The sequence below is a fragment of the Hymenobacter sp. AT01-02 genome (genome assembly GCF_000961955.2).
Taxonomy (GTDB): Bacteria; Bacteroidota; Bacteroidia; order Cytophagales; family Hymenobacteraceae; genus Hymenobacter; species Hymenobacter mucosus.
Genome location: NZ_JZIR02000056.1, coordinates 1 through 44,195 on the forward strand (window position 1 = coordinate 1; position 44,195 = coordinate 44,195).

A 44,195-nucleotide genomic window follows, 5' to 3' on the forward strand; every position below is an offset into this window, starting at 1 on the left:
TTCCTACTTCTTTACCCAGAAGCAGTCCTGCATCAGTTAGATGTTCATGGCGGATTCGCGGCGGCGCATTTTGCCAGCTGGAATTCCGAACATCATTTTGAAACGGCGGCAGAAATAAGCTGTGTCCTTGTAACCTACTTCCTTACCAATGTCGCGGATGCTTTTCTTGGTAGTGCGGAGCAGGAATACAGCACGCTCCATGCGCTGGTATTCAATGTAGTCTTGCGGGTTAATACCGGTCAGCATTTTGAAGTACTGACCTACATAGTCCTCGCTCACGTTAGCCACTCCCGACAACACCTTGTTAGACAAGTCGCCGCCGATGTTCTCCTTGATGTAGTTGAAAAGATCAATGAGGCGAGGGTCCTTGAAGTAGGTGCTGTTGGTAGCCAGCTGCTCCACAAACATCTTATTCTTTAGGATGTAGCGCACAATCTCTACTACGATGTTCTCGGTGTAGATTGTGATGAGACGCTCCCGACCTGGCAATTCTTGCAAGCTCTCTTCCACCACCTTAATGATGAGGTTAGCCAGCTTGGAGTTGTTCGAGATAAGGAACGCAGGTACGTCCAGTGAAGCAAAGAAGTTCACTGAATCGAACACCTTGGCTTCGAAGCTTACAAAGGAATGGCTTTCTTCAGCATCACCAATGAGGTCAAGATCCATATTGGAATGGAAAAACTTGTCCTTATTGCTAATGAGGTCGTCGTTGGTGATACTCTTCGAGGAAGTTTCACCATAGGTAACTTTTGTAGCACGGCCACCGGGAATAAATAACATCTCCCCCTCTTCTACCACCTGCTCCTCATCACCAAAAGAAATCCGTCCTTTGTGCAACAAAATCAGGTTGTTGCCAACGTCATAGGAGTTGCGTACCGTAAACGGCTGCTGCAACACTAAATTTTTCGCCTTGATGTATCGCACACCAAGCGACTCTATCACTTTATTATAATCTTCCATCTATTGGGTGGTTTGGGTGCACTTCATAAACAAAGGAAATAGTACCTCCGACTTACGTAATGCAAAATAACATATAAAAATTCACAAAAACGAAAACCCAGTCGTTTTTCGACTGGGTTTAATGCAATATTTCTGAATTTTAGGCTATTCTAAACTTACTTTAGGATTTCGCGTGAGATTACAATTTTCTGAATCTCAGAGGTTCCCTCGTAGATCTGCGTGATTTTGGCATCACGCATCAATCGCTCTACATGATATTCTTTTACAAAGCCATACCCACCATGAATTTGTACAGCTTCAACGGCCGTGTCCATGGCAGTTTTTGAAGCAAAGAGCTTGGCCATAGCACCGGATTTAGCATAATCTTGATGCGCATCTTTGTCGTGAGCAGCTTGTAAGCAGAGCAAGCGAGCAGCATCAATATTGGTGGCCATATCCGCGAGCTTGAACTGGATAGCTTGGTGCTGCGAAATAGGAACACCAAAAGCCTTACGCTCCTTGGCATACTTCAAAGACAATTCATACGCACCCGAGGCAATACCAAGCGCTTGGGCAGCAATACCAATACGGCCGCCAGCTAGAACTTGCATGGCGAATTTGAAGCCAAAGCCATCGTCCCCAATGCGGTTTTCTTTCGGCACCTTCACGTCGTTGAACAGCAAAGAGCACGTGTCGGAGCCACGAATGCCGAGCTTATTTTCCTTAGGCCCCGTCTGGAAGCCTTCCATCCCCTTCTCCACGATGAGCACGTTGATGCCGCGGTGCTTTAGCTCAGGGTTTGTTTGGGCAACTACTAGGTATACGGAGGCCGTGGTACCGTTCGTAATCCAGTTTTTGGTGCCGTTTAGTAGGTAATAATCTCCCTTGTCTTCCGCCGTAGTGCGTTGGCTGGTAGCGTCCGATCCAGCTTCGGGCTCAGAAAGGGCAAAGGCTCCTATTATCTCTCCCGTAGTGAGGCGCGTCAAGTACTTTTGCTTCTGCTCCTCGGTGCCGTATTTCTCAAGCCCCCAGCATACAAGGGAGTTGTTTACGGACATGATAACTGAGCAGGAGGCGTCTACCTTGCTGATTTCCTCCATAGCCAGCACGTAGCTCACCGTGTCCATGCCTCCGCCGCCATATTCGGGGCTAACCATCATACCGAGGAAGCCTAGCTCCCCCATTTTCTTGATTTGTTCGGCAGGAAATTTTTGGTGTTCATCACGCTCAATAACACCGGCCCAAAGTTCATTTTGAGCGAAATCACGAGCGGCGGCCTGCACAGCCAATTGTTCTTCAGTGAGCTGAAAATCCATGTGAAAAGGGTGGGGTGGTGGGAATATTCTCTACTGGCCGGTGGGCGGCCACGCTCAAAATTACGTTTTAGCCCGCGCAGAAAAAGTGCGCATGCCGAATTTCTTTTCTCCGCAACATCCTATTACGGATAGGAAGTTCGCTGGATTGGCTTGATGGTACGCGCCCAAGGGCCGCCCAGATACGCAAAACTGCCGCCCCGAAGAATGGGAGCGGCAGTCTGTATGCTGAAGTGCCTAAGAGGAGCAGTACCGATTAGCGACGGTCGCGGCTACCCATAAAGATGCTTACGTAGTACAATAGTGTAGCTAGGGAGCTAATAGCTGCTACTACGTAGGTCATGGCAGCCCACCACAGTGCGTCCTTTGCCATGGCGTGTTCTTGTGGTGTTACGATACCCCGCTTATCAATCCAGGCAAGAGCCCGCTTTGAAGCATCGAATTCTACAGGCAGGGTTACAAAGGAAAACAAGGTAGTCAGCGAGAATAGCACAATACCCAACCCCAGTGGAATCAGTGTGGTCTTGATCATGAACACGCCGGCTAGTAGAATCCAAGGCATGAACTTAGAAACGGCACTGAGCGCAGGCACCATGGCCGAGCGGAACTGTAGCGCGCTATATGCCGTGGCATGTTGCACTGCGTGGCCGCACTCGTGAGCTGCCACAGCTGCAGCAGCTGCACTACGCTCCTCGTACACGGCCTCACTTAGGTTTACAGTTTTATCGGCGGGGTTGTAGTGGTCAGTTAGTTGACCTTCCGTGCTAATTACCCGAACATCGGTAATGCCGTGGTCGGCAAGCATCAACTCCGCAATTTGCCGACCTGACAGGCCAGACTGCAAACCAATTTGGGCGTACTTGCTGAATTTGCTTTTCAGGCGCCACTGGATCAGCCAGCTTACTACCATTGCCAAGATGACAATGAGGTAAATAGGACTTGAGTTGTAATACATGGTGTGGAGTAGAGAGAGTTAAGTGATGGAGCAACGAACCGAGTAGAAACGTTGACTCGGGTACATCTCCCTCCTCACTTCATTTCTACTTCACTTCGCAGTACGAAGTACTTGCTCAACGATGCGCGTGGTGCTGTACCCAGCTACGAGTGGTACGGTCAGGACCTGCCCGCCGTTTTGTAACACTATTTCGTGGCCTACAATTCCACTGATGGTATAGTCATCCCCCTTAACTAGGACGTTGGGTAATATGGCTTCAATCAGGGTCAAAGGGGTTTGCTCACCGAAGAGAACTACGGCATCCACAAACAAAAGAGAGGCCAAGACCCGTGCCCGTGACACTTCGTCTTGCAAGGGCCGCCCAGGCTTTAAGCAGCTTACCGAAGCATCTGTATTAAGCCCTACAATAAGCCGGTCGCCGAGGTGGCGAGCTTTCTCTAGGTAGTCGACGTGGCCTAAGTGTAGGAGGTCAAAGCAGCCGTTAGTAAACACTACTTTTTCGCCTGCCAACTTCCACTCCGCTACCACTGGCAGCAGTTCGGCCAGGGAGCGTATTTTGTCTTTAGTCCACATCTGCTGCTACGGTAAGAACAGGGGCCGGCACTATCCGCCGGGCCACCTTGCCCGATTTGATCATACTGGCCACAAAGCTGATACCACCCATCAAAACGACGAGGAGCGTTTGGGAGCCGTGTACAACTAGTGCGTAAGTAATGCCAGCTTCCTTGCTTACACCATACGCCAGCAGAATGCCCTGCACCATCACGTGGAAAGGACCAATACCGCCCGCTACGGGAGCAGCCATACCAAAGGCACCGAAAGTGAGTACGGCCAAACCCGCCCGCATACCCAAATCGTACGTAGCCGGAAAGCAGAAGAAGGCCAAGTAGTCCATCAGGTAGTATACTGCCCAAGTGAAGAACGTATGGAGCAAAAAGAGCCATTTGTTCTCCATTTTTAGGACGCTAAATACCCCCGACAACACCCCTTTAATAAGTAGCACTACCTTGTTAAACAAAGCATTTTGTCGCAGACGCTCCAAGTTGCGAAACAGGGTATATGCCAAACCAGCCAGTAGTAAGAGGATAATAACCCCGGCAATCAGCAACGGCGTGCGATTACGCTCCAGCGTATCGAGGCGACCAGCTAGTATCTTATCCGTGACGAAAATCCAGAAGCGGTTGAAGTCGAGCAGCAGCGTGGTTCCTAGTAAGCCTAGCAGTACCAGCACGTCTATCACCCGTTCCGTTACCACGGTACCCAGTGCTACCTGCACAGGCACCTTACTAGTGCGCTGCAACACGGAGCACCGAATCACCTCGCCCATCCTCGGTAGTACCAAGTTCGCCAGGTAGCCTACCATCATCGCATGATACACGTCCCAGTAGGAAGGCGTGTGTCCGGTGGGGGTTATCTGCATTTTCCACCGGTAGGCCCGGCTGAAGTACCCCAGCGCCGACAGTACCATAGTAATTGCCAACCAAGAATAGTCGGCCTCTTTCATCCGCGCCCCAATGTCACTTAGGGGTTGGCCTTGCATGGCATACCCCATCAGCAGCCCCGATACGGACAGCAGCAAGGCATATTTGAGGATAGTCAACAGCTGCTTCACGTGCTCTGCTTGGTGGTTGGATGTGGCTCGGGCTTAAGCTGGGCTAAAGTAACTCGCGATTGGCCTTTGCAGGTAGAGAATTACCCTAGCCGATTATGCTGGTCGGGGAAAATAATAGTGGGTTTGTGCGCCTTCGCTTCGGCAAAGTCAATCAGGGCGTAGGAGATGATGATGACAATGTCGCCAACAGCCACGCGCCGAGCCGCAGGTCCATTCAGGCAAATCATGCCCGAGCCCCGCTCACCTTTGATTGTATAGGTTTCGAAACGCTCTCCATTGTTGATGTTCACAATGGTTACTTTCTCATTTTCCACCATGTTAGCGGCGTCCAGCAGGTCCTCATCAATTGTGATGCTACCTACGTAGTGGAGCTCCGCCTGCGTAACCTTTACACGGTGGATTTTAGACTTAAGAACTTCTATGTGCATGTGAGTAAGAAGCGGGTGGCAGAAAGGCCGTAAAGATACAGAAGCTACACGTGTACCAAGAAGCAACAGCACCAAGGCCAGTGCAGTGCGCAGACCTAACGCCCGAATCTGTTTTTAACACTGAGCGGCTTTTAAAGCGTCACTACCAAGTTATCAATCAAGCGCACCCCGCCCAGGTGGGCAGCTAAGCACAGCGCAACGGTTTTGGTTTCCTGCCATTCCGTCACAGGCTGCAGCGTACGGGCATCCGCCACCTCCAAATATTCTACCTCAATTGCAGGTTCTGCGGCCAAATAATCTAGGGCAGCCTGCCGCGCCTCCTCTGGGGAAACAGCTCGGGCAGTACTACGTTGGGCGGCCAGTTGCAAGGCAGCATACAAACGGGGGGCTACGGCCCGCGCTTCTGCTGACAAACGCCGGTTACGTGATGACATTGCCAGCCCATCGGCTTCGCGCACGGTTGGAAACACCACCAACTCCAAGTCGAACGACAAGTCAGCAATGAGCTGGCGTACAATGGTTACCTGCTGCAAATCTTTTTGTCCGAAGTAGGCTCGGTGAGGGCGGCTCATGTGGAATAGCTTGCTGACTACAGTAGCTACACCATTGAAGTGACCCGGGCGGTGAGTACCCTCCATCACTTGCTCCAGTTTACCAAAGCTAAACTGGAGTACCGTTGATTGAGGATACATTTCCTCTACCGATGGCAAGAACAACGCTGTACATCCTGCCGGAGCTAGCAACTCTGCATCTGCCTCTGGCAGGCGCGGGTACAAGCGAAAATCATCGGGGTTGTTGAACTGGGTAGGATTCACGAAAACACTCACTACTACCACCTCGCACTCTTGAGCGGCAGCACGCACCAGTTGCAAATGCCCTTCGTGCAATGCTCCCATTGTGGGCACTAGTCCAATGCGCTGCCCGGCGCGCCGCCATTCTTCCGTGCGGGCTTGCAACGCAGTAGCGGTATTCAGTATCTCCATAGAAGTAAATGGCCTATTCGGCGAGTAGTCGGGTAGGTAGGGTTGAATTTTCCCTCAAAAATGTTTAATTTTGTGCATCCCAAAGTGTTGCCCTCTCCCATTTACACCAACTGACCTAGTATGTCCAAGTTGAGAATACTCTATGCTGCCACGGAAATCAATCCGTTTCTGCAAACGACCAAGGTAGCGGAGTTTTTGCGGCGGCTGCCGCAGGGAATGCAGGAAATGGGGATGGAAATCCGCATTTTCGTGCCCCGGTTCGGCATCATCAACGAGCGTAAAAACCGGCTGCATGAAGTAGTACGTTTGTCAGGCATCAACATTGCCGTTGGCGAAGATGAGAAGCCGCTTATCATCAAAGTGGCGTCCATTCCAAATGCCAAATTGCAGGTATACTTTATCGACAACGAAGATTACTTTCACCGTAAATCGGTGTTGGTAGACAAGAACGACAAGTTCCACGCCGACAACGATGAGCGCGCCATCTTCTTCTGCAAAGGTGTGTTGGAAACAGTAAAGAAACTAGGCTGGGCACCGGATATCGTGCATTGCAACGACTGGATGACAGGCCTGATTCCGATGTACCTGAAGACAACGTACAAGAAAGACCCCATCTTCAAGGACGCTAAATCGGTGTTTACCATCTACAACAATGAGTTCGACCACAAGTTTGAGGGCGACATCATTGAGAAAGCGAAGATGCTGGACATTGACGATGAAATGCTGGCCGCTCTGAAATCAGCCGACTTTGGTGGTTTCATTAAGGTAGGAATGGAGTACTCTGATTCGGTTGTGAAGTCGGACGAAGATTTCAGTGAGAACCTGAATACGCTATTTTCGGAGTACTCGGAGAAAAAACAAATTGGGCAGGTAGGCGCCGATGAAAACCTGCTGACTTCTTACTACGCTCTCTATAATGAACTGGCCAGCTAGTGCCATCCGACTCACGTCGGTTTCTCTATCCGTTGCTGCTTTTCTTGGCCTTGCCACAGGGTGCGAGAAAGCCAACGATTTGGGGTTAGAGCTTCCGGGCACCTCCCCTATCTCAACGCAATACCAAGACATAACCCTGCCCGCTACAACCTCGCGGCAGGCCCCAGTGCAAACAGCACAAGCCTCCCACTTTCTGGTGGGGCGCGTGCGGGATGCTAACGTAGGCACTACGACTGCCCGGGCATTCCTGAATGCACAAATTGGCTCTCCTGACTCGTTGTTGGCAACGAACTTCACGGATGTAAAGCTAGATTCGGTAGTACTGCATCTTGGGTTTAACCAAGTATATGGTACGGCTACCCAGCCTGTCCGTCTAGACTTGTTTCAGCTCCAACAACCTCTTGGTGAGCGCACTGCTTACAACTCTGAATCATCGGTACCGACTAGCACCGCATTGCTATCTGGCTTTGCCGGTTCTTTGAACCGAAACCGTCAGGTAAAGACCCGTACTGCTGCTAGCTCCACTACCGATACTACAACTACCGTAATTACTACTACGGTACCGGATCGGGTAGTGCGCATACCGCTACTTAACTTTCCGCAGACGGCAGCGCTGGCTAATGCATTGTTCTCTGCGCAAAGGGCTACCGGCTTCAATCAGGATAAGATCAACACTATCCTGCGTGGTCTTGCACTTGGTCCTACGGCTGGTTTTCAGGACAATGTTGTGGCATTCAACCGCACCAACGAAACTCGAATCGCCTTTTATTACCAAGGTCGTACGAGAAGTGGAGCGAAGCTACGCCCCATTGTCTACAACATCCTATTCGGCAATGCACCTTCAGCAACAGCAGCGGATGCAAAGTTCTTTACTCAGCTCTCCACCGACTTTAGCGGTACGCGTTTGGCGGCCCTCAATTCTCCTGGAGCGCAGGTAGTGCCTACTTCTGACTTCCCCTACACGTATTTGCAAGAAGGAGTAGCTCTTGGTACACGTATTGAGTTGCAAGGTTTGTCGGCTCTAAAGTCGAATACGAATCGGGTAATTAACCGAGCTGAGTTACTAATTCCCATTCGGCAGTATAGCAACGGGCTATTCCCCTATGCTCCAAATGTATACTTGTACGAAGTAGACAATCAGAACAAGGTATTGGAACGCACGGTAGGTGCTACTACCGCTGAGAGATTAGTACAAGCAGAAGGAACATTGCCCAATAGCAGTGTCCGTATTTCCCCGGCTGGCATTGGGTATCCGGCTAGTGCTACATTCCCCCTCGGGCTAGAGCCGCAGTACTACTCCCTAAACATGACGGAGTATATCCAAGCTTATTTAACCAATAGGCTCAACGGCGACTTACCTAGCGGGCTGCTACTTTCTCCGGTATTACGTAGCAATACCTCGTTAACCCTAAACCGCTCGCTCCTAGACGCAAGCTCTAACGGAGGCATTAAGTTGCGCGTTTACTACTCTACCCTCCAATAAGCTAAACACTGGCTATTACGGCCCATCTGAAAAGGGCGGCACGGCTTTTGCCGTTGCCGCCCGATTTTGCTTTTCCCCAAGAAATTTTCGCTCTGACACAACCTACTTAATATGTGCGGAATTGTCGCTTACATTGGGCACCGTGAGGCCTGCCCTATCATCATCAAAGGCCTGCGTCGCCTAGAGTACCGTGGTTATGACTCGGCAGGGGTAGCTCTACTCAACGGACAGCTTAGCGTATATAAGAAAAAAGGGAAAGTAGCCGAACTAGAGGCCTTTATCTCTGATAAGGATACGCACGCCAATATTGGCATGGGTCATACACGGTGGGCCACCCATGGCGAGCCGAACGACGTAAACGCTCACCCCCACTACTCTACATCGGAGCGCATTGCCATTATCCATAACGGCATCATTGAAAACTATGCGGCCCTGAAGACGCACTTACAGCAGCAAGGGCACGAGTTTCATTCTGATACCGACACGGAAGTTTTCGGTAATCTGATTGAGGAAATTCAGAAGCAGAACCACTGCTCTTTAGAAGAGGCCGTTCGTCTTGCCTTGCATGAGGTAGTAGGCGCTTATGCCATTGTAGTATTGAGCAAAGACGAGCCAAATCAACTTATTGCCGCCCGCAAAGGCTCTCCTCTCGTGATTGGAGTTGGAGAAGGCGAGTTCTTCTTGGCTTCGGATGCTACGCCCATCATCGAGTATACGAACGAGGTAGTATATGTAAATGACTACGAAATCGCAGTAATCCGCGACGGCAAGCTGGACATTCGTACCAAGGAAGACGTACAGCAGACGCCGTATATCCAGAAGCTGGAGCTAGCACTTGATAGCATTGAGAAAGGTGGCTATGAGCATTTCATGCTCAAGGAAATCTTCGAACAGCCTCGTTCTATTCTCGACTCTATGCGGGGCCGCTTGGAGTTGGAAGCTGGCCACCTGAACATGGGAGGTGTGCGGGCCTACGAGCGCAAGTTTATGAACGCCGACCGCATCATTATTGTGGCTTGTGGTACGTCGTGGCATGCGGGCTTGGTAGCAGAGTACTTGCTCGAAGACCTAGCTCGTATTCCGGTAGAAGTAGAATACGCTTCGGAGTTCCGTTACCGAAACCCCATCATCACAGAGCGAGACATCGTAATTGCTATTTCTCAGTCTGGAGAAACGGCTGACACGCTCGCCGCTATTGAGTTAGCGAAGAGCAAGGGAGCTACCATCTTTGGTATCTGCAACGTAGTTGGTAGCAGCATTGCACGTGCTACGGACGCGGGTGCCTACACGCACGCTGGCCCCGAGATTGGCGTAGCCTCTACCAAAGCCTTCACGGCCCAGGTTACCGTGCTCACGATTCTGGCCATGATTGTGGGTCATAAGCGTGGTACGCTCACCGACCTTAGACTGCGGGAGTTGATGGTGGAGCTTGCTACCATCCCGGCCAAAGTGGAGAAAGCGCTGTTGCTGAACACAGAGATTGAGCAGATTTCTGAGATCTTCAAGGATGTTTCCAACTTCCTGTACTTGGGCCGAGGCTACAACTTCCCTGTAGCACTAGAAGGCGCGCTTAAGCTAAAGGAGATTAGCTACATCCACGCAGAGGGCTACCCTGCTGCTGAAATGAAGCACGGTCCTATCGCACTCATCGACGAAAACATGCCGGTGGTTGTTATTGCTACCAAGGATAGCTCGTATGAGAAGGTAGTAAGCAACATTCAGGAGGTAAAGGCACGTAAGGGCCGCATCATTGCCGTAGTTACTGAGGGTGACACCGTAATTCCGCCCATGGCAGAGTTTGTGATTGAGGTACCTGCTACCAGCGAAGCACTAACGCCCCTGGTTTCAGTAGTGCCATTACAGTTGCTCTCCTACCATATTGCGGTTATGCGCGGCTGCAACGTAGACCAGCCCCGTAACTTGGCTAAGTCGGTAACGGTAGAATAATTGATTCCATAGAAAGAAGAAGGCCGTTCTGGTATCCCGGAACGGCCTTCTTCTTTCTATGGAATTCCTATTTTGGGTATACCATACGGCCGGAGAATTTCCTCTTACTTTGGCTTTCTCATTTGCTTTCCTTTAATCTTGCTTCTATGCCCAACACTGTAGTGTATTCCGACCAGGCGCCCGCCCCTATTGGGCCGTATAGCCAAGCCGTACAAGCTGGTGATACCGTGTACGTTTCTGGTCAAATCCCGCTTGACCCTCACTCTGGTCAGTTGGTTGGCGAAGGCGACGTAGCGCAAGAAACGCATCAAGTAATGCGCAACCTACAGGCCGTGCTGCAAGCTGCTGGCCTCACCTTACGGGACGTAGTGAAGTGCAGCATCTTTGTAAAGGACCTCGGCAATTTTGGCCTAATCAACGAAATATACGGCAGCTACTTTGAGGCTGATTATGCTCCGGCCCGCGAAACGGTAGAGGTTAGCCGCTTGCCTAAAGATGTGCAAGTGGAAATTTCCTGTATTGCCGTAGCCCAACACTAGCAAGGTGGCGAACTATACGCTTTCGGGCAGCTAGCTTGCTGCAACAGCAGGTATAGTTCGCCAGCCACTACCTCTATAGCATTCTTATATCACCTATTACCGATGAGAGAGCTAGGTATCTTTCTGTTTTTTGCGGGACTCATAGCTATTGCTGCGCCGCTCCTACTACCGGCTAACTTCCATTTTCCGCTACTAGATTGGATCTATACGTGGGGCTCCACCGTGGCATGGGCTATCAAAGGTGGCGCTACCGTGCTGGGCCTCATTCTGTGGCTGAGCTTCAAAAACCGCGAATAATGCGCCGATCCTCTCCACGTAAAGCAGCCAAGCCATTGCGCAAGCCCGATCAGTTTCCACCGGATAACGTGCTGACGCGGGTATTGCCCCCCACATTAGTAGGCCAGCAGGAGTTTGAGCAATACCACTTTATCGGTTTCGACCTGAGCCAAGCCGATTTGTCGGGGCGCCGTTTTAGTGAGTGCTTGTTTGAGAACTGCAACCTTGCCGGCGCTACGGTGGCCAATACCAGCATGCAGAATGTAGCATTTGATGGGTGCAAGCTGCTAGGTTTGCAGTTTACGGCTTGCCGCGACATGCTCTTCGATGTCCATTTTGACAAGTGTCAGCTAGACTACGCTTCCTTCTGGGGCAAAGTGATGCCGAACACGCGCTTTATAGGCTGCTCGTTGCAAGAGGCTGACTTCACCCGCGCCAACCTCACCGGCGCGCTATTTCAGGAGTGCCACCTGCGCGGAACTGTTTTTAGCCAGACTTCTTTGGTTGGCGCTGATTTTCTGACGGCGCAGGGCGTAGTCCTAGATCCAGAACTAAACGACGTAAAACAAGCGCGTTTTGCCCTGCAGAGCCTGCCAGGCCTGTTAGGAAAGTATGGGCTGGTGATAGAATAACTATCCTTCGCCCTCCCCCGCTAATTAGCTACCTTTGCGGCGCGTTTTTCTATCCCGATAACGCGGCGAACTGACTGTATTATGGAAAGAGAAGTACGGGTGCGTTTTGCGCCCAGCCCCACCGGGCCGCTGCACATTGGCGGCGTGCGCACCGCGCTGTATAACTACCTCCTTGCTCGTAAGCTGGGCGGTAAGATGCTGCTCCGCATTGAAGATACCGACCAAAACCGCTTTGTGCCAGGTGCTGAGGACTATATTCGGCAAAGCCTGGAGTGGGCCGGTATTGAGCTAGATGAAAGCCCTTGGGTAGGAGGCCCGCACGCCCCCTATCGCCAAAGCGAGCGAAAGCCAATGTACATGCAATACGCTCAGCAGCTTATCGACAGCGGCTCGGCCTACTATGCTTTCGACACCCCCGAGGAGCTAGACGCCATGCGGGCCCGCTTGACGGCGGCTAAGGTGCCAAACCCGCAGTACAACAGCATTACCCGGGCGCAAATGCGCAACTCCTTGACCCTCCCGGCTGAGGAAGTAAAGCAGTTGTTAGACAGTGGGGCCCGTACGTTATTCGGTTGAAAGTACCCCGTAAGGAGGAAGTACGCTTCAACGACTTGATTCGGGGTTGGGTGGTAGTACACTCCTCTTCCATTGACGACAAAGTGCTGATGAAGTCGGATGGTATGCCGACGTATCACCTAGCCAACATCGTGGATGACCATTTGATGGAAATCACCCACGTTATTCGGGGCGAGGAATGGCTGCCGTCGGCTCCCTTACACGTGCTTCTGTACCGCTACCTGGGTTGGGAAGCCACCATGCCGCAGTTTGCCCACTTGCCGCTCTTGCTGAAGCCCGATGGCACTGGTAAACTAAGCAAGCGCGATGGTGACCGTCTTGGCTTTCCCGTATTTCCGCTGGAATGGCACGGTAAAGATGCAGAAACTGGTGCTCCAACCGTGAGCAGTGGCTACCGTGAAAGTGGCTACCTGCCCGAGGCATTCATTAACTTCCTAGCTTTCTTGGGCTGGAATCCCGGCTCTCAGCAGGAATTGTTCACCATGCCCGAGTTGATTGATGCCTTCTCGATTGAGCGCGTGAGCAAGTCGCCAGCCCGCTTCGATCAGAACAAGGTGCGGTGGTACAACGAGCAGTATCTGCGAGCAAAATCTGATACTGAGTTGGCGGGCTACCTCACCGAAAGCCTGCAGGAGCAAGGCCAGGAAGTACCCGCCGATAAGGCCGAGCAAATTGCGGCCCTAGTGAAAGAGCGGGCTACCTTCCCAGCCGACCTAGCCAAGGAAGCTCAGCTGTTCTTCACGCGCCCGACTAGCTATGATGAGCAGGTAATCAGCAAGAAGTGGAATGCTCAGGTAGCCGGTGCGCTGGCCGAGTTTGCCAAGGAGCTGCCAACCAGTGCCGACGCTACCCCCGATGGTATCAAAGCACTGCTTACGCAAGTGCTAGAGCGCCAGGGCATCAAAATTGGGCAGGTACTGCAGGCCTTACGCGTAGCCGTAACTGGCGCTGCCGCTGGCCCCGACCTGATGCACATCATGAGCATCTTGGGCACCCAGGAAACTGCCGAGCGCATTGAAGCGGCTGTAGCGGCCCTGTAGTAGCACCACACAAAAAAGCGAGGTGATAGTAACTAGACTATCACCTCGCTTTTTTGTGTGGTGCTACTACCTGCCCTGTCCTTTAGCACCGTTGCCAATTCGCTCTAGGGGAGCCGTACTAGGCTTGCCATCGAGCACAGGGTAGTACTACTAACCTTTTGCCAAATCCTAGTTGGAGGTAGCGCCGTATGCAGCAAGATGTGGCCTTAATCATGTATGGCCCTGATAACTAGCAACCGACTACGCTCATGGCCAAAAAACCCGTTAGCCCGAAAAAGAAAAAGAACGACCCCGAGAAGAAAGCCCGGGTGCATAAAGAGTTGGAGGGCTTTGAAATCAAGGTGAATCCGCTGGGTGAAATCACCTCCAACTATTCTATTGAAGACATCAATCAATTTTTAAATCGGCACGTGCGCGATAAGAAACTGGTAGACCGTGCCGGGCAGTTTGGTGAGAAAGACGAAGAGGAAGATTTCCCGTTGGAAGAAGGGGCGCAAGAGCCCGAAGAAACCGACGAGGATTTTATGCGGCGTACTAGCAAGGAAGCCAAGAAAAAAGGGCCCAAGGCCTCGGCCGAAGAGGATACTGAAGAAGAATTGGGAGAGGAAGAGAAATAATTCTTCATCACCTTATGTGGTATTGGTCATGCCAGTACTAGCCATCGGGGCCGAATAGGCTTCACGATGGCTAGTACTGGCATTACTTTTTCATATTTGGCTATACTTGGGACGTTATTCACCCTCTTTCCTCCTCCTTCCCCATGCAGTCCCACGACGTCGATTATAAGATTCTCGGCAACGATATTCAGGTATTAGAAGTAGAGCTAGACCCCAATGAGACAGTAATTGCCGAGGCTGGGGCCATGGTATACATGGACGAGGCTATTGCCTTTGAGACGAAAATGGGAGACGGCTCGGAGCCCGACCAGGGTTTTATGGGCAAGCTGTTTTCGGCAGGCACGCGTCTCATCACAGGTGAGTCGTTGTTTATGACTCATTTTACTCACCGGGGCAGCTACGGTAAAAGCCGAGTTGCCTTTTCAGCACCCTACCCAGGTACTATCATCCCACTAGACCTGCGCACCTTGCCCCAGGGCCTCATTGTGCAGAAAGATGGTTTCCTAGCGGCAGCTCGGGGTACTAAAATCAGCTTGCACTTCAACCAGAAGCTAGGAGCAGGACTTTTTGCCGGTGAGGGGTTCATTTTGCAGAAGCTCACGGGCGACGGAAAAGCCTTTATTCATGCGGGCGGCACCATCATTGAGAAGCGCCTGAACAACGAACTACTGCGCGTAGACACTGGCTGCGTAGTTGCCTTCGAGCCCGGTATCGACTTCAGTATTGCCCGGGCTGGCGGCTTGAAGTCCATGATTTTTGGGGGCGAAGGCCTACTCCTAGCCACGCTTCGCGGTACCGGGCGCGTGTGGTTACAGTCGATGCCCGTGAAGAAACTTATTCAAGCCCTGGCGCCTACCGGTGGCAATGCCCGCAAGGAAAGCGGCGGCGTACTTGGCAATCTGATGGGTGGCATCTTAGACGAGTAGGAAAATGCTTGCTCCCCAGCAAAATGGCCGGCTCTGCATACATGCGAAGCCGGCCATTCTGGGGAGCACTGCCCACGAGTATACTGTTTACTGAGGCGTAGTACGCTGCAGTATTCCACGTACGTAATACTCAGATGGTATCTGCTGGCCGTTTTCAGCGTAGCGTTTCCACTCTCCTTGCCAGTAAAAATGCGCTCCATCAGGCTCAGCCCGGTATCGAGCCATTCCCTGCTTGGCCCGACGACCGTTGGGATGGTAATAGGTCATGGAAACAAGGCCTACTGGTCGATGGTGAAACCGCTCCACATGGTCTAGCTCACCCGTTGGGGTATAGTAGCGCCAGCGCCCGACCGGCAATCCGTGTTTGTACTTGCCCTGATTGGCAGTTTTTGTTTCTGCCATGTCGAAATACTCCCGCCAGCGGCCGTGCCGATGGCCCGCGGGGTCTAAACGGTTTGCAGGACGCCGAGCCACCAAGCCACCGCTCGTGCAGGAGGCAAGTAGTAAGGCCGCTACCGCCGCTACTACAGGCTGTTGGAGCAAATTAAGGCGTATACACGTATGGTAGCACATCGGATACTGGGTTAGCAGATGACAGCTACGGAAGGTATAACTATTTTTTTAGTTCATCAAGGATTTCCTCTACGAGCTCCCGTGAGTTACTCAAGCGCGGCACCTTGTGTTGCCCACCCAACTTGCCTTTGCGAGCTAGCCACCGCTCGAAAGTGCCCGGCGGGGCTACCGTCAGCAGAGGGGGCGTAAGGGCTAGGTCGCGGTGGCGCTTGGCGTCGTAATCGGAGTTGAGTTGGCGCAGCGTATGATCGAGGACGGCGGTGAACTGGGCCGTGTCCTGCGGGGCTTGCACAAACTCCAGTATCCACTGGTGCCCGCCCCGGGAAGCCCCGTCGTGAGCAGTAAAGTACACGGGAGCGGCCGTGAAGTCGCGGACGGTAGCGCCGGTAGCTTGGCAGGCGGCTGCAATGGCAGCATCGGCATTTTCCACTACCACTTCTTCCCCGAAAGCATTTAGAAAGTGCTTGGTGCGGCCGGATATTCGGATGCGGTAAGGCGCCAAGCTGGTGAAGCGCACGGTATCACCAATCTTATAGCGCCACAGGCCAGCATTGGTACTAATAATGACTGCGTAGGTGCGGCCAAGCTCTACCTGATCGAGGCCAACTGCCTGGGGCTCGGTAGCTTCCCACTGGTCGGCAGGCAAGAATTCGTAGTAGATGCCATGATCTAGCAGCAAGAGCAGGTCCTCGGAGTTGGGCTCGTCTTGCACCGCCAAGTAGCCCTCCGAGGCATTATACACCTCCAAGTAGTGCATCTGGTCGGAAGGGATGAGTTGGCGAAACAGTTCCCGGTAGGGCCCGAAAGCGACGGCGCCGTGCAAAAACAGCCCCAAACGGGGCCATACATCCAGAATGGTAGTGGCTCCCGCCAGTTCCACCACTCGGCGCAGTAGCACAATCATCCAGGTAGGCACCCCTGCCAGCACGCGCACATCCGCTGTCAGCACATGGTCGGCAATGCGCGCAATCTTTTCCTCCCATTCATCCAGCAGGGCTAACTCAAGTGGCGGAGTACGCACAAACTCCGCCCAGGCAGGCAGGTTTTGCATGATTACGGCCGATACGTCGCCGACCCGGGAGCCCGTAGTAGCCGGTCGAAATGGGTTGGGGCTGTGGGTACCACCCAGGGAAAGCGTTTTGCCACCTAAAATATCCACCTCGGGGTAGTGCAGCGTTGCCAGGGCTGTCATGTCGCGGCCAGCGCGGTAGTTGCAGTCGTGCAACGACTCGCGGGTGACAGGAATGAACTTGCTGCGGGCGTTGGTGGTGCCGCTGCTCTTGGCGAACCACTGCACCGTGCCGGGCCACAGCACGTTGGCCTCCCCACGTAGTACGCGCTCAATCTCCGGGTACAGGTCCTCGTAGCTGCTAATGGGTAGGCGCTGAGCAAACTCCTGAGCCGAGGGGGCATCTGCGAATCCGTACCGACGACCCCACTCTGTTCCTCGCGCCGTATGCAACAAGTCAGCCCGGACGCGCTGCTGTACATCGTGCGGATTGTCGCGGAAGTGAGCAATGCTGGCAAGACGTCGCTGCAAGGCCCAGGTCAGAACGGTGCTGATCACAAGGAAGGACTAAGGGAGATGAAAAAGGAACGGAAGGAGGTCTTCTGTACCTGTGGCAGGCCGGGAAAGTTACCGGAAATAGCCGTAGTGGCTATACCCAGTCGGCAAAGAGGGCGGAGCTTGTGGTAGCTTATAAGCCCCCAAGTTCCGCCCTCTTTGCCGGCTGGTAATGCTACGTACTAGTAGCTAAATTTTTCGCTTCAACTCGAAATGCTTACCCAAGTATACACGCCGCACCATTTCATCGGCGGCCAGCTCTTCGGCGGTGCCAGCCTTAAGCAGCTTACCCTCAAATAGCAGGTAGGCCCGGTCTACGATGCTAAGGGTTTCATTCACGTTGTGGTCGGTGATGAGGATGCCTATGTTTTTATGCTTGAGTTTGGCCACAATACCCTGAATTTCCTCTACGGCAATGGGGTCTACGCCGGCGAAGGGCTCATCTAGCAACACAAATTTGGGGTCTACGGCTAGGGCACGGGCAATTTCAGTGCGTCGTCGCTCTCCCCCGCTTAGTACCCGGCCCAAGTTTTTGCGCACGTGCGTTAGGCTGAACTCGTTGAGGAGCTCTTCTACCTTGTCCAGCTGGGCCTGCTTAGGCATGTCCGTCATTTCCAGCACCGACAGCACGTTTTCCTCCACTGTCAGGTCTCGAAAGACAGAAGCTTCCTGGGCAAGATAGCCAATACCGAGGCGGGCCCGCTGGTAGATGGGCAGCTTGGTAATATCCTTATCATCGAGGAAAATACGGCCTTCATTAGGCTTAACCATGCCCACCGTCATGTAAAACGAAGTGGTTTTGCCCGCGCCGTTGGGACCCAGCAACCCCACAATCTCGCCTTGCTCAACATGCAGTGACATGTCGTTCACCACGGTGCGTGACTTGTATTTTTTGATTAGGTGTTCAGCGCGTAAAATCATCGGTAGCAAAGATAAGGACAGGTAAGCGCTAGTATCGTGACACAGGGAAGGCACTCGGACCACGAACGGGGGTAGCAGTACCGCCGCCCCCTTCCGCAGACAACTAGCCGAAGTGCTACCCTTTCAGTAGCCCATCGCGCAATGCCTGCTGGGCCGGCGTGGGTGCGGGAGCTGCTTCTACCAGGTTTTTCACTTCTACGTCGAACTCCCGGGGGGTAGCTGTGCGCTCCTGCTCCGGAGTGTTTTCGTGGCGGAATTTTACGCGTACCGGTTCGGTATTTTGGGGCTCTACCAATGGGCGTAGCAGCTTCTCGGCGTTTTGCATGGTTACGGCCTGCCCGTTTATAGCCACTATCACGTCGCCTTCTTGCAGGCCGAATGCGTTTTCCTCCGCCTTGGTCTTCACGGCCCGGAACTGATTTTTTTCTTGATCGTACGCAAAGCCGATGTTGCCGAAGGCTTTCACTTTGGTTTGAGCCACGGGCGCATACGTCCACCCTATTTTTCCGAAGTACTCGGCTAGCGGCAAGGGCTTGCCACCAATTACGTACTGATCAAAGAATGCTTGCAGCTGCGGATTGGTCAGCGCCACAATTTCAGGGATAAGCTGATTGTCCTCAAACGAGCGGTCGGGCCCGTACTTTTCTCGTAGCGCAAGCAACACGTCGCGCAAGGTTTGGCGGCCCTGGCTTAGCTCCCGAATCCGAATATCCAGCAGGAGCCCAATGAGGGCACCTTTGTCGTACACGTTTTGGTACATGTCTTTGTAAGGAGCCTCCAGAATGCGGCGGCTCATCTCCGTAAACGACACATCTTTGTACTGCTGAGAGTTGTCGATTTTGGCTTTCATGCGGCTGCGAAACTCATCGGGGCTGATGAGGCCGCCGCGCACCTGCACCAGCTGCGACACGTACTCGGTTACGCCTTCGTAGAGCCACAAGTGCTGCGACATCTGTGGGTTTCGGAAGTCAAACTCGCCAATCTCGCGGCTGTGGATGTTGAGCGGGGCCAGCATGTGCAGAAATTCATGCGAGGCTACTTCGAGCACCAAGCTGCGCATACGGTCCTGGTCCGGAAATTCAGGTAGGAAGTATAGGGAAGAGTAGCTGTGCTCCATGGCCCCGTAACCGCCGCTCATGCTCACCAGAGGCGAGTTGAGGCTGGGAAAGTACATTAAGAACTGGTAGCGGGGCACCGGCATCTTACCGAAAAACTTCGTCAGGGCTTCGGCCATGGGGCGCAGCATTTCACTTACCTGAGTAGCCTTCACCACGCCGCCTTCCGACATAACGGCCACGCCAATGCGCGCTCCTCCCGTGCTGAAGCTAGCCGTATCGGGCTTGCTGTACAGGATGGGGCCATCGGCAAGGGTAACGTAGCTGTTGGCCGTGAAAACATCCTTGGTGGCCGACTCCCGGCGTACGTCGAGGGCGGAGGCCCCGTAGAGCTCGGCGGGCTTCTGCACGCTTACCTGGTAGGGCTGCATCTTGTAGCCTTCGAGGTAGCCGTAGAAACCGTAGTGGTTAATGGTAAAGTTGCGGCCCACATCAATATTGGTACCACCGGGCTGGAAGATAAACGAGTCGTCTTGTTTGGCGTCCCAAGTGTCGTCTACCAAGTACTCTAAGCGCGCCAAGTTTTGGGCTTTGTCGATGACGAACAAGTTAGGCCCATTGTACTTCACCTTCAGTGACTTGCCTTTCTTATCGTACGCCTTAAAGCTTGTAACGAAGCGTCCATAGTCTTTCTTGGAATAGGAGCCAGGTACTACTGAGGGCATCACGTACGTAACCTGCTCCTCCTTCACGGGCGGCGTATTTACTACTACTCGTACGCGGTCATTCTGCACATGCTGCAAATCAAGAGCAATCTGATAGCCGGGTCCGGCTTGCTGGGCTACTACCGGCGCAGTGCCAGCTAATATCAGCCCAAGGGCCAGATAACGCGTTTTCATCAAGAAAATATAAATAAGTTAGACAACAGCCTAAACGCTGCTGCAAGGTACACATTGCCTACGCGTGGTTATTGCTCTAGCTCAACGATGACAACCTATGGCCTACTACCAGGGTACACAAACACCTAGCCCTAACGTAGGGCCCTGCTACTTCCTTCCCCTTCCTTCATGCCTCAGTACAGAAAGATAAGCCGCTACGTGCTAGCCGGGCTGTTTACTTTCGCGGGTATCGTGCATTTTCTTTCCCCAGAAATCTTTGTGCGTATCGTTCCTCCTTACCTGCCGGCCCCTCTCCTACTAGTGTATGTGAGCGGGATGGCTGAAATTGCCGGCGGGTTGGGACTGCTTGTGCCGACTACGCGCCGCATGGCTTCTTGGGGCCTTATTCTGCTACTAGTAGCCGTGTTTCCGGCCAATGTATACATGCTCCAATCCTATGAAGGCAGCAGGCTACTCCCAGTTTGGGCTTTGTGGCTGCGCCTCCCCCTGCAAGTAGTCCTTGTTGCCTGGGCGTGGTGGATCCGGAAGGAATAACTGATAGCGTTTGCTGCTGCGTGCCTAACAAGACCTTCGCCGTCTTCTAATCTTCTACTCCCAGCGAATGTCTTTCACGCGAAGCTGTAAGTTCTTCACTCCTCGGAATTCGTTCATTTCTACCGTGTAGCACACCTGAAATGGCTCGCCGCGCAGAATTCGCTCGTGGTACTCGCCTAGTCCGAAACCAATGGCGTCTACCGTATGACGGCCGTCCTGGGTAAGGGTCAACTTCAAGTGCGAGTTGCCGACAATCCGGGCCGAATCGGGAGTAGCATACACCTTATCCGACATAAACACAGGATTGGAATTGCCCGGGCCGAACGGTTCCATCTGATGGAGCAGGTTGAAGAAGCTGGGCGTAATATCCTGCAGTGCCAGCACTTGATCGATTTCAACTGGGGGAATCAGTTGCTCCGGCAAAATGCGGCCTGCTACAATGCGCTCAAACTTCTCGCGGAAGGCCGGCACGTTTTCCACGGGTAGCGTAAGGCCTGCCGCATACATGTGGCCGCCAAACTGGTCTAGCAAGTCGGAACACTCTTCGATGGCCTGGTGCACATCGAACCCGACTACTGAACGGGCCGAGCCAGTAGCCTTCCCGTTGCTTTCCGTCAGAATGATGGTAGGGCGGTAGTACTTATCAAGGCAGCGCGACGCTACAATGCCTACTACGCCCTTGTGCCAGTCCTGCTTGAAGAGCACGGTAGTACTAGCCGTGCGGAGCAAGGCATCTTGCTCAATCATCTCCAAGGCTTCCTTGGTAATGCTGGTATCAAAGCCGCGGCGCTCCTGATTGGTTTTGTCTACTACGCCAGCTTTGTCTTTTGCTTCAGCCGTAGTTTCGGCCAAAATCATAGCCACGGAACGCTTGGCGTCTCCCATGCGGCCCGCCGCATTGATGCGGGGCGCGAAGCCAAAGACCAGGCTACTGATGTTCAGTTCAGCGTTTTGGATGCCCGCCAACTCACGCAGCGCATCGAGGCCGGGGCGCTGGGGGCGCTGCCGGTCATTCAACAAGCGCAAGCCGTGGTAAGCCAATGTGCGGTTCTCACCGGTAATAGGCACAATATCGGCGGCAATGCTGACAGCCACCAGGTCTAGCAGCTCATACAGCGGTTCCTCGGGTAAGCCTTGGTGCTGGGTGAAAGCCTGCATGAGTTTGAATCCTACTCCGCAACCAGAAAGCTCCTTATAGGGATAAGGACAGTCGGCCCGCTTGGGGTCGAGAACGGCTACGGCCTCCGGCAAATCGGCGCCGGGCAAGTGGTGGTCACAGATGATAAAATCGATGCCGCACTGGTTGGCGTAAGCTACCTTTTCCACGGCTTTTACTCCGCAGTCGAGCGCAATAATGAGTTGGTAGCTATTGTCTACCGCGAAATCAATACCGGCTTCTGAAACCCCATACCCTTCCTTGTACCGGTCAGGAATATAGTAGTCGATGCGAGAAGGGCCGAAGAACTCGCGCAGGTAACTAAAAACCAGGGCAACGGAGGTAGTACCATCCACGTCGTAATCACCAAATACTAGTACTCGCTCCCCCAAATGCAGCGCCCGCACTAGGCGGTCCACGGCGCGGTCCATATCGCGCATCAGCATAGGGTTGGGGAGGGTAGCCAGGGCTGGCCGGAAATATGCGCGGGCTTCCTCAAAGCTGCAAACTTTGCGCTGGCAGAGCAGGCCGATGACAGCCTCGTTGACGCGCAAGGCGTCGGCCAAATGCCGTACTTGTTCAGCGTCGGGCGCGGGCTTGCGAATCCATCGTTTTTCCATATTCTGCCAGAACCCATACTGGCTATACCTTCAAAAGTACGAAGAAAAACCGCGGTTTCGGCTCCCTTTTTCCATCAGCTAGTGCGGATGTTGTAGCTTTGAAACGGACAGTTTAGGACGCAAATTCTACTTAACCAGCAAGGACACAGCAACAACCACTGCCCTACCCCCGGCTATACTTCTGCTAATGTCAAAGCTTCGTCAGTTCTTTCAGGAATACCGCCAATACATCCTCTCCGATGGCCTGATGTACGTAGCCTTTATCGTCATCCTAGGACTGATGTTTTTGTTCTTCCGCTAACCCACGTCGTTTCTAGCAGGCCGTTTTGGGTTGAGGCAGAACGTGTATGCCAGGGCTTCGCTGACCACGCTTCAACTCACGCAATACAGTAGGCGCAGCATCGGCAGATGGCTTAGTTTACTGCGTCGCCGCGTAGTTTGCGGAACCGCTTACGGGCCTCGGCCACGTAGATACTGCCGGGGTATTTCACCAGCATTTGATTGTAAAGCTGCTGGGCCTTGTCGCGGTCTTGCAGGTTTTCTTCCTGAATACTAGCGGCCAAGAACAAAGCGTCGTCGCTTAGCACGTCGTACTTTGGATTGGCCGTGATTTTCTCTAGCGTACCAATGGCGCCTGGGTAGTCGCCAGTGCGGCGTTGCAACTGGGCTTTCAGGTACCAAGCATCGTCTTGCAGAGCGTGGCCGGGGTACTTTTGCAACAGAGCATCAAGGCCACGTAGGGCCTCCGGAATCTTGTTTTGAAATACGAGTTGCTCTACGGCGGCATAGTCATGGAGAGCTACGCCGGCCGTATCCATGGCCGTATTGTCGGTGATGAGCAGACTGAGCTGCATAGCATCATTGGCAATTTCACGGCTAGTAGCTTGCTTCAGAATATCAAGGTGAGACTTGGCCAGTTTAAAGTCGCCGGCGAAATAGCTAAGACGAGCGTTGCGCAGCTTGGCTTCGTACCCTAGCGGCGTATCCTTGTGCGACTTCTCGACCTGCGAATACAGCAGCGTTGCTTCCCAAGGCTCTGCCCGAAGCAGGTAGATGTCCGCCAAATCAATTTTGGCTTGGTCCACTACCTCTAGGCTGGCACGGGGCATGTCGATTACCTCTTGCAGCAGCTTCATGGCGGGCTCTTTCTCATCTAGTTGAAAAGCCATCAAGGCCGCCATACTCCGCAGTACGGGAGCCGTTTCGGGCGTGCGGCCCAGCTCTTGCAGCACCTGCTGGTACTCCTGCAGCAGGCCCCGTAGTTGGGCTACGTTTACGGGGTAGGTAGTGCGCACTTGCTCTTCGCGGGTCTGCACTAGGCGCTGACGCGCCAAGGCGTAGAAGGGCTTGCCCCGATACTCGCGCACCAAGTAGTCGTAGCCCTGAATTGCGCTTTCGTAGTCCTTGTTGCGGCGGGCAATTTCGGCTACTTCCAGCACCCGCTGCCCATCCGTGCGGCCCCGACGGTCGAGGGCTTTGGCTTGGACAAGGGCGCCCGTAAAGTCGCGGCGCTGTACCTGCAACCACAGCAGTAATTCGCTGTACACGGTGCGGTCAGGGTTCTTCTGCACCAAGCCAATGAGCTCTTTCTCTAGCGCCTCAAAGTCCTTGTCTTCTTGCAGGCTGTTTTGCAGCATGTTGCGCACAAAGGGCAGCTGGTGTTCATCGTCCTGCAATAACCGTAGCGTTTCACCCATCACCTTATCCTGCTGCCCGCTCTGGGTGTAAAGCTGAATTAGCTGAGGCGAAAACTCAGTGTCGTTTCTGGCTACTTCTCTTCCACGCAAGTAGGTTTTTACGGCCCACTCCGGCAAGCTTGCTTTTTGAAACTCTGCCGCTACGGGCACTACCTGGGCAGTAGTCAGCTGACTTACCACCCGCTCATACTGCTTTTGGGCTGCTGCTTGGTCGTTGGCTTTGGTATACACGCCCCCCAGCAGCACACCTAGCGTGGGGTCCTCTGGGCGTTGCTTGAGCGCGCGCTTTACTAGCTTCTCGGCGTCTTTGTGCTTTGCCAGGTTTTGCAAAGAAGCTACATAGTCGGGCAGAATAGCAGATGCCGTTTGGTCTTCGTTGCGCAGCCGCCCGAAGAGGTAAACGGCTTTTTCACTTTCCCCCTTGCGCGCATATTCCCGAGCCAGGGCAATGGTGTTGCCTTCGCTCTGGGCTTTCCCCGCGGTAGGAATCAGGAGGTGCAGCCCACCCACCAGGGCCAGGGCTACACCTCCCTTTTGCAAGACCGAACGTAGCTGCATCTTCATAAAAGCAGAACTAAAAAAGTAGTAAGGAAGTGCGCCCGCAGGCTGCTACCATCCAGTGAAGGAGCAACGGCCGTCCTTGCCTCCCCCGTTCAAAAGTCGAGGTATAAAGTTGCGGCGCTGCATCAACGCCAAAAACAAAAAGGGCCGTACCCGAAGGTACGGCCCTTTTTAATTCTTGAGAACAGTATGGTTTAGAAGAACTTCGTGCGCTCGTCTTTCACGTTGGCATGCTGCTTAATGGCCTCATACGTAAGGTTGTCGGTGCGGGCAGCGCGCTGGGCCATCAACTGCTGGCGAACAGATTTCACGTCGGTAGGTACTGTAGGCTTTTGTACACTTACGGCTTCTACTACCAGTACACCCTGCTCACCCTGGAAGGGGGCAGACTTCTGACCGGGCTTCAGCCCGAAAGCCTTGCCGACAGCCAAGGGCTCGTTGCCAACGCCAGGGAGTTGGCCAGTGCCCAGCACTACGTTGTCCGCCGTTTTCACTTGGGCGTTGGGGCCGTAGGTTGGGCCATTTGCTCCAATGAGCCTTTAGCAGCGCTCAGCTTCTTGATGATTTGCTCGGCTTTCAACTCGTTGCGCACCAGGCAGATACTTCTGGCTTCACGCTGGCAACGTCGGCAACTCCTTTCGTCCGCTCGCCAGTCAGAACCGCAATAACGTACTGGTCACCAATTTCAAATACTTCCGATACATCTCCTACTTGGGTAGGAGTGCCTTCGGGGTTGAAGCCGTAAGCCCAGCGTACCAACTGACGAGCACCTTGCAGGTTATTCACGGCTTGCTCGCCGCGGCCGAGGCCTTTGGCTTCTACTTTCTGCAAAGACTTATCCTTGGCTACTGCCTTCCGGAACGACTCTAGGTCGGTAGCTTCGCCCTTCAACTGCTGCGCTTTCTGGTAAGCTGCGTCGCGGGTAGCATCGGTAGGCTGAATGGTCTTTTGCACAGCGGCCACCTGGTAGGTCTGGGTGGTTTTGGGCGCGGTGATTTTGATGATGTGGTAGCCGAATGACGTTTTTACCGGAGCAGGTAGCAACCCGGCCGACGTAGCGCCGAATACTGCCTTCTCAAACTCGGGTACCATGCGGCCTTGCTGGAACCAGCCTAGGTCACCACCGGTGGTGGTAGTACCGTCGGTACCATACTGGCGGGCCATAGCGGCAAAGTCGGCACCGCCTTTGATTTTGTTCAGGATATCGGTGGCTTTGGCTTTGGCCGCAGCATCAGCTTCGGGCGTGGTACCCTCCGGCTTAATCAGGATGTGGCTAGCACGAGCAGCCGCTTGCGCGCCGGCTTTCTGGCCGGTTACTTTAAACAGTGAGTAAGTGCCGTTTTCAGCGTAAGGTCCGTACACTTTGCCTACTTGCAAGGGTAATTGACCACGAAGCTTCTCCGGCATATCGGCCGGCGAGAGGTAGGCCGCGTTATAGGGCTGATCTGAGTTCAGCTTTGCAAACAGCGAGTCGTTAGGAGCAGTAGTAAACTGGGTAGCCAGTTCGTCTACCGTCTTCCGTACGGTAGCACTATCTTCTACCGAGGCCGTAACCGGAATGGTCACGTATTCAATAGAGCGGCCATCCTCTACTTTGTAACGGCCTTTGTTCTTGTCGATGTAAGCTTGCACCTGCTCATCCGTAACCTTCACGCTCGAATCGGAGATGGTGAAGTAGGGCACCAGTAAGTACCGTACGTTGGCTTTGCTATTCTGAGCTTCGTCGAAGCGCTTGGCTTCGGCAGCCGTTACGTAGGTACTCAGTTTGAGCAGGTTGTTGTATTTCGCAGCTAGACGCTCAGGCCCTAGGTTGGCTTCGAAGTTGCGGAAGGCCTCCTGAGTCTGAGGGGGTAATTTGTCGAGGTTGCGGAGGTATTCAATAACCTTGGTTTTGTCGAACTGCCCAGTCTGCGGATCAGTAAAGGCTTGCCGGATGCTTGGGTGAATGTTGTTCCCCTGCACCATATCCGTCAACTCATCGTCCGACACTTTCAGTCCTAGCTTGTCAAACTCCTTCTGGAAGGCAATGCGGTAAAGCGTCTGGTTCCATGCCTGGTCGCGCAGGTAGCCCATAGTATTCTCATCGGGCTGGCGGCCTTGCTGAGCAATGAAGGCCTGCTTGGCTTGTTCCAGGGTAGCATTGAACGTCTCATAGTCCACTTTCTCCCCGGCTACTTCGCCCACTACCCGGTCGTTGCCAGCAAAGAGGCTATTGCGGCCGTAGAGGAAGTCCCCCCCCAACATGAAGAGCAGCAGGCCGATGATAATGGCCCCGACTGCCCAGCCCGATTTTTCTCGGATTGTGTTAATTAATGCCATTTACTTGAAAAAAAGCACAGGTAAAAAAGTGGAAAGAGGTGCAAAATAACCAGAAACCCCCGGACATTCAAAGGGCGCAGCGAAGTGAGCTTGTGCGGTAAGCCACGTGGCCTCCTTGGCAGTAGCAAGAATCTGTTGTTCTGTGTATTCGGTGGCTATAATGACACCGGACCTCGCTTCTCCAAAACCTGCCACTGCAGGAGTGGTAGTTTGGACGAAAGGAGGTCCGGAGGTAGGTACTGCACAAGCAGTATGCACACTATACAATATGAGATACTACCGCTTTTTGCCACCCGTTTTTTTGCGGGCCGGGGCAGCGGCGGCAGCGGCTTTTTGGGCGGCTTCCGCGGCCGCAGCAGCTTCCTTGGCGCGCTGCTTGAGGTAGCGGTAGCTGATCAGGAAGCCAAAGGAGAGCATGAAAAGCCAGTAGTTGCGGTACAGCCCATCCATCTTACCGACCGCTAAGGTTTGGTAGCTGGCAATTACAAACGTGACGAGGGCTAGGGAGAACAGAATAGTGCGCCCGAGGCCCGGGTCCCAAAAACGTTTCATGGCAAGCAGCGGTTAGCGAGAACTAGCAGGCGCCGGGGCGGAGTTAACATCAAAAACTCCTGTCGGCGTCAGAATGGTGTAGCGGGAGAAGTCTTGGTTAGCCGTTAAGCCTTTCCCCGTCAGTACTTCGGTGGGCGTTGTAACCCGTACTTCGGTGGTTTCCTTGGTATAAATCAGCGCCTTACCTGTGTCGTAGAAAGCTTCTTCGGTATTCATCCGCTGTTGCTTTTCTACGTTTGATACCCGCACGTTGCCGCGCACAATGTACAGGCTCTTCGCCTTTTCCTTCTTGCCGTAGTTGGCCTCAATGGTATTGACCACTTTGCTACCATCTTCCGACAAAAAGGTAAGACTGAGCCCTTTAGGAAAAATCTGGTCGCCATTTTCGAAGTCCTGCTCCAGCGGCGCCTTGAGGCGGATACGCAGCTTGGCTGAGTCGCTAACGAGCATGAGCACGTTTTCGGTTTCTATCAGCGGCCCCGTGTACGAGACTGGTTTAACCACTTCGTCGGCTTGCTTCTGGCAGCTACCGAGCAGCAGTACAACTAGCCCGCTTATCCAGAGCAGATGTCGCCCATACGTATTCATAGTACGTCCGTTACTCAATGCGGCGCTTGATAAACCAGCGGTTGTTGAGCGTGACGCCCAATTGCATGCGCACGTAATCTTCTTTCACGTTACGCTCCGAAACACCCGTTGAGAGGCGCTGCACATCTGTGTTGCCGCGCTGCCCATAGATGAAGCCTAAGCTAATGGTTGTGCCGTCGAGCGGAGTAGCCGTGGGAAGCGGAAATGCGAAGCCCCAGCTTACTGCCCGGTCATACAGAGTATTACCACCGGGGCGGTAAGGCAACTGTGCTACGCTAAGGCCAGCCCGGTAAGTAACGCGACGGAAGTAATTATCTACGGCAGTTGGGTCAGGAGTGAACTCCCCACCAATACCTCCTCGGTAGGTATCGCTCAAGAGCACGCCAGAAGCACCGCCTGCTTCGCCAAAGGCGACGAACTTGGACCACTCCTGCCGCGAGCCATCAAGGCTTAAGCTCCAGTTGCGGTTGTTATCGAAGCTAACACCTACTTGAGCTAGTGCTGGCACGGTAGCTTTACCTGGCGCATCGGTTTCCAGCGCGGTAGAGCTAAGCTGCAACTGCTCTAATGTTTCCCGGTTCTGAGAAATAGAACGCTCCCCATTCAAATTTGACTGGAAGCTGTATACCCCACCCAGGTTGAAATTCACTTTGTCATTCACTTTGCCCCGGTAATGGATGCCGGTTCGGAAAGCAAAGTCAGAGTAATGCACGTGGTAGATGTTCACGTCCCGAACGGTATTGGCGTCCGTTGAAGAAGGCGTAATAACGGTAGTAGCGCGCTGCTGATCAATGCTACCAAACACGTACCCTACCGATGCTCCTACAACCAAGCCCTTAGCAATGCGCACAGAGTGGCTGGTGTACGCTTCAGCTAGGTCGCCGCTACCCTTGTACTCATTGTTGGCCGTTGAATTTGGGTCACCAATAACTGGGTCAACAGTAACTGATTCGTAGTCGACGGAGCTGTAAGGTTTGAGGCCAATAGAGCCAGCCCACCGCCGCGAAATAGGAAAGGCCAGTGCTAGGTAGCTTAGGTTTGCGGAGCCTGTACGCTGAGAGCTTACATTGTTGCGTAGCGTTTTAAACTGGGCACTGTAGCCAGCTTCAAACGTGGTACGCGACGTGTAGTACAGCATGGCCGGGTTCAGCTCGTTCACGTTGGTGCTGTTCGGAGCTGCCACGCCAATGCCACCCATACCCATCTGCCGGACGCCCCCCATGTTGGAGTTCGCATCGCCGAGGCCTAAGCGTGAATAGGGCGAGTTGCCCAGGCCCTGTCCGTAAGCCAACGGAGCTACCAGCAACCCTAGTAGCGAAAGACCACCAGCAAGGCCGGCGAAATTAGGTTGAGACATGATGTACTAAAATTCGATGAAGCCCAATCAGCACGAGCTCCGGTACGACAAAGATAGAGCCTTTCAGCCGGGCATGGAAGAAGGCCGCATCACCACCGGCTAGCACTACTGCTACCTGTGGGTATTGATCTGCGTAGTCGGCCAGTAAACCACGTACTTCAGACGCAGCCCCGTTCAACACGCCACTCCAAATAGCCGATTGAGTATCGGTGCCCGTAAGCGGCACTACCTCGTCGGAGGCAGCAGGCCACTCTAGCAACGGCAAACGCCCCGTAAACGTGTGTAGCGCACGGAAGCGCATACCCAAACCAGGTGCAATGCTCCCCCCACGAAACGTACCCGTTGCATCCACAAGGTCGCACTTGATAGCTGTACCAGCATCTACTATTACCACGTTTCGGTGTGGTAGTAGCCAAGCCGCTCCTACTGCCGCTGCCAATCGGTCGGCCCCCAGCGTCTGGGGAGTAGCGTAAGCATTGCCAATTGGTAGCGGCGTAGCGGCGGGCACGAACTCCAAGACCCGGCCAGGCACAAGCGGTTGCAGTTCGGCAGCCCAGGCAGTAGTAGGCTCTGCTACCGAAGCAACTATTGCGTGGGTGGGTTGCAGCCGTTGCACAGCATCCCGGATTTGGTCCGGCGTCTGGTGCGAGGCGGATTCAACTAGTACGTCATCAGCAAAGCAACCGTACTTCACGGCCGTATTCCCAATGTCGAGGGCTAGAGTGCGCACTACTAGGCAAGAAATAACTAGTGAAAGGTGAGGTCAGGAAAGCGCAAACGCTACGAAGCACTTGGTTTCACTAAGCTTAGCACACCTCCAACTAGGTAGCATCTGAGCTTTCCCGATTTTCACCACTAAGAGCCACCCGCTAAGCAGGTGGTTGCGTGCTTACATAAAATACTTCAGGCGAATAACTTCCTTCTCGTTCAGGAAACGCCACTTGCCGCGGGGCAGGTCCTTCTTGGTCAGACCTGCGTACTGCACCCGGTCCAGCGTTACGACGTCGTACCCCAAGTGCTCAAAAATGCGGCGTACGATGCGGTTGCGCCCCGTATGAATCTCAATGCCTACAAAGTGGGCATTACCGGCTACTACTGCCACATCATCTACCTCGGCTTTACCGTCTTCCAGTTCCAAGCCTTCTGCAATCTGGCGCAGGTGCTCCTCCGTCAGCGGCTTGTCGAGCTCTACTTGGTAGATTTTTTTGTTCCGATTCGAGGGGTGAGAAAGCTTCTGGGCTACCTCTCCATCGTTGGTGAATAGCAACAGACCCGTCGTATTTCGGTCCAGGCGACCCACGGGGAAAATCCGCTCCTTAGAAGCTCCTGCTACCAGTTCCATCACCGTACGACGGCCTTCTGGGTCATCGGTGGTAGTAATGAAATCCTTTGGCTTATTCAGCAGTACATACACCTGCTTTTCCCGGTTCAGATTGGTCTTGCCGTACTGCACCGTATCCGTGGGCTGCACTTTGTAACCCATCTCCGTTACTACCTCACCGTTCACGCGAATCTCACCGGCTGCAATCAGGGCATCGGCCTCCCGGCGGGAGCAGATACCAGCATTGGCGATGTAGCGGTTCAGACGAGTAAGGTCACCGGCTTGGTCGTCTTCTTCGCGGCGACGCTTGTTGCCACGGGTTTTGTCCTCTTCGTAGAACTTTAGGTTTTTGTAGTCAGGAGCTTCGCCCGCTATGTCTCCGCGCTTGCGCTTACCAGCTTGGTTGGAATCTAGGTCGCGGCCCGTATGCTTGTTGCGGGCGGGGCGCTCCTCAAAGGAGCGCGTAGGCCGCTCATCGCGTCGGTCGGTACCGCCAAAACGTTTTTCACCGGTACCACGCGTGTCACGGTCTGCACTATAGCCGCTTGGGCGTGCTGTCCGCTTCTCACCAAAGCTACCTCCACCGTAGCCACCTTCACGGCGCTCCGTTGCTTGACGGCGTGGGGGCTGTTCATTGGCGTCTAGCTCGCTTGGCCGACCACGATAGTCGAAAGGCCGAGCACTACGCACTTCACGGTCAGGGCCACTTGCGTCCCGGCTGCGGTCAAAGCCTGCATCGGAGCGGGGTGCGAAGGTGTTGCTACGTGGGGCCGGAGCATCCTGCTCGTATGGGTTCTGCTTGTTGAACTTACGGTTCCGCTCGCCAGGTGCACCGCGTGGTACGGTAGGCTTGCCTTCCTGCTGGTAGGGCTGGCCCTGCCACGTTTTCCTAGCCTCGTAGGGGCGTACTGGACGCGCCTCTTCGCCGCTCCGGTCATTGTCACGCCGGTCATCGAAGCGACGCGGAGCGCGCTCGTTACTAAAGTCGCGCCCTGCACCAGAGCGCTGCCCAAAGCCGCCGGGGCGTCCTTCCCCACTGCGGTTGAAGTCACGACCACTCGATGGACGCTGACCAAAGCTGCTACCTGTAGCGCCAAACTTCTTGGGACCACCAGAGTTGGAAGTGCCAAATTTCTTAGGGCCGCCAAATCCGCTGCCCGTGCCACGACCAAATCCTGACCGGTCGTTGGGAGCGTCGCTGCGGTTGCTGCCAAAACGGGCACCACCAGAAGTGCTCCGGTCGTCGCGGCTAGAGCCTGAAAACTTGCGGGATCCTTCGCTACCAGGTGCGGTGCGGGAGGGACGACGGTTGGGCGCATCGCCCGAGTAATGTTTCTTGCCCATATGGAAGAAGCGTAAGTGCCGTATCGCTACGGTACAAGTGAAATAAGTAGTGCAAAGAAAGACGGTGTACACCGCAAAGGCGAAACCACCAGTCTAAGAAAACAGTGCCCGGACTATCGGCTCGGTCTTCAATGAAAGACTACGGCCGCTAATCCGGGCTATGCGTAAGTAGTGTAATGCGCTAGTCGCGACGGGCCATCTTGGCCTCAATCGAATGTTGCGTGTGGGGTACAGCACGCAGGCGTTCTTTCGGAATCAGCTTACCGGTGCCAATGCAAACTCCATAGGTGCCGTTTTTGATGCGTACTAGGGCATTCTCGAGCTGTTGGATAAACTTCATCTGGCGCGAAGCCAGCTGGTTCAAGCTTTCCTTCTCAGCCGTGTCGGCGCCATCCTCCAATACCTTCGACGACGAAGCCGTGTTATCGGTACCAGAGTCGTTCTTCCGGCTTAGCGTTTCTTTAATGAACACTACCTCCTTACGGGCGGCTGTGAGCTTGTCCTGAATGATTTGCTCAAACTCAGCCAGCTCCTCCCTGGAATAGCGTAGGGGTGCTTCACTCATGTTAATGCAGGAAGATTAATGGTGATTGACGATAATTAGAATCCCAGCCAGTAGTAGGCCCTAACCCGTTGGCCATCCAACAGATGGCACAGGAAATTAGTTTACCACACCAACTTCCGTCTTGCCCCGTGAAGAGCTAGGGTGTGGCACTCCCACTACAACAGGGTGTTTCCGGGCACAAAGCTACGCTTTTGTCTCCGAATCAACTATTAGCCATTAACGCTCAACCGTTCAGGTTCAATATCCTGCCAGAAAGCGCTTCCATATTTGGAATGACGTAGTCTCCTACTGTTAGAATCCGAGCATGTGAATAGCAGCTACTGCTGCTTCAACGCCCTTATTACCATGCTTACCGCCTGCCCGATCCCAGGCTTGCTCGAGGTTGTTGGTAGTTACCACCCCGAATATGACGGGTTTGTTAAATTTCAGGGCAACGTTGGTTATCCCGTTGGCTACCGCATGACAGATGTAGTCATCGTGCTTAGTGTCGCCTTTGATAACTACGCCTAGACAGATTACAGCGTCTATCTCCTCATGCTGTGCTAGCAATTGCGCCCCCAACGTTAGCTCAAAGCTACCGGGTACAGTGTTCCGAAATACATTCTCTGCTTTGGCCCCGTGCTTGAGTAGCGTTTCTAGTGCGCCTTGGGCCAGGGTATCCGTAATGTCGCGGTTCCACTCCGCTACAACCAATCCGAAGCGCTTCTCGGAGATATCAATAAAATGGTCGGACGTATAGTCACTGAGGTTCTTGAGCGAAGTAGCCATGTAAGGCAGAATTTACTAGGTGCAGAAAATCACTTGGGGTACTGCCGACAAAGATAGGCCGAACGCCTCCTTCGTATGGTAGTTCTCAAAACAAGAAGAGGCAGCCAGTGGCTGCCTCTTCTTGTTTTGAACTGTTGGGCTAAGCTTGTAGATGCTGACCTACTTGCCAGCCAAACCCTCAGCCCGTGCCTTATATTGACGAGCTTCCGCGGCCTCAGCAGCAGCTGGATATTCCGTCAGGATCTTGTCGTAGGCGCTGATAGCTCCCGCGTAGTCATTTGCTAGTTCCCGGGCAGTAGCCTCCTTCAGCAAATAGATAGGCGAGAAGTACTCGTTGGCATTGTGGTTAGCTGCCTTGTTGTAAAAGTCAGCAGCTTCCTTGTTCTGGTTTTGCTCCAGATGGGCGTCTCCTAGCAGAGCGTAAGCCCTGGCTTGCACCAGCAAGTCATCGGAGCTAAAGTCTTCCAAGAAATCGACTGCTGCCTTAAAGTTACCCTGCTTGAGAGCAGCGGCACCCGCGTAGAAGTTGGCTAGGTTTCCAGCGTCGGTTCCACTGTACTCGCTAGCTATGCGCTCCAAGCCCAGGTTCCGTCCGTCGCCTTTCATTGCCTGCTGCAAAGAATCGGCTTCCCAATAATCCACTGCCTGGAACATAGCCGCCTGCGCTTTGCCATCTTGTGAAGAGCGCCATATGTAGTAGCCAAAGCCACCAGCCACAGCCAGCACTACCACGGCTAGTAGCCCTAACAGTACACTCTTGTTACGGCGCAGGAAATCTTCCGAGTTTGCTAGCGGGTAGCCAGTGCGTCGGGGTCTTCCAATAGCGGGTGCTCCGGGTTGTACGCCTCCACTGGTTGGAGCGGATCGGACGTCACCTGTTGCTGCTGGCGGGCCTGGGGACTTTTGCCCGTGAAGGGAATTTTGGACATGAGGATAACTCAAAAAGGCGGCGTGAGGCCTACTTAACTTGCGCGCCGTACTAGTCGCGGATATAAGGATAATCCTGCTGTACGTACACGTCTTTATATAGCTCGTCGGCCGTTGGGTAAGGCGAATTTTCGGCGAAGTCTACCGACTCTTGTACCTGTACTTTAATCTTGTCATCAATGGCCGTTAGCTCCTCCTCAGTAGCCATGTTGTGCGTGAGGATGGTGTGGCGTACGGATTCGATGGAGTCGCGCGAGCGGTAATCTTCTACTTCTTCCTTGGTACGGTACTTCGCCGGGTCGCTCATGGAGTGGCCCTTATAGCGGTAGGTCTTGAACTCTAGGAACGTTGGGCCTTCGCCAGCACGAGCACGCTCAGCAGCCCGAGCTACCGCGTTATGCACGTCTTCTACGTTCATCGCATTCACGGGCTCCGAAGGCATGTCGTAGCTCTCACCTAAGGTGTAGAGTTCGGTTACGTTCGAAGTACGCTGTACCGAAGTACCCATAGCGTAGCCGTTGTTTTCTACCACGAAGATGACAGGCAGCTTCCATAGCATAGCCATGTTGAAGCTTCGTGCAACGCACCCTGACGAACCGCACCATCGCCCATGTAGCAAATGCACAGGTTGCCCGTTTTGTTGTACTTCTCAGCAAAGGCAATTCCAGCTCCCAAGGGAACCTGCCCACCTACGATACCATGACCACCGATAAAGTTTACGTTCTTATCGAAGATGTGCATGGAGCCACCTTTGCCCTTGGAGCAGCCGGTTGCTTTCGCAAACAGCTCAGCCATGATGGCGTTGGGTGAGGTGCCCAGCGCTAGCGGGTGAGCATGGTCCCGATAAGCGGTAATCCACTTATCATCTTTGGTCAGAGCCGAAACGGCTCCGGCAACGCATGCCTCCTGACCAATGTAGAGGTGACAGAAACCTTTAATCTTCTGTTGACCGTAGAGCTGACCAGCCTTCTCCTCAAACTTGCGCATGAGCTGCATTTGCTCATACCACTGCAAGTACGTCTCCTTCGGAAACTCAGGGGTTTCGGGTGTCGTCGCTCGTGGAGCGCCGGTTGCGGCTAGAGCCTCTTCGTTCGAAGGGGGCAATACCGGATCTGGTTGCTTTACCGTATCGGTCGCAGCCTTTTTGGTTGCAGCTTTCGGGGCCGACGATTTTTTCGCCGAATTGGAAGCCTTTGGGGCAGCCTTTACTTTCGTCTCCGCCATCTTGCTTTCGGTTGTTCGCGTTTGGGATGCGAAAGTACGTAAAAGGATTGCAATTCCGAACCTCGCATGACTCTCGAAACGCTGCACCTACTTTTCTTTAAAAATTACGATGAAGCCAATCTGCGCTTCTCCTCCCATATCAACTGTTTCGTAGGTGATAATGGCAGCGGTAAAACCAATTTACTAGATGCTATTCACTACCTCTCGCTAACTAAGAGTGCTTTCACGTCTACTGATGCAAACAGCATTAAGCAGGGCGAAGAGTTCTTTGTAGTAAAGGGGCGCTTTCAGTCAACAAAGGATGACAAAGGCGAGCTAATTCAGTGCAGCCTGCGTGCTGGTCAGAAGAAATCTGTGCTACACGACAAGCAGCCCTACGACCGCATCTCTGACCATATCGGGCGCTATCCGGTGGTTCTCATCTCTCCCTACGACACGGACTTGATTCGGCAGGGCAGTGAGGAGCGCCGTAAGTACTTCGATAGTCTTATCTCCCAGCTCGACCATGAGTATTTGGAACTACTCATCAAGTACTCCTATTTACTTAAGCAACGCAACTCCCTGCTCAAGCTTGCCACGGATAGACAAGGTGGCTATGACCGTGAGTATTTGCTTGTGCTTGACGAGCAACTGGCCCCACTTGGAGAGCAGCTTGTGGCACGCCGGCAAGAATTTCTGCACGAGTTTGAGCCCATCTTTCAGCGCCACTATGAACTACTTGCTGATGGGCGGGAGCAGGTGACCCTCACATATAAGAGCGACCTTCCAGGGGCAGACTTCTTGAAGCTACTGCGGCTACAGGAACGAAAGGACCTGAGTCTTCAACGAACTACCGTGGGCCCCCACCGCGACGATGTCACTTTTCTGATGGATACCATGCCTGTAAAAGGCTACGGGTCCCAGGGGCAGCAGAAGTCTTTTGCCATTGCGCTTAAGTTGGCACAGTTTGAAATCGTTGCAACTCGTCAGCAGCAAAAACCCCTGCTTTTGCTTGATGACATTTTTGACCGCTTGGATGAGAAGCGCATTACTCGCCTCATGCAACTCGTGGCAAACCGCACATTCGGGCAAATATTCTTGACCGACACGCACTTGGAGCGTACCGACCAAATTCTCTCTGCCCTATCCGATGACATTGCCCGGTTCCGAGTGGAATTGGGGGTTGTGAAGCCGCTATAGGACCCTGGTTAAGTATCTTTGTAGAGGTGCCGCTGCTTTGGCATCTGCGCGAACTTCGCGCGCGTTATTTTACTGCAATGGCATTTAAGAAACTTCCCTTGTCTGAAAATTCCCGTCAGTCAGACATCGTTCCGCTGAAGGACGGAATTAAGTCGCTGCTACGGGCCTACCGGCTTCAGGGAAAGCTAAATGAAGTAGTGGTAGTAGCTAGCTGGGAGAAGGTCATGGGAAAGGCAGTTGCTTTAAAAACCCAGGAAGTCTACGTGAGCAACAGCAAGCTTTTTGTTCGTCTCTCCTCCGCCCCGCTCAAGCACGAGCTTGTAATGGCTAAGACCCGCGTTTTAGAAATCATCAATGCTGAGGTCGGGGAAGAGGTTATCAAGGAAGTGGTCTTTCTCTAACACGCCCCCCCTTTCTCCTCAAGGTAATTATATCAGTTCTCTCCTTCACACCCTTTGTAAGCCGCCGTCTAAGGTTCTGCCTTGGGTAGCGGCTTTTACTTTTCTTGTTGGGTCATGCTCGTTTGAAATTTACATCTGTTGAGGTTCTTTTAGCTGGCACCCTTTCGTGCAATAGTTGAACTGTCCACTACCACCAACCAATCTAGGTTCTTCACTTATTCTTTGATGACTTCTCTCCTACCCGACTACCGCCCGGTTTCGTACTCTCGAGTCACGCTCACCGAACTCATGATTCCATCCTATGCGAATTTCGGCGGCAAGATTCACGGCGGCATCCTACTCTCCCTAATGGATAAGGTTGCGTACGCCGCCGCCTCCAAACACGCCGGCACCTATTGCGTGACCGTGAGTGTGGATGGGGTCAACTTCCTTCAACCCGTTGAGGTCGGCGAGTTGGTATCATTACTTGCTTCTGTGAACTACGTTGGTCGAACTTCTCTACTAGTCGGCATCAAGGTTATTGCCGAGGACGTTCGTACCGGAACCGTGAAGCACACTAACACTTCCTACTTCACCATGGTCGCCAAGGATGACGCTGGTAAGCCTACTCAAGTACCCGGCTTGTTGCTCGAATCACAGGAGGACACCCGGCGCTTTTTAGAGGCTATCAAGCGCCGTGAATTCAATGCGCAGTACCGGCAAGAATTTGACAATGCCCGCACCATTTTGGCGGTTGACCAGGAGCTGCATTTACTACGGCATGAGCGTTGCCAAATAGGCTACTGAGCACTCCCCTTCTAGTCCTTATTGATTCTCACAAAGGCGCCTGCTTTAGCTCCCAGTTCTAGGGGTTGAAGCAGGCTTTTTCGTGTCTTACTTAACCTAGTTACTTATACGACTTGCAGCGCGGCGGCTGGCTTGTGTATACCTCTTTTGCTACCCTAATACAACAAAAATGTTTCACGTGGAACGTTTTTGTTACCTGGGCCCATACACTTTTAACAACAGCTCATTGTAAGCTTCTAGAAGGCTGATGTATTTCGTTTGAAGAGCTAAAAGCTGTTTCGTGCAGTCAGGCTCGGGCTGTTGTAACGATTGTGTTTTGGAGGGTACCGCAGAGCCGGACGTAGGCGATACAGACTGCGTTACAAAAGGCAACGCAGTCTGTTCCGATGTTGTAAAGTCTTGCGAGAAGTCGTGTCCAATAAGATCACCCACCTTCTTTACAAAACCGTAATCCAAGGTTTCCTCCTTGAATTTACGGTAGATAGTAGGACGTGTAATACCTAAATCGTCCACGATACGTGTAATGGAAATACCGCTGTTTTTGATGGCTTCCTGAAGGATTTCGCCTGATGTGACATAAGACAGACCGTAACGTGAACACAGTGTAAATATGTAAAATATGTATCAAAACACACATACTTAGTGTAAACACTTACACTGTAACACAAAAAATGTAACACAGCTACACCGTTACACTTATACACATATGTTACATAATATAGATACACTTTACGTGATACAAATCAGTGTTACACACCCTGTATAAGTACTGAATACCGTAACGCGAAAGCCCCAGAATATACTCATTTGAGTGCATACTGGGGCTTGAACAAGGAATGATACACTGTACTGTCAGTGTGTACTAGGGCAGTACATGGCAATCACGAATGACGACCTAGCAGCGCGAGCAATCGGTCAGGGTAATCTGTGGTGATGCCAGCAGGACGAGACGCTAAGACACGCTCCATATCGGGAAGCTCATTGACTGTCCAAGGCACGAGTTGAATGGTAAAACTGAGTAGCTGCTGTACCAGTTCTGGCGTCACGAGATGATGGCTGGGACCGTACACAGCGGGTACAAACCCAAGCTCTCGAAGGTGTTCTTCGAAGGGTATTTCGTCCTCCACCAACAGGCAAAGAGGTAGGGACGGATAGAAGATACGAGCCGCCTGAAGCACCCGTTTATCGAAGCACAATAGTGTAGTTCGGGCGAGTACTTGGGCCCGATCCAACTCCTGTACAACGGCCAATACAAAGGCTTCTGGAGCGGGATGGAAAACCCCGTCGCCATCCGAAGTGGACTTAAGTTCGATACTGAACTTAACCGCCGGACGCCCTAGTTCCTGGGTCCGCAACTCGGCATCCTGCAAGACCTCTTGCAGCAACGGTTTGTAAGCGGGCGAGGACTTTTGCTCTGGAAATCCGGGATGTTGGGTGAGCCCGCAGTCGTAGGTTTGGATGGTACTGTAGGGTAGCGTGTATAGGTTAGGAGGAGTAGCGACGGCGACCGAAGGCAACGGTTTACCGTCGGGAGCTAGGCAGATAGTAGGCGAAAACCAGGTTCATGCGAGACGACTACCTGCCCATCGGCCGACAGAACAACATCCATTTCCAGCACATCAACCCCGAGAGCGAGGGCATGGCGAAAGGCTTGGAGCGTGTTTTCAGGGTGTAAGCCTCGGCAGCACGATGGCCGTGAACTTCCACGGCAGGAAAGGAATTGGTACTCATAGAGCCGGAAGATTGATATGCGAATGTGTACGTCAGAGTATGGGCATAAGGCACAGAGCAAAGTTCACATTTGGCAGACTGCCCCTATTTCTCCTTCTTTCAAATCCCACTACTCTCCCCCTACCACCCTATGAAAAAGATGGTTTTATTCCTGGTGCTGGCTGCGCTGGCCTTAGGTGGCTTTTTGTATTACCGTAGCCTCCGCACAACCCCGGAATACTCGCTATTGCAGGCTGCTAAGGCAACACAGTTACACGACATGAAAGAGTTCGAGCGCTACATTGATGTGAATAGCGTAACGAGCCATCTAGTAGATCAAGTAGCTGACCAAGGCAGCACCCTGGCGTCATTGGCCCCGGTCAGTATCGGGTTGGAAGGTGTACTGCGAATGCTCAAGCCTCAGCTTACTCAGGCGGCGTATACAGAAATAGAGCGCTACATTGAAACTGGCTCGGTGACCGCCGCCGCGGAGGCGAACGTAAGACGCCCTATGGGAATTTCTCTCATGGGTCTCATTGGTACCGTTGTGAGCCCCAAGAGCCAGTTTAAGGGAGTGAAGTATACCCGACAGGAAGGCGAAGCTGCTTTGGTTGGCCTGGAATTCAGCCAGCCTACATACGACACTACAATGGTACTAGAAGTAAAAATGCTGGACCGGGGCGACCATTGGCAAGCCACAGAAATCACCAATACCGGCGCTATTCTAAAGCAGGTAGCTCGGTTGGAAAAACGGAAGCGGGGCATGTAAGCACTCTAGCAAACCCCTAGTTGAATACGCTTGCGTTATAAGCAAACGAACCCGTTGCAGATGCTGCAACGGGCTCGTTTGCTTGTAGGAGGTTCTGGATGACCTTACGCTTTGCCGCGACCAGCAAACAGGTAGTAGAGGATCAGGCCACCCAAAGGGAAGAAGAATATAATGGCAGCCCACAGGACTTTCTTACCAATCGACCAGGGCTGACGGAATACGTCAAACAGGGCCAGTACATCGAGTGCCAGTACCACATAGCCCCAAGTAGCTAAGCTACCATCGGCATTGAAACGGGCACAAGAAGAAGTGATGAGCATGAGCGCCAAGATGGGCGCCATCGTTGCCATGCGGCTGAGGTGCGGAGTGAGCTTATTCATGATGCAGGAGAGAGTGTGATTGGTTGTATTTCAGCACTCTCTACGGCAGCTACCAGAAAATAGATATTGAATAGTCACTATTTACAAAGTCAACTACTTGATTATAAAATAATTAATTTAAAAAACCGCTGATTTCGTCCCAGAATATGACTCCCGCTTTAGGGATTAGGATGAGGGTGACGACGATGCCATACAAAGCCCCGTAAAAGTGAGCGTCGTGATTAATATTATCGCCTCGGCGGCGGCCCATGTAGTAAGAGTAGGCCAAGTACAGGAAGCCAAAAATGAAGCCTGGGATACCAAGCTGGGGAGGCAATGGGAACACACCAATCTTGCTGGTGGGGTTGAACAGGATAGCCGCAAATACCACCGAGGCTACACCACCGGAAGCACCCAGGCTCCGGTAGTCAGGGTCGGTGCGGTGGCGCAGGTAGGTAGGAATATCTGATACAACGATGCCGCCTAGGTATAGCAGCAGGAAGTACAGCAGACCATTGGTAGGGCCGAAAACGCTTACGAAGATGGTCTCGACAATTTGGCTGAAGGAGTAAAACGCCAGCATGTTGAATAACAAGTGGCCGAAGTCAGCATGCAGAAAACCGGAGGTGATGAACCGATACCACTCGTTGCGGCGCCGGATCTGGTTAGGATTTAAGATCCAGCTGTCCATGAGCTCCTGGCTGGACCAAGCGTACATAGAAATACCGCAAGTGAGTGCCACTAACACCAAAGTAGGACTAAGGTTGAGCATAAGTAGGGAAATGACGAAGAAGGAGGGCGTACGCTACAAGACGGGGCGTTGGGCAGTTGCTTATTGCTCCCGCTCTAGGAGTTGGAGTGCGAGCTGATGCAGGGGCTTTTTGCGCGATTCAGGGGCCGCCACGCGCTCCAAGTGCTGCAGGGCATCCAGGAAGTATTCGTTGATTAGCGCTTCGGTTTGAGGGCGTATTTCGAGTTCATCATAGATAGCTCGTATGGCTTGCACTTTCGCTTCTGGATCAATCACCGGCTGACCAATGTGCTGGCCCAGTACGGCGCGCTGGGTGTTGGTGGCCTGCGCCTGCGCCATGAGCAGCAAGTAGGTTTTCTTGTCACTCACAATGTCGCCACCCACGCGCTTGCCAAAGGTGGCCGCGTCGCCGTACACATCCAGGAGGTCATCGCGCAGCTGAAAGGCCACTCCAATCCCTACTCCAAACTGGCGCAGGTGGCCGGCATCGGCCCGAGAAGCACCGCCAAGCAGCGCGCCTAGCTCCAGGGCAAATCCTAGAAGTACGGCCGTCTTCAGCCTGATCATATCGAGGTATTGTTGAATGCTGACGTCCGTCTCGGTCTCGAAGTTCATGTCCCATTGCTGCCCCTCGCATACCTCGGCGGCCGTTTGAGAAAAGCGCCCTAGCACATACGCCAGCAACTCCGCCTGCACACCCAGAAATAGCTCATAGGCCCGCACTAGCATCACGTCGCCGCTTAGGATGGCCACGTTAGGATTCCACTTCTCGTGCACGGTAGCCTTGCCGCGACGCAGCGGTGCCTGATCCATCAGGTCGTCGTGGAGCAGGGTAAAGTTGTGAAATACCTCCGTCGCTAGGGCAGGCTTAAGCGCCGGCTCTAAGTCATCAGTAAAGATGTGTGCCCCGAGTAGGGTAAGTAGCGGCCGGATGCGCTTTCCGCCCAGCGCCATGATGTAGCGGATAGGCTCGTAAAGAGCTACTGGCTTCTGGCCATACTGTAGCGTAGCCAAAGCAGAATTGATGCGGTCAGTGAGTTGGGAAAGGTCCACGGAATGGGCTAAAAGTTCGGATGGGAAAGGTACGGAGGAAATAAACGGAGGGACGAGAATGCTCAACTTCCACCTACCACATACGGTACAGCTTACCTCAACTCCCGAACGCAGGGCCGCGCTGCCCTTGCCAAGCCGGCCAAAAAGAAAAGCCCCAGCGCCAAGTGAGACGCTGGGGCTACCCAGTAAACAATAGAAGAGACTACCGGCGGCGCTTACCACCGCTCCGCTCGGGGCGGTAGCCGCGGCGGCTTTCGCGGCCCGCGTTGCGCTCCTCCCGTTCGCGGTTCTTCACGAAATCCGGGCGGTCATCTACCAACTCGAAATCGATGGTGCGGTCGAGCAGGTTGGCGGCTTTCACTACTACCTGCATCTCATCACCAAACTGAATGATGCGCTTGGTACGCTGCCCCACGAGGCGGTAATTGTCCTTGTCTAGCTCGAAGAAGTCGCCAGGAATGTCGGCCACGCGGACCATGCCCTCGCACTTGTTCTCCTCGATTTCAACGTAGAGTCCCCACTCCGTCAGGCCCGAAACAACGCCTGTGAAGGTGTCGCCAATACGGTCCTGCAGGAACTCCACTTGCTTGTACTTGATACTGGCCCGCTCGGCATTGGCGGCCAGCTTCTCCCGCTCCGAGGAGTGCTTGCACTCTTCCTCAATGGGCTCTACCTCCACGTTCTTGCCACCCTCTAGGTAGTGCTCCAAGAGGCGGTGGGCCATCATATCGGGGTATCGACGGATGGGGGAAGTGAAGTGGGAGTAGTGGTCGAAAGCCAAGCCGAAGTGGCCGCGCGGATCGGTAGTGTACGTTGCCTTGGCCATGGTCCGAATAGCTAGCGTCTGGATGACGTTTTGCTCGGGCCGGCCACTACTTCACTGCTCAAGTCGTTCAGCTCGTTGCTCAGCTTCTTGGGGTTGGTGAGGTCAAGCTGGTGGCCAAACTTCTGAGCGAAGAGAGCAAAGTTTTGCAGGCGCTCTTCATCGGGGGCATCGTGCACGCGGTACACCATAGTGAAGCGCGGCTTCCGATTCTTGAGCTTGAACACGAACTCGGCCACCTTCCGGTTAGCTAGCAGCATGAACTCCTCAATCATCTTGTGGGCGTCCTTACGCTCCTTCACGAACACATACAGCGGCTTGCCCTGCTCGTCGAGCTTGAACTTCACCTCCTGCGTTTCGAAGCTGATGGCCCCCTGCTTAAAGCGGGCTGCGCAGAGCTTCTTGGCAATGCTATTCATCAGCTGAATCTCGGCGGTGTAGTCTGCCTCCAGCCCTTCGATGCGCTCCTGAGCTTCTTCGTAAGCGAAGCGCCGGTCGGAGTGAATGATGGTTTTGCCAAACCACGAGTTGTAGAGTTTGCCTTTCTCGTCGAGTTCAAACACGGCCGAGAACGTCAGCTTGTCTTCGTGGGGGCGCAGGGAGCAGAGTCCGTTGGATAG

44 protein-coding genes and 2 pseudogenes are annotated in these 44,195 nt (G+C 53.4%); 14 read left to right on the plus strand and 32 right to left on the minus strand.

Features of this window, described 5'->3' with window-relative positions; translation table 11 throughout:
* Nucleotides 1–36: 36 nt before the first annotated feature.
* From VI25_RS16165 to panC, 7 genes are all read right to left on the minus strand, one after another.
* Entirely contained in the window at nt 37–960 is a 924-nt protein-coding gene (locus tag VI25_RS16165; protein WP_045689040.1) for a helix-turn-helix domain-containing protein, read from the minus strand.
* A gap of 155 nt (nt 961–1,115) precedes the next feature.
* Nucleotides 1,116–2,255, minus strand: a complete 1,140-nt coding sequence (locus VI25_RS16170; RefSeq protein WP_045689041.1) for an acyl-CoA dehydrogenase — start codon at nt 2,253–2,255, stop codon at nt 1,116–1,118.
* A 253-nt stretch (nt 2,256–2,508) separates the two neighbouring features.
* Nucleotides 2,509–3,207 (minus strand): zinc metallopeptidase, encoded by a 699-nt coding sequence (locus tag VI25_RS16175; RefSeq protein WP_045689042.1) that lies wholly within the window; start codon nt 3,205–3,207, stop codon nt 2,509–2,511.
* Between the two features lie 90 nt (nt 3,208–3,297).
* Nucleotides 3,298–3,780, minus strand: coding sequence for a D-glycero-beta-D-manno-heptose 1-phosphate adenylyltransferase (rfaE2, locus tag VI25_RS16180; protein WP_045689043.1), 483 nt, complete (start codon nt 3,778–3,780; stop codon nt 3,298–3,300).
* The gene (locus tag VI25_RS16185) at nt 3,770–4,819 is read right to left on the minus strand and encodes a lysylphosphatidylglycerol synthase transmembrane domain-containing protein (RefSeq protein ID WP_052695302.1); all 1,050 of its coding nucleotides are present in this window, start codon (nt 4,817–4,819) and stop codon (nt 3,770–3,772) included. The genes rfaE2 and VI25_RS16185 overlap by 11 nt, the downstream gene beginning before the upstream one ends.
* 80 nt (nt 4,820–4,899) lie before the next feature.
* Entirely contained in the window at nt 4,900–5,247 is a 348-nt protein-coding gene (panD, locus tag VI25_RS16190) for an aspartate 1-decarboxylase (RefSeq protein ID WP_045689044.1), read from the minus strand.
* A gap of 131 nt (nt 5,248–5,378) precedes the next feature.
* Entirely contained in the window at nt 5,379–6,230 is an 852-nt protein-coding gene (panC, locus tag VI25_RS16195; RefSeq protein WP_045689045.1) for a pantoate--beta-alanine ligase, read from the minus strand.
* A 120-nt stretch (nt 6,231–6,350) separates the two neighbouring features.
* On the opposite strand from panC, the gene VI25_RS16200 reads away from it, so the two are divergent.
* The 9 genes and pseudogenes from VI25_RS16200 to VI25_RS16240 all read left to right on the plus strand — a co-directional run bounded on the left by VI25_RS16200 (nt 6,351) and on the right by VI25_RS16240 (nt 15,199).
* Entirely contained in the window at nt 6,351–7,163 is an 813-nt protein-coding gene (locus VI25_RS16200; RefSeq protein WP_045689046.1) for a glycogen/starch synthase, read from the plus strand.
* Nucleotides 7,147–8,646 carry a DUF4270 family protein gene (locus VI25_RS16205; RefSeq protein WP_045689047.1) on the plus strand — a complete coding sequence of 500 codons (1,500 nt, stop codon included), beginning with the start codon at nt 7,147–7,149 and terminating at the stop codon, nt 8,644–8,646. Before VI25_RS16200 ends, VI25_RS16205 begins: the two co-directional genes overlap by 17 nt.
* Nucleotides 8,647–8,757: 111 nt before the next feature.
* Nucleotides 8,758–10,593 carry a glutamine--fructose-6-phosphate transaminase (isomerizing) gene (gene glmS, locus VI25_RS16210; protein ID WP_045689048.1) on the plus strand — a complete coding sequence of 612 codons (1,836 nt, stop codon included), beginning with the start codon at nt 8,758–8,760 and terminating at the stop codon, nt 10,591–10,593.
* A gap of 146 nt (nt 10,594–10,739) precedes the next feature.
* Nucleotides 10,740–11,132 carry a RidA family protein gene (locus tag VI25_RS16215; RefSeq protein ID WP_045689869.1) on the plus strand — a complete coding sequence of 131 codons (393 nt, stop codon included), beginning with the start codon at nt 10,740–10,742 and terminating at the stop codon, nt 11,130–11,132.
* A 102-nt stretch (nt 11,133–11,234) separates the two neighbouring features.
* Nucleotides 11,235–11,429 carry a hypothetical protein gene (locus tag VI25_RS24800; RefSeq protein WP_045689870.1) on the plus strand — a complete coding sequence of 65 codons (195 nt, stop codon included), beginning with the start codon at nt 11,235–11,237 and terminating at the stop codon, nt 11,427–11,429.
* On the plus strand, nt 11,429–12,040 hold the full coding sequence (locus tag VI25_RS16225; RefSeq protein ID WP_052695460.1) for a pentapeptide repeat-containing protein: 612 nt from the start codon (nt 11,429–11,431) through the stop codon (nt 12,038–12,040). Before VI25_RS24800 ends, VI25_RS16225 begins: the two co-directional genes overlap by 1 nt.
* An 81-nt stretch (nt 12,041–12,121) precedes the next feature.
* A pseudogene (gltX, locus tag VI25_RS16230) lies at nt 12,122–13,656 on the plus strand (glutamate--tRNA ligase).
* Between the two features lie 248 nt (nt 13,657–13,904).
* A complete protein-coding gene (locus VI25_RS16235) occupies nt 13,905–14,273 on the plus strand; it encodes a hypothetical protein (RefSeq protein WP_055562664.1) in 369 nt (122 codons plus the stop codon).
* A 143-nt stretch (nt 14,274–14,416) separates the two neighbouring features.
* Nucleotides 14,417–15,199, plus strand: coding sequence for a TIGR00266 family protein (locus VI25_RS16240; protein WP_045689872.1), 783 nt, complete (start codon nt 14,417–14,419; stop codon nt 15,197–15,199).
* Nucleotides 15,200–15,286: 87 nt separating this feature from the next.
* Here the strand turns inward: VI25_RS16240 and VI25_RS16245 are convergent, their stop codons facing one another.
* From VI25_RS16245 to VI25_RS16260, 4 genes are all read right to left on the minus strand, one after another.
* The gene (locus VI25_RS16245; RefSeq protein ID WP_055562665.1) at nt 15,287–15,742 is read right to left on the minus strand and encodes a toxin-antitoxin system YwqK family antitoxin; all 456 of its coding nucleotides are present in this window, start codon (nt 15,740–15,742) and stop codon (nt 15,287–15,289) included.
* A 70-nt stretch (nt 15,743–15,812) separates the two neighbouring features.
* Nucleotides 15,813–17,339: a GH3 auxin-responsive promoter family protein gene (locus VI25_RS16250; RefSeq protein WP_045689873.1), complete on the minus strand. Its 1,527-nt coding sequence runs from the start codon at nt 17,337–17,339 to the stop codon at nt 15,813–15,815.
* A 186-nt stretch (nt 17,340–17,525) separates the two neighbouring features.
* Nucleotides 17,526–18,257 (minus strand): LPS export ABC transporter ATP-binding protein, encoded by a 732-nt coding sequence (lptB, locus tag VI25_RS16255; protein WP_045689874.1) that lies wholly within the window; start codon nt 18,255–18,257, stop codon nt 17,526–17,528.
* 115 nt (nt 18,258–18,372) lie between these two features.
* Nucleotides 18,373–20,211 carry a hypothetical protein gene (locus VI25_RS16260; protein WP_045689875.1) on the minus strand — a complete coding sequence of 613 codons (1,839 nt, stop codon included), beginning with the start codon at nt 20,209–20,211 and terminating at the stop codon, nt 18,373–18,375.
* 168 nt (nt 20,212–20,379) lie between these two features.
* Here VI25_RS16260 and VI25_RS16265 point away from each other — a divergent pair, with 168 nt between their 5' ends.
* A complete protein-coding gene (locus VI25_RS16265; RefSeq protein ID WP_045689876.1) occupies nt 20,380–20,745 on the plus strand; it encodes a MauE/DoxX family redox-associated membrane protein in 366 nt (121 codons plus the stop codon).
* A 54-nt stretch (nt 20,746–20,799) separates the two neighbouring features.
* On the opposite strand, the gene recJ is transcribed toward VI25_RS16265, so the two are convergent.
* From recJ to pdhA, 14 genes and pseudogenes are all read right to left on the minus strand, one after another.
* On the minus strand, nt 20,800–22,521 hold the full coding sequence (recJ, locus tag VI25_RS16270; RefSeq protein WP_045689877.1) for a single-stranded-DNA-specific exonuclease RecJ: 1,722 nt from the start codon (nt 22,519–22,521) through the stop codon (nt 20,800–20,802).
* A 413-nt stretch (nt 22,522–22,934) separates the two neighbouring features.
* A complete protein-coding gene (locus tag VI25_RS16275; RefSeq protein ID WP_236705082.1) occupies nt 22,935–24,782 on the minus strand; it encodes a tetratricopeptide repeat protein in 1,848 nt (615 codons plus the stop codon).
* Between the two features lie 191 nt (nt 24,783–24,973).
* Nucleotides 24,974–25,273 carry a hypothetical protein gene (locus VI25_RS27065; RefSeq protein WP_236705083.1) on the minus strand — a complete coding sequence of 100 codons (300 nt, stop codon included), beginning with the start codon at nt 25,271–25,273 and terminating at the stop codon, nt 24,974–24,976.
* Between the two features lie 82 nt (nt 25,274–25,355).
* Nucleotides 25,356–27,098, minus strand: coding sequence for a SurA N-terminal domain-containing protein (locus tag VI25_RS16280; RefSeq protein ID WP_236705084.1), 1,743 nt, complete (start codon nt 27,096–27,098; stop codon nt 25,356–25,358).
* 276 nt (nt 27,099–27,374) lie between these two features.
* Nucleotides 27,375–27,650 carry a hypothetical protein gene (locus VI25_RS16290; protein ID WP_045689878.1) on the minus strand — a complete coding sequence of 92 codons (276 nt, stop codon included), beginning with the start codon at nt 27,648–27,650 and terminating at the stop codon, nt 27,375–27,377.
* Between the two features lie 12 nt (nt 27,651–27,662).
* Entirely contained in the window at nt 27,663–28,238 is a 576-nt protein-coding gene (lptC, locus tag VI25_RS16295; RefSeq protein WP_072144839.1) for an LPS export ABC transporter periplasmic protein LptC, read from the minus strand.
* 10 nt (nt 28,239–28,248) lie between these two features.
* Nucleotides 28,249–29,595, minus strand: a complete 1,347-nt coding sequence (locus tag VI25_RS16300) for a hypothetical protein (RefSeq protein WP_052695461.1) — start codon at nt 29,593–29,595, stop codon at nt 28,249–28,251.
* On the minus strand, nt 29,582–30,325 hold the full coding sequence (locus VI25_RS16305) for a type III pantothenate kinase (protein ID WP_045689879.1): 744 nt from the start codon (nt 30,323–30,325) through the stop codon (nt 29,582–29,584). The genes VI25_RS16300 and VI25_RS16305 overlap by 14 nt, the downstream gene beginning before the upstream one ends.
* A 159-nt stretch (nt 30,326–30,484) precedes the next feature.
* Nucleotides 30,485–32,260, minus strand: coding sequence for a pseudouridine synthase (locus VI25_RS16310; RefSeq protein ID WP_052695462.1), 1,776 nt, complete (start codon nt 32,258–32,260; stop codon nt 30,485–30,487).
* A gap of 181 nt (nt 32,261–32,441) precedes the next feature.
* A complete protein-coding gene (locus tag VI25_RS16315) occupies nt 32,442–32,825 on the minus strand; it encodes a TraR/DksA family transcriptional regulator (protein WP_045689880.1) in 384 nt (127 codons plus the stop codon).
* Nucleotides 32,826–33,116: 291 nt separating this feature from the next.
* On the minus strand, nt 33,117–33,593 hold the full coding sequence (ribH, locus tag VI25_RS16320) for a 6,7-dimethyl-8-ribityllumazine synthase (RefSeq protein WP_045689881.1): 477 nt from the start codon (nt 33,591–33,593) through the stop codon (nt 33,117–33,119).
* Nucleotides 33,594–33,752: 159 nt separating this feature from the next.
* Nucleotides 33,753–34,325 (minus strand): tetratricopeptide repeat protein, encoded by a 573-nt coding sequence (locus VI25_RS16325; RefSeq protein WP_316934342.1) that lies wholly within the window; start codon nt 34,323–34,325, stop codon nt 33,753–33,755.
* Nucleotides 34,326–34,381: 56 nt separating this feature from the next.
* The gene (locus VI25_RS28565; protein ID WP_316934343.1) at nt 34,382–34,522 is read right to left on the minus strand and encodes a hypothetical protein; all 141 of its coding nucleotides are present in this window, start codon (nt 34,520–34,522) and stop codon (nt 34,382–34,384) included.
* Nucleotides 34,523–34,572: 50 nt separating this feature from the next.
* Nucleotides 34,573–35,744, minus strand: a pseudogene (pdhA, locus tag VI25_RS16330) (pyruvate dehydrogenase (acetyl-transferring) E1 component subunit alpha).
* Nucleotides 35,745–35,810: 66 nt separating this feature from the next.
* On the opposite strand from pdhA, the gene recF reads away from it, so the two are divergent.
* The 3 genes from recF (at nt 35,811) to VI25_RS16345 (ending at nt 38,110) form a co-directional block, all read left to right on the plus strand.
* Entirely contained in the window at nt 35,811–36,923 is a 1,113-nt protein-coding gene (gene recF, locus VI25_RS16335; protein WP_045689363.1) for a DNA replication/repair protein RecF, read from the plus strand.
* Between the two features lie 26 nt (nt 36,924–36,949).
* On the plus strand, nt 36,950–37,324 hold the full coding sequence (locus VI25_RS16340) for a DUF721 domain-containing protein (protein ID WP_236705085.1): 375 nt from the start codon (nt 36,950–36,952) through the stop codon (nt 37,322–37,324).
* A 225-nt stretch (nt 37,325–37,549) separates the two neighbouring features.
* Nucleotides 37,550–38,110, plus strand: coding sequence for an acyl-CoA thioesterase (locus VI25_RS16345; protein WP_045689361.1), 561 nt, complete (start codon nt 37,550–37,552; stop codon nt 38,108–38,110).
* 881 nt (nt 38,111–38,991) lie between these two features.
* Here VI25_RS16345 and VI25_RS16355 read toward each other — a convergent pair.
* Both VI25_RS16355 and VI25_RS28950 read right to left on the minus strand, forming a co-directional pair.
* Nucleotides 38,992–39,627, minus strand: coding sequence for a glycerophosphodiester phosphodiesterase family protein (locus tag VI25_RS16355; protein WP_173664798.1), 636 nt, complete (start codon nt 39,625–39,627; stop codon nt 38,992–38,994).
* A gap of 17 nt (nt 39,628–39,644) precedes the next feature.
* Nucleotides 39,645–39,902, minus strand: a complete 258-nt coding sequence (locus tag VI25_RS28950; RefSeq protein ID WP_201783319.1) for a glycerophosphodiester phosphodiesterase family protein — start codon at nt 39,900–39,902, stop codon at nt 39,645–39,647.
* A 69-nt stretch (nt 39,903–39,971) separates the two neighbouring features.
* Between VI25_RS28950 and VI25_RS16360 the strand changes: the two genes are divergently transcribed.
* Nucleotides 39,972–40,589, plus strand: coding sequence for a hypothetical protein (locus VI25_RS16360; protein WP_045689359.1), 618 nt, complete (start codon nt 39,972–39,974; stop codon nt 40,587–40,589).
* Between the two features lie 104 nt (nt 40,590–40,693).
* On the opposite strand, the gene VI25_RS16365 is transcribed toward VI25_RS16360, so the two are convergent.
* The 5 genes from VI25_RS16365 to VI25_RS28575 form a co-directional block, all read right to left on the minus strand.
* Complete coding sequence (locus VI25_RS16365) at nt 40,694–40,969, minus strand: PLD nuclease N-terminal domain-containing protein (RefSeq protein WP_052695359.1); 276 nt, start codon at nt 40,967–40,969, stop codon at nt 40,694–40,696.
* 112 nt (nt 40,970–41,081) lie between these two features.
* The gene (locus VI25_RS16370; RefSeq protein ID WP_236705086.1) at nt 41,082–41,666 is read right to left on the minus strand and encodes a rhomboid family intramembrane serine protease; all 585 of its coding nucleotides are present in this window, start codon (nt 41,664–41,666) and stop codon (nt 41,082–41,084) included.
* A gap of 114 nt (nt 41,667–41,780) precedes the next feature.
* Nucleotides 41,781–42,752 (minus strand): polyprenyl synthetase family protein, encoded by a 972-nt coding sequence (locus tag VI25_RS16375; protein WP_045689357.1) that lies wholly within the window; start codon nt 42,750–42,752, stop codon nt 41,781–41,783.
* A gap of 202 nt (nt 42,753–42,954) precedes the next feature.
* The gene (locus VI25_RS28570; protein ID WP_052695358.1) at nt 42,955–43,578 is read right to left on the minus strand and encodes an RNB domain-containing ribonuclease; all 624 of its coding nucleotides are present in this window, start codon (nt 43,576–43,578) and stop codon (nt 42,955–42,957) included.
* Nucleotides 43,579–43,589: 11 nt separating this feature from the next.
* On the minus strand, nt 43,590–44,195 hold a 606-nt coding region (locus tag VI25_RS28575), incomplete at its 5' end, for an RNB domain-containing ribonuclease (RefSeq protein WP_316934344.1).

Bases quoted from the DNA above. Each gene is read 5' to 3' on its own strand.
- VI25_RS16165 (WP_045689040.1), bottom strand. From the start codon at position 960: ATGGAAGATTATAATAAAGTGATAGAGTCGCTTGGTGTGCGATACATC.
- VI25_RS16170 (WP_045689041.1), bottom strand. From the start codon at position 2,255: ATGGATTTTCAGCTCACTGAAGAACAATTGGCTGTGCAGGCCGCCGCT.
- VI25_RS16175 (WP_045689042.1), bottom strand. From the start codon at position 3,207: ATGTATTACAACTCAAGTCCTATTTACCTCATTGTCATCTTGGCAATG.
- rfaE2 (WP_045689043.1), bottom strand. From the start codon at position 3,780: ATGTGGACTAAAGACAAAATACGCTCCCTGGCCGAACTGCTGCCAGTG.
- panD (WP_045689044.1), bottom strand. From the start codon at position 5,247: ATGCACATAGAAGTTCTTAAGTCTAAAATCCACCGTGTAAAGGTTACG.
- panC (WP_045689045.1), bottom strand. From the start codon at position 6,230: ATGGAGATACTGAATACCGCTACTGCGTTGCAAGCCCGCACGGAAGAA.
- VI25_RS16200 (WP_045689046.1), top strand. From the start codon at position 6,351: ATGTCCAAGTTGAGAATACTCTATGCTGCCACGGAAATCAATCCGTTT.
- VI25_RS16205 (WP_045689047.1), top strand. From the start codon at position 7,147: ATGAACTGGCCAGCTAGTGCCATCCGACTCACGTCGGTTTCTCTATCC.
- glmS (WP_045689048.1), top strand. From the start codon at position 8,758: ATGTGCGGAATTGTCGCTTACATTGGGCACCGTGAGGCCTGCCCTATC.
- VI25_RS16215 (WP_045689869.1), top strand. From the start codon at position 10,740: ATGCCCAACACTGTAGTGTATTCCGACCAGGCGCCCGCCCCTATTGGG.
- VI25_RS24800 (WP_045689870.1), top strand. From the start codon at position 11,235: ATGAGAGAGCTAGGTATCTTTCTGTTTTTTGCGGGACTCATAGCTATT.
- VI25_RS16225 (WP_052695460.1), top strand. From the start codon at position 11,429: ATGCGCCGATCCTCTCCACGTAAAGCAGCCAAGCCATTGCGCAAGCCC.
- VI25_RS16235 (WP_055562664.1), top strand. From the start codon at position 13,905: ATGGCCAAAAAACCCGTTAGCCCGAAAAAGAAAAAGAACGACCCCGAG.
- VI25_RS16240 (WP_045689872.1), top strand. From the start codon at position 14,417: ATGCAGTCCCACGACGTCGATTATAAGATTCTCGGCAACGATATTCAG.
- lptB (WP_045689874.1), bottom strand. From the start codon at position 18,257: ATGATTTTACGCGCTGAACACCTAATCAAAAAATACAAGTCACGCACC.
- VI25_RS16260 (WP_045689875.1), bottom strand. From the start codon at position 20,211: ATGAAAACGCGTTATCTGGCCCTTGGGCTGATATTAGCTGGCACTGCG.
- VI25_RS16265 (WP_045689876.1), top strand. From the start codon at position 20,380: ATGCCTCAGTACAGAAAGATAAGCCGCTACGTGCTAGCCGGGCTGTTT.
- recJ (WP_045689877.1), bottom strand. From the start codon at position 22,521: ATGGAAAAACGATGGATTCGCAAGCCCGCGCCCGACGCTGAACAAGTA.
- VI25_RS16275 (WP_236705082.1), bottom strand. From the start codon at position 24,782: ATGAAGATGCAGCTACGTTCGGTCTTGCAAAAGGGAGGTGTAGCCCTG.
- VI25_RS16280 (WP_236705084.1), bottom strand. From the start codon at position 27,098: ATGGCATTAATTAACACAATCCGAGAAAAATCGGGCTGGGCAGTCGGG.
- VI25_RS16290 (WP_045689878.1), bottom strand. From the start codon at position 27,650: ATGAAACGTTTTTGGGACCCGGGCCTCGGGCGCACTATTCTGTTCTCC.
- lptC (WP_072144839.1), bottom strand. From the start codon at position 28,238: ATGAATACGTATGGGCGACATCTGCTCTGGATAAGCGGGCTAGTTGTA.
- VI25_RS16300 (WP_052695461.1), bottom strand. From the start codon at position 29,595: ATGTCTCAACCTAATTTCGCCGGCCTTGCTGGTGGTCTTTCGCTACTA.
- VI25_RS16310 (WP_052695462.1), bottom strand. From the start codon at position 32,260: ATGGGCAAGAAACATTACTCGGGCGATGCGCCCAACCGTCGTCCCTCC.
- VI25_RS16315 (WP_045689880.1), bottom strand. From the start codon at position 32,825: ATGAGTGAAGCACCCCTACGCTATTCCAGGGAGGAGCTGGCTGAGTTT.
- ribH (WP_045689881.1), bottom strand. From the start codon at position 33,593: ATGGCTACTTCGCTCAAGAACCTCAGTGACTATACGTCCGACCATTTT.
- VI25_RS28565 (WP_316934343.1), bottom strand. From the start codon at position 34,522: ATGTCCAAAATTCCCTTCACGGGCAAAAGTCCCCAGGCCCGCCAGCAG.
- recF (WP_045689363.1), top strand. From the start codon at position 35,811: ATGACTCTCGAAACGCTGCACCTACTTTTCTTTAAAAATTACGATGAA.
- VI25_RS16345 (WP_045689361.1), top strand. From the start codon at position 37,550: ATGACTTCTCTCCTACCCGACTACCGCCCGGTTTCGTACTCTCGAGTC.
- VI25_RS16360 (WP_045689359.1), top strand. From the start codon at position 39,972: ATGAAAAAGATGGTTTTATTCCTGGTGCTGGCTGCGCTGGCCTTAGGT.
- VI25_RS16365 (WP_052695359.1), bottom strand. From the start codon at position 40,969: ATGAATAAGCTCACTCCGCACCTCAGCCGCATGGCAACGATGGCGCCC.
- VI25_RS16370 (WP_236705086.1), bottom strand. From the start codon at position 41,666: ATGTACGCTTGGTCCAGCCAGGAGCTCATGGACAGCTGGATCTTAAAT.
- VI25_RS28570 (WP_052695358.1), bottom strand. From the start codon at position 43,578: ATGGCCAAGGCAACGTACACTACCGATCCGCGCGGCCACTTCGGCTTG.